Genomic DNA, 47,851 nt, shown 5'->3' on the forward strand with positions numbered 1-47,851 from the left:
CAGTGGCACCACTCCGATTCCATCCCGAACTCGGTTGTTAAACGCTGCGGTGGCGAAGATATTTGGCGGGTCACTGCCTGAGAAAATAGCTCGATGCCTGGGATTCTTTTACAACACATAATCCCTTCAGGGGGCGACAACGAGGCTAAAGCGGTTGCTCAATGAGCTTTCTAGCTCTTAGCCCCCTCTGGTAAAATGGCTGCTTATTGCGAACTAAATTCATCATGGACTCTACCCAATCCCAACAGCAGTCATTGGCAATTAACCAATTTTCGCCATATAAACTAATCCAAAACTTGCTATGTCTTCTTCTACTTCTACCTTTTTCTTGAGGACGACATACATGTTTTTCTTGTCCTTGAAGCTGAGTTCTTTTCCCTTTTAACCACGCCGAAGTCATGGCTAAGGCGATTAAAATCATTAAAGCAATCAATTTATCCGGTGATGCTTGACACCCTTCTAGGTTATATCCTCCAGTTTTACAGTCTTTAAACATTGCTTCGATACCATAACGTTTGCTGTAAACCCCGATCGCACTTTTTGACCTGCTTAGTCTAAACTCCAATCATTCCAATACAACTGGAATTGATATTAACCGCGAAGGCGCGAAGGAAGACAAGAGAGAGTTTAATAATTCCGATTTGTGGCCGGAGTTGCCTAGGCCTGATTTTTTTATTCTTTTATTTCTGGTTTGATTACTTTTTTGTAAACCCGATCACACCTTTGCGTCTCTACACCAGTTGTCGGTTGATATCCGTTTTTTTCATACATATTAACAGCTTCCTTGAGAACGCTAGCAGTTTCGACCCAGATTTCATCAAAGCCACAACTAGCAATTTTACTTTCTAATTGTTGCAGTAAAAATTTTCCTAAGCCCTGTCCCCTGGCTGCCGGCAAAATATACATTTTGCGAATTTCCACAGCATTATTGCCTCGTTCAATGGGATAGTATGCAGCCGTTCCTACGATTTCTCCTTCCCGTTCTACCACCCAAAATTCTCCACCTTTGGCATGATAATGTAATTCTACATCATACACATCTCGATCGGCTCCGAAAGGCTCGGATCTTAAACCGTACTCCAATAAGACATCCCGAATTACATGAAAAGCATCAGCCCGGTCGCGTGTTTCCCAGGAACGAATTAAAAAATCATGATATTGGGTTTTCATTGGTTTTCGTAAATCATATTTTTTAGTCACTTTAGAAACTAAGTAAAATTGCCATAAATTTGTGTGTTACAGCATTTTAATACACCCTATATTTAGCTATGAATTCTCGGTTCTGGATGAAGGGTTGCGAGCAACTCGCTCTCAACTAAGGATAATTGCTCCAGCCGCCGATCGACAACAGAGCGAGCGAAATAAGTTGTTGCCAAAATCCAATATACACCATAATGGCGAGCTTCCGAAACCATCAAACTGCGGTAAAATTTAGCTAATTCTCCATCGACACAACTATCTGCCAGCAGTCCCAGCCGTTCGTGACTCCGCGCTTCGATTAAACCAGAAACCAGCAAAGAATCCAAAAGTCGATCCGGTTCTTGCTTCCGAATTTGGCTAGACAAACCGGCACCGTAGGGAGGAGCCCCCAAGGGGCCCAAAGCAATGTTACGTTTTTCCAAGTGCTGATTGACTTGCTCAAAATGCTCTAATTCTTCGCGGGCGATCGCCGTTAACATCCTCACCAATTTAGCATGAGCCGGGTAGCGAAACATTAAATTCAATGCTACCCCGGCCGCCTTACGCTCGCAGTGAGAATGATCTAATAAGATAGTATCTAAATTGGCGATCGCCTGTTGTACCCAATCTTGGGAAGTCGGCTGTTTTAGAAACTTAATAGTTGGTAAAGCCATCAGATATAAAGACTGGATATGTGAGATTAAATCTATATTTTACACAGTTTTTCAAACAGTGCGTACATATCTCCAGCAAATTTTTTAGGGTTCCACAATGGCGACAAATTTTCGGCTTTTTTAGAATTAGCCAACTGCGCTTTCACCCCGTTTCGTAATTCACTATCTTGACCTACTTTTACCCCGAATTCCACATATTCCTCCCAAGACCAAGCCATCCCAGTGGTAATTCCCAAAGCCTGCAAAAACGAATAACCCATTCTCGATAAAAACTGCTCTCCAATTCGAGTAACCACAGGCAAATTAAACCACAAAGCCTCTAAGGTGTGAGTTCCACCATTATAAGGATAAGAATCTAACAAAACATCGGCGAGCAGATATACAATTCTATGTTCTTCTTCCGTAGCAACCCGTGGCAAAAACTTAATCCGGTGCTTGCTAACTCCTTCTGTTTCGCAAACCTGGTGATAAGCAGCTTGAAACACCGCATTATCGCCTAAAGCTTTGTGAATTAACACACTATTTGGCACTTGTTTAAGAATAGCTACCTGTGCTTTCACCAACTCGGAATTAAATTTTCTCCCCGGAGCGACACACAGGTAAACTATCTGGTCTAAACCAATCCGATTCGACCTTCTCAAGGCTACCGGATTGACTCCGTACCTTTTAAAACCTGAGACTGCCACAAAGGAATCAGGCATCCTAATTAGCTGCTCTTCATAATATTTTTCCCTACCTGCTGGGTGCGAGTGCCAATCAGACAGAAAATAATTTTCGGGTGATATGTAAGCAGCATCAAATCCTAACCAAGACACACAAGCTACTGCGGGTTTGGCGTAGAGAATATCAGCATGAATTGGTACGCTGAGAGAATCTAAATCAATTAAAATGTCTAAATTATCACTTCTAATTTGAGCGATAATTTCTGAGGAATTAGACATTCCGTTGGGAAAAGTTTTGGGCAACGTTAGTTTGCCAAAACTTTCAAAATTTTGGGTTTGGTCATCAGGAACAATTCTTTCGGAAGCGTACAAATGTAAATTCGGTGCGATCGCCGACAATTCGCGAAGGATGTCAGCACTGCACCAACCTACAGAATGGCGACGGAAGTGATTGGACAAACACCCAATTTTTAGTTTACCTGGGCTTGCCGTTGTTTTTAGACTGTAATGAGTGACTTGGGGAAAATTAGGTTTGATACATTGGTCGATATACTTTTGGGCAATTCTTCGGTAAAGGTAAGAGTTGGCTGCTACATCATCTCGCAAATAGGGCGTACTAAACAAGAAATTGGCATACAGCGATTTAATTTCAACTGCTTTAACTGTGTCTAAGTTTTGCTCCAAGTAAGATTCTAGTTCTAAAAATCTATCTTTAGCAATTTGATTCAGCCCCGACACTTGATAGGTACTGACGAAGTAAATTGCAGTCATAATTGGATCGTTTTCACCGCACATTTGACTGTATCTGTGAACGGCTTGCCGCGCCTGAGATAAATCGCTGGTATCTCTGAGAATGGCACACAAATGTTGGTGAGCGGGAATAAAATCTGGTTTAATTTCTAGGGCTTTTTCCAGATAGGGAATTGCTTCTTTTAATTGGCCTTGATAGCGCAAAACTATGCCTATTTGACAGTATGCTTCTGGTAAATCCGGCTTGAGGTCGATCGCCCGTTGCCAAGCAGCCACAGCCTCATCCAGCTTACCTTCCCCCGCCAATTTATCTCCCAAATCTAAGTTAAAATCTACCTCAGCCAGATCGGGCTTGAGTTCGAGAGCTTTTTGCTCGTAGGAAAGCGCCGCATCAAATTGCCCTTGCTGCTTGAGTGTGAGTGCCAAATTCCAGTAAGCTGGCGCTAAATCCGGTTTGAGGACGATCGCCTTTTCGTAATTGACAATCGCCTCTACAAACAGCCCTTGTTTGTAGAGCATACTCCCCAAATTAGCATAGGCCTCGGCAAAGTCGGGATTCAGGGCGATCGCCTCAGAATACAGCCGCATCGCCTCATCAAGTTGCCCGTTGGCTTGGTGGACGTTACCCATTGTCACGTAAGCTGGAGCCCAATCCGGTTGTAATTCCAGTGCGACGCGACAAGTGGCAATGGCTTCTGCTAAATTACCTTGAGAGTAATATTTTTCTGCCAGGATTGTCAGAGATGCAGCATCTTCCAATTTGGGTGTTTCAGACTGATTGTGGAAATCGGGATTCATCTTCGCTGCCTATCTGTGCTATCAAGTTAAAGGTTGAATCTATATTATTTTGCACAGTAGCAGTTTTAGCGGAATTACGGGCGATCGGACAGGGAATTTATGAACGACAAGCAAAGAACACAGCGTCAACAGCAAATTAAGTGGAGACCAAACCTCCTACTGGGCTTACTTTTGTTAAGTCTGGCAATTCCCTTGCCCTTTGCCCAAAAGACGGTGGCACAGCAGCAGACAGCCAACTTTCGGCAGAAAATATTTCAAACAGCCCTTTACTTTACCCTATATTTTGAGGGCGGGTTCAGCGATCACCCCGCAGACAAGGGTGGCAGAACTTATCGAGGGATTCTGCAAACCGAATATAATGCTTACCGATACAGTCGGGGGCTGCCACCCCTAGATGTGACGCAGATGTCGGAAGCAGAGCTCCTAGAAATTTATAAATATTATTGGGATTCGAGTCTTTCGGGAACAATGCACCCAACTTTGGCGATCGTCATGTTTGACACGGCGGTTAACTTTGGAATCAACAACTCCATTACCTTTCTTCAACAAGCGTTAGGATTGCCACAAACGGGGATTTTTGATGGCCGCACCAAGGAAGCACTCAAAAATGCAAACAACAGAAATACCGCTTTGCAAATGATTAATGAACGGATTATTTATCGATACAAACGGGTGCAAGAAGACCCTAGTCAGATGGTTTTTTTCCGGGGTTGGCTGAGTCGAGATTACAGTTTGTGGGGCTATGTGAATAAGATTAAATAGTTGGGAATGGGGAATTGGGGAATTGGGAATTGGTAATTGGGAATGGGGAATTGGAGACTGAGCGTAGTCGAAGTGTATCAGTTTATAAGTGTCGAAGGTCTTTCTTCCTTCTTCCTTCTTCCTTCTTCAGATTCTGGTTAAATTGGCTATAGTTAAATTGGCGATCGCGAATCTCTTTCGTCGTGAAAACTTGTAATTGATATAGTTGTCGAAACTACTGATAATGTCAATTCATAAAAGTCATAACTTTAAAGTCATAAAACTCATATTTGTAAAAATATATTTCAAAAAAGGGACAAAATATCAAAATTAAGTTAAATCATGTATAACTTAAACATAGCGATTTTCATTTGTCCGATCGCAAAGCAATCCATACTTGGTGATGGACAAGTAATATCAAATCCCTTGATTTGGGAACCATTCATCTGTCTCTCCCCCTACTCTGCTTCCTCTGCGTACTCTGCGGTTAAACAATTCCGATACAACCGGAATCGATATAAAAAGTTATACCCGCTCTATTGAAAATTGCTATTTTAGGAAAAAAAGTATAGCCTACAAATCACTAAACAGCTAAAGCTATGACCATAGAAGAAGCCATTAATCTTGTGGACAATTTGGTAGAAAAATCAACCAAAAAATCATTGACTCGGTTGCAGCAAGCCATAATTCGCGGTGTTTTACAGTCTTGGACATACCAAGAAATTCAGCAAAACGATCCGATCGCCCGCGGTTACACAGTCGGCTACCTAAGTCGCTACGTCGGTTACAATTTATGGAAAGATCTCACAAAGGTACTGAGAAAAGCAGAAATTATTGGACAAGAAGAAAGAGTAGTTGCAGCAAATCTCTGGGACTGCATCATGAGAGCATCACAACAAGTTAGACAACCCCTTAAACCGGGCGATCCGATGTTAGAAAAACTGATGCGGATGCGTTACCGCATCACCGAACATTTAGTGAGTACCGAGTACAGCGATACCTATCTCGCCGAAGATGAAAACTTACCCGATCGCCCTTTGTGTCTCGTCAAGCGCCTGAAAAGCCAGTCTGACAGAACCAGCCATTTATTCGATCGAGAAACGCGAGTTTTATATAGCCTAGGTCAACACGATCGCATCCCGGAATTATTAGCTCGTTTTGAAGAAGATGGATATTTTTATTTAGTCTATCAATTCATCGAAGGACAACCCCTGTCTCAAGAACTGATCGAAGGTAAACCTTGGGAAGAACATCAAGTTATTGCCTTATTGCGAGACATCCTAGAAATTCTGGTTTTTGTTCACCAACGAGATATAATTCACCGAGATGTTCACCCTCAAAACTTAATCAGACGTACATCCGATGGCAAAATGGTCTTAATTGACTTTGGCTCAGTCAAAGAAATTAGTAATTGGCAGCAAAACATCGCTCAAACGAAATCCCGCGGTGGGACTCAACAGGATTATATTCCCCCCGAACAAGCCATCGGTTCCCCAAAATTGTGCAGCGACATCTATGCTGTCGGTATCATCGGCATTCAAGCCTTAACAGGAATGAAGCCAAAACAATTCAAAGTTGATAATATCGGAAATCTCATCTGGCGGCAAAATGCACAAGTTAGCCCAGAATTTGCTAAGGTTTTAGACCGGATGATACTGTACGATTTCCCCCAGCGCTACCCATCAGCAACAGAAGCTTTACAAGCAATTCAGGACTGTTGAATATCCCATAACTCATGGGCAATTTGAGCTTAAAAAAAAATACCCCACCGATAAATTAGTCGAGTATTTTTTATTTGATATAGCAACCGCCAAGGTGCTTTCTTCCTTGTTCCCTTCGACTCCGCTAGGGGAAAAAACCACCTTAACAGCCAAGGCGGTTGCCCTAACTGATTTAACAGCGATTAAAACTATTGTCCTTGATAGACTTTTTCCACCATTTTAGCCAAACGTTTCATCGCAGTTTCAATCTCCTGATTAGTCGCCGTTAAGCTAATCCGCAAACACTCCTGCTTGTGCCGCCAATCTTCCCGCAAACCAGGGAAGAAAGAACTTCCGGGTACGAGAATCACACCGACTTGCTTCAATTGTTGATAAAATTCCCAATCTGTCATTGGCAAATCTTTCAGCCACAACCACGCAAAGATTGCTCCTTCGCCACGGTGCAAAAACCACGGCAAATCTTTCGGCATTGCTTGTTCTAGGGTTGTTTCAACTACATCAAATTTACTTTGATAATAAGGCCGGATGACATGGACACCAATGTCAGCCAAAGCTCCAGAATTAATCGCCCGCGCCGCGATCGCCTGTCCGTATCTCGGCGAGTGAATGCACATATTCGTCTGAAAAGATTGTAAAACTTGAATAATCTTTTCATCACCGATCGCAATTCCGATTCTTTCTCCCGGTAATCCCGCTTTCGACAAACTCATGCAGTGGATAATATTGTCACCAAAAATCGGAGTCATCTCAGTATAATTCAAAGCTGGGAACGGAGGCCCGTAGGCAGAATCAATCAAAACTGGCACATCAAAAACACTAGCCATCGCTGCAATTTTCTTCACTTCATCATCGGTGAGAACATTGCCAGTGGGGTTGCAGGGACGAGAAAATATTACGCAGCCGGAAGTTTCATCGATCGACAACTGACTGAAATCCGGGCGATATTTAAACCGATGAGCAGCCGCATCAATATCCAGAGTTGGTTTGCAAGCAATTACGGCTTCGGGAATCAAGCTGACTCCACCATAACCCGTATAATCCGGGCTCAATGGCAAAACAATATGTTTGAGGCTACCCCCCCTCACCCCCCCTTGGTAAGGGGGGGATGGGGGGGTCGTTGCCACCCCTTGGTAAGGGGGGGATGGGGGGGTCGTTGCCACCCCTTGGTAAGGGGGGGATGGGGGGGTCGTTGCCACCCCTTGGTAAGGGGGGGATGGGGGGGGTGCGGTGTAGCCACCGAAAGCATTGGCTGCGTAGAAATAGATCGATTGACTACCCGGAGTGATCAAGATGTTGCGATCGGTCAAACTCAGTCCGTAGCGTCGATTAAAATCATCCCGCACCGCATCAATCAACGGCTGATAGCCTTGACTCGAACCGTAGCGACAAACCACCTCACCGTATTCCGCACTCGCCAAAAGTTCCGCAGTACAATCGCGCCACAACTGCTCGACTTCCGGCAAAATCACTGGATTGCCGGCACTCAAATTAATAAACTCCTGCCCGCTACCGGCTCTGAGGGTTTCAATAATGTCTTTCATAATTGCCCTAACTCCGGTGAGGTGGGACATCTGAGTGCCAAATTGAGTGAGGGCAGGGTTCATAGCAAATGCAGCGACAAGGATAGAAGTTTACAATCTACCCATCATAACCTTGTTTGCTCACATCCAAGGCGAAACCGCAGTTAAAAATTAGTAGCCAGCCATTAAACTAAATTCCTTATCCGGCATTAAATCATACACTATCGCCAACACCTTGCCATCTATCAAAAGTCGTAATTTTATTCAATTTTTATTAAAAATTACAACAATGCTGACCAAATCTGGAACAATACAAAAATCCAGATCTTATCAGCAATTAACCTAGCTACTCAACCTTCCAATAGTTATAATTAACCCAGATTTATGAATCTAGCAGCAAAAACCCTACCGCCTGCTAGCTGATATTCACTACTCCTAGTCCCTAGAAATCGGTGCATCTGACCATCAACAACACTAAAGCCTAAATTCGTCCTCATACCGCCCAGAGAGCTGTGTTACGCTATTTAGGCGTAGTTTTATATGAAGATTAACCGCAGTCACCATTATTATAAACATGACACACTTTCCGATCGCAGAATACGAACAACTCACCGATCCAAAAGCTCAAGCAGTATATGACCAAATCTTGACAGAACTGGGGTTTGGCATCGTACCCAACCTGTTCAAGTCAATGGCCACCAACCCAGACTTATTAGAAGCCAACTGGAAAAAATTCCGCTCTACAATTCTCCAAGGAGACGTACCGCGCACCCTCAAGGAAATGATCGGAGTCGCCATTTCCCAAGCAAATAATAGCGAGTACGCCTTAAAAGTTCACCTCCACGGACTCTCAGCTTTGGGAATCAGCGAAGAAGTCCTGCGGCTGCTGGTTTCAGACTTTGCCAACTGCCCCCTGCCCGCTCGTGAAAAAGCCGTAATCAGCTTTGGTTTGCAAGCCGCCATCAACCCCCAGCAACTCACAGCAACTCACTACCAAAACCTACGGGATTTAGGACTAGATGATGGAGAAATTTTTGAATTGATTGCCACGGCAGATTTGTTTAGCAGTGTCAACAGATATACTGATGCTATTGACCTCGAAATAGATGCTCTGTAATCTATGTCCCACGCCCCTAAGATGGGTCATCGATTAGAAGATCAAGACCGCGAAGAACTGTTGCTAACAGCCCGCAGCTTATTAGCAGAAGCTCAGTCTCTGTCCACGCGCATTGCGGCAGTCAATGAAATTGCCACCGCAATTAACAGCACTCTCGATATCAATTTAATTTTTCGAGTAGTAGGCAAGCAAGCCAAATGGCTGCTAGATTTTGAACACTGTAGCATTTGCCTGCACAGCATCAACTCTTGCACCACACTGTTTGGCAAAGCCATCAATTTAGATATTAATAGCCTCCCAGAAAATGGCCCCATCAAAAAAGCCTTCAAAACAGCCCAACCCCAACTAATTCACGAAGGATTTCCTGCTGGTGTTTTGTCTAGCTACGCCTCCCAAATCATCATTCCTTTGGCAAGTGAAGGTAAAACTTTGGGGACAATTATTTTTGCGACAACTAAGCCACGTTGTTATAACCAAGAAGATGTACGGATTGGCTATCTTTTAGCTTTGCAAGTATCCTCAGCTATCCGCAATGCTGAACGCTTCCAAGAGATTAATAGGCTCTATTCCCAACTTGAGGCCGAGAAACAAAAATCAGACAAGCTACTGTTGAATGTACTCCCCCTAGACATTGCCAACGAACTCAAAATTAACGGCAAAGTCGAACCAGTTCATTATGACGAAGTATCGGTTTTATTTACCGATTTCAAAGGCTTTACTCAATTATCCGAAAAAATGACACCGCGAGAGTTAGTGGACGAACTTGACTATTGTTTTTCTTATTTCGATATGGTGGTGGATAAATACGGATTGGAAAAATTGAAAACCATTGGCGACAGCTATATGTGTGCATCAGGAATTCCTCAACCCAGCCCTACACACGCCATTGAATCGGTACAGGCGGCCCTAGAAATTCTTCAGTTCATGGAACTGCGAAAACAGGAGAAATCTGCTCAAAACATTCCCTATTGGGATATTCGCATCGGCATTCATTCCGGTCCTTTGCTAGCGGGAGTAATTGGCAATAAAAAGTTTACCTATGATGTGTGGGGAGACACGGTTAATACCGCATCTCGGATGGAATCTTCCGGGGTACCGGGAAATATAAATATCTCTCATGCTACCTTTGAATTAGTCAAAGATTTTTTTGAATGCGAACACCGAGGCAAAATTGTTGCTAAAAATAAGGGCGAACTTGATATGTATTTAGTTCGCGGGATTAAATGACTAAAGTGTTGCAGATTTAGATTAAAATAATACAACTGTTGAATTAATTTTAAAGGTAATTATGCAAATTTGGCAAGCCGATTTTTACCGTCGCCCCCTCCGAGACGAAGCGGGAAAAGCACTGTGGGAACTGTTGATTTGCGATGGGGCGAGCAATTTTACTTTTAGCGCTGTTTGTAGCCAATCGGCAGCTAATTCTACTTGGCTGGCCCAGCAGTTGCACGAGCAAATTCAACTAAAAAAAAAGCCCGATCGCCTTCAAGTATTTAGACCTCAATCTCTCAGTTTAATCGAAGCTGCGGGCAAAGTTTTGGGGATCAAAGTAGAAGCTACTCGCCGCACCCCGGCCCTGAAATTGCTGCTACAAGAACGGGCTAAAGCCTATTCGACTATGCCTAATTATACTGGCGAAACCTACAGTGCGATCGCCCTTGAGTCACCGCCACCCCTACCTTTACCAGAAAACTTGTGGGGCGATAGCTGGCGTTTTGCTTCCCTACCCGCCGGCGATATTGTAGAGGCTTTTACAGGGCGTCCCCTGCCAATTTTGGAAATGCCAACATCGTTATTACCGCTGAATTTGGGCTTGGCCTCAACAGTACCTGTACCGGGAGTGATAATTGACGGCGGGCGACAGTCGATGCGTTTGGCTAGGTGGCTTCAGGATGCTAATCCTTTCAGTTTAAATTATCTTGCTGGAGCTCCCGATGGGTTGATTTTGGAAGCTGGGTTAGCAGATAGATTTGTGGTTGCTACTTTTGCAGATGAGGAGGTGAAACAGGCCGCTACAATTTATGAACAGCGTAAGCAGTTGAGTAAAGGATTACATTTTTTGTTGGTGCAACCCGATGATAGTGGGATGACTTACACTGGGTTTTGGCTATTGAATTTTAATGGTTGATATCCCTTCAGTAATCAGAATTAAAACTTGAGATAAATGTAAATAGTGAGGGGCGAAAAAAAAGCAATAAATTATGATCTAGCACAATTCAAGCAGATTCAAGCGTATATTTGAAAACACTAAGTATCTTTAGCTTGTGTCTAATCACACCGCAGATTTACTCGACCACTAAAACCAAGCCACTTTGTATAGCCTGACACAATCGATTGATGTGAGTGTGGTCTTTTTGGTCGAGTCCGTTCATCACGGCTGACTTGAGGAGCCTTCTGTCGAGGGCCGTAATTTGACGGAAAGCCAAGACTCGTTCGGCTACGGCTTCCACAGAGATTTTGGTGGTACTTGTAGAACTGACTGTCATTGTTTTACACCCTAAAAATACATAACAGAAATCAGTATTTTTATTTTTAAAGATTCAGTAAAGAAAGGTTGTGATTTAAATCACTACTTGTTTGTGACAATGTAGTGTATTCAAGACAAGGACGTGATTAAATATTTAGCGTTCTTGACACTAAATTTACAACAGCCCGGTAAAATCACTAAGTAAAACCCTCAAAAACAGGTAAAAATTATGGCTCAAGCAAAGATCGGAATCATCGGCGGCAGTGGCTTGTATAAAATGGATGCCCTCAAGGATGTAGAAGAGGTAAAAATTGATACACCGTTTGGCTCGCCTTCGGATGCGGCGATCGTTGGCACCTTGGACGGTACGCCCGTAGCATTTCTGGCAAGACACGGCCGCAATCACACTTTTTTACCATCAGAAGTGCCGTACCGGGCGAATATTTATGCGATGAAGAGTCTGGGAGTTGAGTATTTAATCTCAGCATCGGCAGTTGGTTCCCTGAAAGCAGAGGCGAAACCTTTGGACATGGTAGTACCAGATCAGTTTATCGATCGCACCAAAGGTCGAGTTTCTACATTTTTTGGAGAAGGAATTGTCGGCCACATTACCTTCGGAGACCCGATTTGTGGGGCATTGGCAAAAGTGCTAGCAGGGGCGATCGAATCCTTGAACCTCCCCGACGTCACCCTGCACCGTGGCGGCACCTACGTTTGCATGGAAGGCCCCGCATTTTCCACAAAAGCAGAATCACACCTTTACCGCAGTTGGGATGCCACAGTCATCGGGATGACCAATTTGCCGGAAGCAAAATTAGCCAGAGAAGCGGAAATTGCCTACGCCACTTTAGCCTTAGTCACCGACTACGACTGCTGGCATACCGATCACGAAAGCGTAACTGTAGAAATGGTCATCGCCAATTTGCATCGCAATGCCGAAAATGCTCAAAAAGTAATTCAAGAAACAGTCCGCAGACTAACTGAAAATCCTCCTGTTTCCGAGTCCCATTCAGCTTTGAAATATGCAATTTTGACCCCGTTAGATAAAGTTCCGGTGGCTACTAAGGAAAAAATGGGTCTGTTGTTGCAGAAGTATTTGTAAAACGAACCGCGAAGACGCTAAGAGCGCGAAGGAAGAACTCCCTCCCTTCTTTCTCTGACTTCCTGTGCTTAGCGCCTTCGTGGTTTGTTTAATCTTAGGACTTATTAGTTAGTTATCAAATGTTTAAATGCCTCATATTCACGAATATTTTCAAAATCAGCTTCATTTTTAGCCAACTGTTTACACAAATTGGGATTCAGATTTAAGGCACGTTTTAAATTTTCAATAGCCAAGTCAGTTTGACCTTGCAGCGCGTAACATCTAGCTTTATTGTACCAAATTCGGTAAAAGTCTGGTCTAATTTTGGCCGCATTGTCATAGGAATCAATGGCGGCTTCGTATTTTTGTAATTTAGATAGTGCTACGCCCCGATTGTTCCAAGCGTCAGTATAATCATTTTTGATTTGTAGGGCTTGATTGTAGGAAATTACGGCCTGTTCGTATTCCTGCATTTTTGAGAAAGCTACGCCTCGATTGTTCCAAGCATCGGCGTAGTCTGGTTTGGCTTGAATGGCTTGTTCGTAGCAGGCGATCGCATCTTGGTATTGCTGCAATTCCAACAGCACCACTCCTCGGTTGTTCCAAGCGTCTGGATAATTGGGGCGAATTGCAGTCGCTTGTTCGTAGGAGGCGATCGCCTCTGGATATCGCTGCATTCTGGTGAGCACTACTCCGCGGTTATTCCAAGTATCTGCTAAATCTGGCTGGATTTGTAGGGCAAGGTTGTAAGCTGCGATCGCATCTTCGTAGCGGTTTTCAAAGAAACAAGCATCTCCCTGTTTCGCATAATCTCCAGCAGTTAATAACTGTTTGTAGTTACTGTAGTTAACCGGGGCAAATTCTTGAATTTGGGCATCGGGTAAGAGGAGGTCGGTTTCTACATCTGATTGGAAACTTTGGTGTTGAATTTCCCCTAAAATAGTTTCAGCATCAGAAATTAAAAGTTTTAATTGAGAAATTGTATCATAGCGCAGACTTTCAATTTCTTGACGAGCAATTGTTGTCTGCTTGGACAATTTAGCCCAGAGGAACCAAGCGGCGACTCCGGCGGCTGTCGGAAAGAAAGTTAAGGCAATTACTATGCCGTTTAGCAGTACCGCAGTGCGCCCGAAAGCGATGTCTACTTCTTCTTGAACGCGATCGCGAATTTCTTCTTTCAGTTCCACTTGTTGTGATGTATCCTGAACCCACAGTGCTGGTAATCTCGGTTCGGAGGCAGAAACAGCGCTATTGCTGATTAAAATAGTTGCAAGGGCGATCGACCCAATACTTGTTCTCAAAATACTTGACAAACGTACTGTCGAAGCCATCGCCACCTGATTTGCGATTTTCATGGTCAAGAGATGCTGGTAAGGTTAATCTCAGACTAGCCGATTTGTAGAAAAACCATTAAATACAGGATATCTGTGGTGCAATCCCCTCCCATCAAGTTGCTGACACAGGAATTGTTGGACGAAGTTGCCGCCAACTCTCGTCACAGTCCCCGCCAGCGACAAAATTACAATTTCCACGATTTGTCAGAAAAGGTGCAGCGGTTTGTCAACGTCTTGCAGCCGGGGACCTATGTCCGCCCTCACCGACACCTGCGTCCTCCAGCAGTTAACGGTTTTGAGTTTTTTGTAGTGCTTCAGGGAGAATTGGGTATGATTATTTTCAATGACCAAGGTAAAATTATTGATTCTTTCCGACTCAGTGCGGCTGGGCCCACTCGCGCCGTGGAACTTCCAGAAGGTACTGTCCACAGCCTAGTAGCTTTGGCGGAGGATACTGCGATTCTGGAATTGAAGGAAGGACCCTACGACTTAGGGAGTGATAAAGATTTTTTGACAGATTTTCCTCCAGAGGGAACCCCAGCGGCGCGGGAATTGGTGGCGATTTGGGAAGCAGAGTTTAAAAGTGTGTAGCTGAATTAATTGCGGCCCACTCGACTTAAAACTTGCTTTTTCTCCTTTAAATACCTACTGATTATTTTTTTCGGCGCTATTCGATACAAATCTAATGGCTGTCGGCATCCGATTGTATAAATCTGGGGCGATGCGAATCATTTTTCGCAGGATTTCATCCGTCACCCAAAAAACTAGGGGAAAGGAAAAACTTTTGCTGAATTCGCTGCATAATAAGTTGGTAGAAACCAGTAGTCGATCGATCGCTATTACTGACTCTATACCCAGGATCATTAAAGCCGGCGGCTGTTGGTCTTCTAGTTCGGCAATGATTGTCGCGTAGAGAGTTGTGGCAGATTTTGGCAATAGCAGTTGCCGGGGTTTGATGGCAGAATTGGCTTGCAGTCGATCGACTATTTGTTGCCGCAAAGTCATGGAGTTGCAGTGAACTAAAACAAAGGAAAAATAACCTTGAGCAAGAGTTAGCGCTCGCGTTAATACGGAAAACGAGCGTTCGTTATATTTATCTTCTTCACTTTGGGCTGTATTTTCTGAGTTTGGCGACACAAACATAGTTAACAGATTTTTCATTTATTTTACAGCTTCTTTGGCTGAGACTATGTGTAGATTTTAGATAAGGAAATTTAGATCTATTTGTAGAATCCTGACATTTCAAAATTGGGCGACACAGCATTAAATTGGTGGCAACGATCGCTTTCATCTCTGGGGAAAGTCTCAAATTCTCAATCTAGAATCCCAAATCTAAAACTCTCTCCACGGTGGTGGATACACAGGTTTTTCAGGATATTTGAGATAAAATAGATGATTTTTCTAAAGAAAATATGAAGTTGAGAATTATTTTAAATAAAATATTCTTGCCCGGTACTATATCACTATTAGATACTAATGGCAATAGTCCGAAGGCATAAATTTGGTTGATACTGGAAAATTTACCGGAGTGGGTAAAATGTCAGAATTAAATGTAGTGAAGGAAACAAAAACTCCCTCGATCGTCTTAAGCTAGCGACAAAGTAAACCAAAAAATTGCCCCAGCACCCGGAGTGCTAATCACTCCTATTTTCCCGCCGTGAGCCCCAATAATTTGCCGGCACAGATAGAGCCCTAAACCTAAACCAACAGATTGTCGGGAGCGTGAGCCTCTAACATAAAGTTCAAAAAGATGTTCGCACTGCTCCGGCGATATTCCCACCCCATCATCTTGAACAACACATAAAATCATCTTCATGGGAGAAGTCAGAAGTGACAATTGGGAATTCAGGGTAAAAATTTGGGAATCATTAATGGCAAATTCCTTTGTATCCCATGGCACATCCCCCGGATATTTAGTGATTTTTTCTACATCTATAACATGAGCGGAAATAGTCACATTTAGCCCGGAAAAATTGTGTTTTAAAGCGTTAGAAAATAAATTAGAAAAAACCCGCCATAACTGAGTGGTATCGCCATAAACGGCCGGCAAATCATCGGGTACTAAATTTTTAAACTTAGCTTGATTCTCATGAATTAACTGCTCCAAATCGGCAGCAGCATCTTCAATTAGCTGCTTCAAATTTACCCGCTCGCAGTGCAAAACTAAACCGCGCAATTCGCTAGCATGAACTTCCAATAAAGAATCGATTAACCGCAATTGCTGCTCGCTACCTTTAATCATCCGCTCCAAAACTGAGCGAGGAATTTCTATAGATTTATCAGATTTTTTTTCCCAATTTTTCAAAACCATTAACATTCCCGCCACAGGGTTTCGCAAATCGTGAGAAAGAGCGTGAACAAATAGCCTCAGAGCTGATTGTGCCTGTTTTCGCTGGGTGATATCTTGAATGGAACCTTCATAATAAACTACAGAGCCACTGCTATCGAACACCGCCCTAGCATTCTCAGAAATCCAGACAATGCTCCCATCTGAGCGATAAATTTGAGACTCAAAATCCGACACTCTGCCGTTTTCCTCGATCGCTCGCACAAACTGACTCCTGCGATCGCGATCGAGATACAACTGATGCCCGATATCAGTAAATTTGGCCGTCACCTCCGATGGTGAATCGTACCCAAAAATCTTCGCCAAAGCTGGATTAGCAGTAATATAGCGGCCATCAGGAGTGCTTTGAAAAATACCCTCACCAGCATTTTCAAAAATACTGCGATACTTCGCTTCCGCCACCTCCAATTGTTGATAAGCAGATTGCAATTCTCGGCGAGTGCTAAACTCTGTTTTTTGGAGAATTTCGTACCAGTAAACTGACAAGTCACAAATAAAACAAAACCAAAATAAATACAAGTAAAATCCGCTCATCCGAAAAGGAGTATACCTAGCAAAACTCAGGTTTAAAACCAAATTGATTGCGATGTGGCACAACAAAACACCGAGTTGAGAAATCAGGTGCAGAGGCCAACGTACAGGCATGAGCGTAGCCTGGGTCAGAAATGCTAAACTCCAGGTTAAAATCGGCAAGTCTCCGACTCTGGCGAAAGCCAATCCAAGCTGTACAACTACAGTCAAGGACCAGGAAAAACCCAAAAATAGCAAACCAGGGTAACGCTGTCCGATCGCAGTTTTTTGCAAAACCAAGCACATGATTAAACCTAACTCTACAGCAAAACTCGTGTAGAGGTAAACAGCTTTAAACTCCTGGGGAGCAAAGAGGGCTTCACCGAAAAAATAGATAATAATTGTTAAAACAAAAAAAATAGCAATCTGCACAGTAGGGCCTAGCCTGTCTCGCAGAAAGCGATCGCGCCACACCTCATAAACCGTTAGTCCTGGAACTGATTTAGCATTCGCCATTTGTTATTGGTTATTTGTTATTTGTTGTTTGTTATTTGTTATTTGTTATTGGTTGTTGGTTGTTCGTTGTTGGTTGCTTGATTATTTTTTCGTTTCCTAATACTCTGTATTTGGTGGTTTTTTGGGAAGTTTTTTGATTTTTAACGATTGACTATTTGCTTGCTTCTGAACAGAGTTTAAGTAAGCATTAAGTTTGGGTGATAGTTCATCTATCAATGGTTTTAGGCGACCGATTTGCTCTGTTGTTAACAATTGTCGGGCACAAGCTAATCTTAACCAGTGTCTTGTTTCATGGAGGGACCCCCTGGCTATTTTAATAAAACGTTGATTATCATTGTAGCTATACCGCCCTGTCCCCTCGGCAATGTTAGCACCAATACTATCGACCGACCTAACTAATTGTTTTCCAACTGTATCTTTATAAAACATATCCCAGGATTTAACTATCAACCAAACTTCATTGGAAATTTGCTCGGCTAATTGATAAACCTGTAACTCTTGAAATTTAACCATACGTGAAAATAAATCAAGATTCAACAAGCATAACATCTCCTAAAACAAATAACCACTCACTACTAACTACTGACAACTTCTATAACAGGTAAAGAAAACCAGAAAGTCGAGCCACCTCCAGGAGTGTTTTCCATGCCAATTTCGCCCCCATGAGCTTTGATAATTTGCTGGGAAATGTAAAGTCCCAAACCGAGTCCCGTTAGTTGTCGGTTATTGGGGTCTTGAACGCAGAGTTCAAACAGAGAATCACGCTGTTGTGGGCTGATTCCTACTCCATCATCCACTACAACAGTACGAACCATTTTTACGGTCGATCGCGGTAATTGGTAGCTCAGATTCCCAATTTCACCTTGATAGTGGGGCAATTGATAACTGCCATCCCAGTAACTTTTACTATGTGGATTGCGATCTTTAATGCTGATTTCTAGGGGTTGTGTCGCAGATTCCCAACCGATTTTAAAGAGTTGATTTTGAGCATCCGAGGAATATCTCACCTGATTTATACAGTGATAGTATCTACCATTTTGAGTCATTAATTTATTTTTATATTTAAGATAATTTGTATTTATTTCTACTTCTACAACCTCTAGTTTACACTTTATTTTTACTCCGGGATGATTGTGTTTGATAGCATTAATCAGTAGATGTTCCAATACCCGCTGTAACTGTTGGCCATCGGCAAATACAAGAGGCAAATTCCCAGGTATTTCCTGAATTAAAGTTGCTTGATTTTTAGCCAGCAGCGGTTCTAATTTGGCAATTACTGCGGAAGTTAAAGATGGTAATTGCAGTGGTACTGTGTTAAGGGAAACACCTTTGACCCCGGTGGCGTGAGCATCTAGTAGGGCATTAACCATACCCAACTGGTGTTCGCTACCCTCCACTATCCGTTCCAAAATCGAGCGAGAAATCGGAACAGTTTGTTGAGAGTCAACAGATGCTTTATTTAGTAAATTTTTCATCAGGATTAACATTCCCATAACCGGGGTGCGGAGATGGTGGGAAACTGCGTGTAAAAATAAGTCTTTGAGTCGATTGCTTTCTTGCAATTCTTGCATTTTTTGTTGTAGTTGTGTGGTGCGTTCCTCCACTTGAAATTCTAGGTTGGTATTGAGGTCTTTTACCTGCTGCAAAAGTTGGGCTTGCTGAAGGGCGATCGCCACTTGGGTAGCAAGTTTTTCTAATAAATCAATCTCAAATTCCTGCCACTGGCGCGGCCCAGAACACTGATTGACTTCCAGGGCTCCGAACAACTCACCGCCCAAGACGATCGGCACATTTAACGTTGCCCGAATTTGATACTCATTGTAGTATTTGGTAAATCCATCCATGACTTCCACGCTAGCAGTATCGGAGAGTGCTCTGGCGCGGTTGGTGGCATAAAAGGTTTTCAAGTATTCAAAATGGCTCTCGTCAGCCAGCACACAGCCCAAAATAGAACGGTATTCGGTACCCACAGACTCAGCGACAATCTGACCGTAGACTGGCGAGTCGGGAATTGGCTCCTGCGCCGATTTTATACCGATGAAAGCGCGGTCTACTTTGAAAAATTGCCGTACTTCGGCGACAGTAGTATTGAGAATTTCTTGGAGGTCTAGGGAATGGCGAATCCGCAGTGCCATTTCTGAGAGGAGGCGATCGCGATCGACTGATGCTCGCAAGGCTAAGGTAGCAATGTAGCGATCGGTAACGTCCTGAACTGTTGCAGAAATTACGTTTGAGTGAATTTCCGACTGTTCGCACACAGTTCGTTCTGAGCCATTGTCTAGCACAATCCGGTAATTAATGCAATAGGATTTTCGCTCTAATATGGCTTGGCGCTGCGATCGCGCCACCAATTCTCGGTCTTCTGGGTGTACCGCTTGCAGAAACAACCAGGGCGCCGGCTTGATTGTTCCGGGAGTTAAACCCAAGAGCCGATAAAGTTGGTCAGACCACCGCAATTCGAGGTTGGATGTATGATTTTCTGGCGATTCCTCCCAGTCGTCAGGTGGTTCTAGGGTGGCGCAATCTAAATCCCAATGGCCTAACTGAGCAATACGTTGAGCGTTGGCCAAACTAGCTTCACGATCGCGCAACATGGCTGCTGTGCGGCGCACCTCCACCAGAGCTTGCTCGCGTTCGGCGACGGCGGCGGCTAACATCAAAGCCACAATCGCCATCGTCGCCATAAAAGCCTGTAAAAATAACACCGGCATCCACGTAAGTCGGTCACTGAGGGTAGCCGAAGAGTTGACTAAAAACGGGCCACCACCCTGGACAGTTCCCAAAATCGCAATGTAAGAAACGATCGAATAAGCAAAAATCGCTCCTCCAGGACTCCATCGCAAGGCCGCCCAGACTACCAGAGGAAAAGGCAAATATTCCAGGGGATAGATAAAGCTCGCAGCATCTGTTTTTGAACCAAACACCAGCCAGCTAACGCTAACTAGCAGAGTTAGCAAAATCAACGGTTCTGAATAATTAACAATTAAATTTGGTAATCGATAATTGGTAATTAGTTTGTTGCCGAATCTATGCGGTAATAAGTGGCTCAAAGTTAGCAAGAATGGGGTAAATAGCAAAATCCCGATACCATCACCCAGCCACATTGTCCACCAATTTCTCCCAAAATTGCTCCACGGAATCCAACCAAAAATGCAGCCGCTCAGATTGCTGATGGTAGAACCAATCAAAGTAGACCCAATGACAGCGCAGGCTACTAACCCCAGAACATCTCCCAGGCGATCGAGTTTGGTCGAAAAACCCCAGCGCCTGAGCAAAGCCTCACCAAGGAGAGCTTGCAGGGTGACGCTAAAGGCTGAAGAGAGCATGACGATTGAGGGTATACCGACGGCGAAGGTAGAACTCAACAGCAGGGAACCGACGGTAATTCCGGGCCACATCCGCCGTCCTTGGAGTAGGAGTGCGGCGAGGGCGATGCCGGCGGGTGGCCACACCGGGGAAGCATCGGCTTTCACGAATCCCAGCATGGACGCTGCGAGTTTTCCAGTCACATAGTAGGCGAGGGCGAGGATGCCACTAAGTGTCAAGAATAATAGGGGTTGAGTGCGACGGTTGAGCATTTTCATGGGGTTAAGTGCGATCGAGTCCGACCTGGTTGAATGTTCAATTTAGGTGGCCAACGGGCGATCGGGCTTCCTCCAAGAGAATTACCTGATAAGGGGAATTGGTTATTGGTTATTGGTTATTGGTTATTGGTTATTCGTTATTGGTTATTGGTTATTTTTTTTTAGTCTTTAGTTGTCAGTTTCAATTCCCAATTCCCAATTCCCAATTCCCAATTCCCAATTCCCAATAACCAATAACTTCTTAAAATCCAAAACCTCGCTTACCATCGGGTTTAATAGTCATCCAATTCGTCTTTGCCATTGCCAGTTGTTCTTCACTAACTGTAGCGTTAGTCAGATTCGCCCCCGACAAATTTGCCCCCCGCAAATTCGCCTTGCTCAAATAAGCCCCCGTCAAGTCCGCACCTCGGAAATCAGCCCCTTCAAAATTAGCCGTACTGCAATAAGCTTCAGTCAAATTAGCATCTCGCAAATTCGCCCCGATCAATCTCGCGTGACCCAAATTTGCCCCCGACAAATCTGCTGCTTGCAAATTGGTTTTCACCAGTTTTGCCTGATAAAAATTTCCCCCCGCCAACTGCGCTTTTTGTAGTTGCAGACCAGACAGTTCGCTGTCGGAAAAATCGCGCTTGCCTTTAAAATATGCCGATCGCACGCTGTTACTATCCCACTTGGGAGTGACTTTCGGTAACTTTGGCGCTGCTAAATTGCCACTAGAATGTCCCACTGTGCCGAAGGTTCTGCCGGACTCAGCCAGAGTGCGCGAAACTCTCGGCTGCATCCCCGTGTTCCCGGATGGATTTAGGGAACTTCTCCCGGCGGGCCCCGGCTTCGAGCCCCGATTCATTTTACTCTTGGAGGAAGGCCAGGAAGAACCCTCATCATTAAATATGGTCGGTTCTTCAACAGTGCCATTATTGCCGTTGAATTGAGTCGCCAAGCCATCGAGAAGAGTTGGGTCTTCAAATTGGCCATTCAGAGCTCGGAGGACATCTGCTGCTGATTGGAAGCGGTGTCCAACCATCGGTTTCAGCATTTTTTCCAGAATCCGCGCGAAACTGGCACTGAGGTGAACGTGATGCTGCCACACAATTTCGCCCGTGACTCCATCGAAATCTAAATCTTTGGGCGATTTTGCTGTCAGCAAGTACAGACAAGTCATGCCCAAGGCGTAGATATCGCTGGCAAATACTGGTCGCATTGCCATTTGTTCCGGCGGGGCAAAACTAAAGGTCCCCACGGAAAATTTGGTGTTGGCGCTTTGGTCGGTGGGGTCTAATAATATTGTTTGGCTGACTTGATCTTTGACTGCCCCGAAATCAATTAACACCAAGTGGTTGTCTTGAACTCGGCGAATAATATTCGCGGGTTTTATGTCCCGGTGAATTACTCCTTGGCTGTGGATATATTGCACTACCGGCAGAATTTCCAACAGAAAATTTTTCACATCTGATTCATTTAAACGACCCGATTGTTTGACTTCTTGTTTTAAAGTCGAGCCTTTAACATACTCTTGAACCAAAAAAAATTGTTGTTCTGCCTCAAAGTAATCTAGCAACCTGGGTACCTGGGGGTGATCGCCCAGTTTGCCTAGGGTTTTTGCCTCTCGCTTAAATAATTCCCGCGCCATTTCTAGAACTCGTGGCGACGTACTGCTTGGTCGCAGTTGCTTGACTACGCAACTCGGCTGACCGGGCAAAGATATATCTTTTGCCAGAAATGTTGCCCCAAATCCTCCTTGTCCTAACGGTTGAATTACTTGATACCGAGCACGCAGCAGCAATCGCGCACCGCAGGCCTGACACTGAACGATCGAGTCAGGTGGATTTTGAGGATGTGGACAGCCGGGATTTACGCAGTAGCTCATTTTGATTGACAGTGCCTATATTTTTCTCATCTAGTTCAGCGTCGATCGACTGTACAAATCACCGTTTTTTTACCATCTCGCTGCTGTGAGTTTTTTGAGTTGATTATCCTGGAAGATAGTTTAAAGGCTTGCTAAAGCTATCCTTTTTTGTGTAAAGTCTTTCTAAACTTAGGTAGTGTTTGCACTTTTCGATATCTCTAGCATACCTCATTCTCTGGCATGAGAATGTTACTCATCCGCCAATATCTATCTCACTTTGGGGAAATTTATCATTTTTTATGATATGTCGCTCAAAAACATTGACAATATTCAATAATTATGGTAATGAGAGCCGAGGATTGATTCAGGGGCTACACAGTTATCCAACGGTATTCGCCAGAAGGTAGAATGCAGAAGGCATTAGTCATGAGACATCTCCTATAATTATTGTGGAACAGGCATCCTGTCTGTTCAAAACTGGCTTGTTGCCAGATGTCTATTAGGTATGCGTCAGAAATTTTGATAATTCCTAGGGACTAATGACTAAGAACTAATGACTACTAACTAAACTATGCGTATTTCTCTAAATTGGCTGCGGGAATTGGTGGATGTGGCGATCGCCCCGGAAGAACTAGCCGAAACTCTGACCATGGCCGGATTTGAAGTAGAAGAGATCGAAGACCGACGTACTTGGGCAGAGGGCGTGGTTTTGGGCAAAATAGTGGCGATCGAACAACATCCCAATGCAGACAAGTTGAGAGTTTGTCAAGTAGATGTCGGCCAACCAGAAGCTTTAAATATTGTTTGCGGCGCCCCCAACGCTAGGGCAGACATTTACGTGCCCGTCGCTGTAGTAGGGACTTTTTTATCTCAGATAGATTTAAAAATTAAACCCGCGAAATTGCGGGGCGTTCCCTCCGCAGGCATGATTTGTTCCTTAGCAGAATTGGGACTATCCAAAGAATCGGCAGGAATTCATATCTTTGACTTAGAAAACCCGGAATTGGGCAGTGATATTCGCCCGCTTTTAGGTTTAGATGATGTCATTTTAGACTTGACAGCAACGGCGAATCGTGCTGATGCTTTGAGTATGGTGGGTGTGGCGCGGGAAGTGGCGGCGCTGACAGGGGCAAAGTTGAGAATTCCCGCAGCAGCAGATGTGGCAATTCAGGCAACAGACAGCCCTAATTTAACAGTAGAAATATCGGAGTCAGAAGGCTGCCCGATTTACACCGGGACGGCAATTACAGGAGTTAAAATTGCACCGTCTCCAGCTTGGTTGCAGCAGCGGTTGCAGGCGGCGGGAGTGCGGCCGATTAATAATGTAGTTGACGTCACTAATTACATTTTACTGGAATGGGGTCAGCCCTTGCACGCCTTCGATCGCGATCGCCTGCAATCCTTCACCGGCAATGCTGATATCAACATCGGTGTCCGGTTTGCCAAAACAGGCGAATCCTTCAAAACCTTGGACGGACAAAACCGCAATTTGCGATCGCAAAATTTGCTAATTACTGCTAGCGACAAACCCGTAGCTTTAGCTGGTGTCATGGGCGGCGAAGACACCGAAGTGCACGACGGCACCCAAAACTTAATCTTAGAAGCAGCAATTTTTGACCAAGCCACAATTCGCCGTTCAGCGCGCGCTCAAGGCCTGCGCAGCGAGTCTTCGATCCGCTACGAACGGGGAGTGAATCAAGCAGCCTTGGCGACAGCTTGCAACCGCGCCCTATCCCTAATTTTGGAGTTGGCCGGAGGCGTTGCTACAGCCCAGAAAACGGCCACTTCTGGTGGGGATGATGTGAGTTTTTCGCGGACTCTAGAATTACGTTTAGACCGCGTAAATCTAGTTTTAGGCAAATTGAAAAGAGGCCAAACAGATGGTTCTGAATATTTGGAACCAGAAGAAGTAAAAAACATTCTCACAGCTTTGGGCTGTGAAGTAGTTCCGGCCCAGAAAGAACGGGTATTGACAGTGGCAGTTCCACCTTACCGCTACCGGGATTTAGAAAGAGAAATTGATTTAATTGAAGAAGTTGCCAGACTGCACGGCTACGACAATTTCTGCGAGACTTTACCCAGCAAAACGGAACCAGGTTATCTGTCACCAGAATACGCGGCGATGCGGAATGTGCGATCGGCTTTTCGGGCAGCCGGTTTGACAGAATTGATGCACTATTCTTTAGTGAAAACTGAGGGAGAAGATCAGGTGGTTTTAGCAAATCCCCTGTTTGTCGAGTATTCAGCTTTACGGACGGAAATGCTGTCTGGTTTGATAGATGCTTTCGCCTACAATTTAGAGCAAGGAAACGGCGCACTCAACGGTTTTGAAATCGGTCGCATTTTCTGGAAAGAAGGGGATGCCATGAAAGAAGCAGACACAGTTGCGGGGATTATTGGAGGCGATCCAATTGTGTGGAAATGGCAACAATCTGGGCGCGATCGCCCTTTGACTTGGTTTGAGGCCAAAGGTATTCTAGAAAGTACATTTCAACAGTTGGGTTTGGTAGTCGAATATGCTAGTGATTCCTCTAATTCTCGCTTGCATCCAGGGCGCACGGCTGCATTATCCTTAAACGGGAAACCTTTGGGGATTTTTGGACAGTTACACCCGCAATTGCAGCAAGAAAAAGATTTGCCAGAGCAGGTTTATGTGTTTCAATTAGATTTGGCAGTGCTGGTAGCTAATTTGGAGCGATCGCACAAGGCCCCTAGCAAATTCACCAGTTATTCCAGTTTCCCCGCTTCTGACAGAGACATTGCATTTTTCGCACCCATTGAAATTCCCGTTGTCGATATGCAAAGTGCCATGAAAAAAGCCGCCGGCAACTTACTGGATTCGGTAGAATTGTTCGACGAATATCGTGGCGACAACGTGCCGGCGGGCCAACGAAGTTTAGCTTTTCGGTTAGTATATCGCGCAGGCGATCGAACCTTAAGCGACACCGATGTCGAACCAGCCCAACAAAAAGTGCGCGAGGTTTTAGTCGAGAAATTCGGCGTTAGTTTAAGAAGCTAAAATAGGCCATCAGTCGGCACTGTCAGCCGCCAGGGAATGAATTCCCTGGCTGATAGCTAAAGTCCTCTAAAGAGGACTAACAGAACTTACACATTACAAGGTAAATTTGTCATTCTCAGCGAAGTGAAGAATCTCAAATCCTTGCAACAAAATCGTCGAAATTGCATAAGCCCTAACTAATAAACTATTCAGTCCTCTTGAGAGGAATTCAGCTTTGAGACAGGGGTTTCAACCCCTGTCGGACTGTCGGACTGTCGGATTACCGGACTCAGGGAAAAAGCGTTAAATTGACACCAATGGCCGCAACATATCCCGAACCATAAACGAAATATCAGGAAATTGCAAACTAGAAATACTAGCATCGTCCCCAAGAACTACTATACTTTGATAACCATCCTGACTAGGTTCTCGGAATACATGAAGTTGCCGATTATTAACATCCAAAACCCAATAATCTGTAATCCCTGACTGAGCATAAATTGTCGCTTTAATCCCCAAATCTGTCCTCAGCGTAGTATCAGCAACCTCAATAATCAGATAAACTTCAGAAGGAGTTGGATGACGGTCTTCATAGTAAAGTGGATCTCGCACCAGCAAAGCAATATCTGGTTCAGGTTCCGAGTAATTATTTAACCGCACAGGATCTTGTACACTTACCAATACCAACCTTCCTAAACGGTTCTGCAATAAATCTACAGTCCGTTTTACCCCTGCACCGTGTGCTGTTCCTTTTGCTGCCATCTTAACTATCTGTCCAGCCAATAATTCAACTCGTTCATCTTCCTCAAGAATCCCAATTTCCGCCATTAATTGATATTCTTGAACCGTCAACAGCCGAATGTCTAATAAAGTCATAGCTTGCTCCTCTATGAATTTAGTAATATTATAATATGTTTTTTTCCTTAGCCTGCAAAACTTCTTGAACCCACGCAGGTGAATTGTGTTTCTGTAGGCGTGGTTTGCGACCCATCGCTCCTAGTATAATATATTAAATAGCGATCGTATCAAACTTATGGAAGAATTAATGGAGTTGAAGGAGTTGCTACATCGAGGTAAGGTTGCGGAGGCTCTAGTGTTGGTGGAAGAATTAGAAGAAATGAGTAAGTCCGACAAGCTTAACAAAATTTTCAGTTATGGCATTATTGTGCTACTGCATCTGATTAAAAAAGTTGCTGAAAACCGTACTACTAAGTCTTGGGAAACTTCGATTTTTAATTCAATTAAGCAAATTCAACGCACCAACAAGCGACATAAAGCGAAAGGCACTTATCTCACGGAAGAGGAATTAGTCGAGACTTTGGAGGATGCCTATGAATCTGCGTTGAAGTCGGCGGCTTTAGAAGCTTTTGAAGGAATCTATGATGTCGAAGAAATTGCCAAGATGGTGAACCGAGATGATATTATGAAAATGGCGATCGCATTGATTGTGGATAAACAGCCTGAAATTTAGATTTTTTGAGAGATTGACAGATATGACTAAATATGTGATGTGGGGAAGTTACTGCGAAGATGTCCTAGAAAAACGTGCTCCGTTTCGAGACGCTCATTTAGCCGGATTGGCCAAGCAGAAGGAATCGGGTGTGTTAAGTACGATCGGACCTACCAAAGATTTAACCAAAGTTTTTGCAATTTACGAAGCAGAAGATGAGGCGCAGGTGAGACAATTGGTAGAATCCGATCCTTATTGGGTAAATGGGATTTGGACTGAATACAACGTGAAAGAGTGGATTCAAGCTTTTTGAACCTCTATGGAATTTAGGAATGATTTCGCAAGTCGGTACAAAAATAAATTGACTTGACTAATAAATCAATGTGGGCTATGATAGCCGAATTGCATAAGTTGTCAAGCGGTGCGAGGAGGTTGCAGAGTGAATACCCTAAGAACGGCAGACGGGGATTTAGTTGCGGTTGACTGTGGCGACTTACTGGCAAAGATTCTCGAAGTTTTAGGAAATCCGCAGACTCAGAATCCTTTTAGAATACATGGTAATGGCGATCGCTTACTCATCGACATAGACAGCATCGCCGAAGCAGTCGCAGGTTTGGGAGTAGAAAATCCCTTAGGTGCTTCCGAACGCGGTGCTCGTACCGCCACAGTCAACTTTACTCCCGGCTTCAAAGAACGTTTTCCTAGTCAAATCACCCAAATCAAAAATAGTTTAAAAACTCGACTGGAATCCGCAATTAAGCAACAAAATCCACAGCTTGCGATCGAACAGTTTGTCGCTAGCTTAATTACAGATTTGGAAGATTTTAAAAATACCTACGCCAAGTTAGACTTTAGCTATCCCTTTGGCAAATATTCCGGGTTGCAAAAGCAGCGATTGAGTATCACAAAAAATCCTAGCAGCAAAGAACTCCTAAAATTTCATAAACTCACTATCACCGTTGGTAAAACCAGCACATTTAATACCGAACTAAGACAAGGTTTAGAAAATTATATCAAATCTCAGTTTGCTAGCGCTAGTGAGGACGATCGCGAAGATTTAGATTTCATTCTTCAAGATTTAGAAGCAGATCCCAAATCAGACTTTTACAAGCTCAAAGAAATTGTAGATACCGAAACTATTGGCAAACTCAAAAAACAAGCACAGATATGTTATTTAGAATTTCTGGAAGAGAACATTAGCGGAAGCAATAACCCATCAAATGCCGAGGGTCTAATTTATTTGAAAGTCCTCATCCGGCGTCTCAAACAGATTGATGAATATATAGTCAAAAATGCCGATGGCGATTACTTAGTCAACTATGCGGGAACAGACTTAAACTATGCAGATGCTTTTGCTCGTGCTGAAGCTTTTGATATGTTGCCAATTATCCCCAAAATAGAAGGATATTTAGGAGAAACCAAAGACGAAAACAAAGGAGATATTCAGTTTGTTTTTGGACTCAAGCTTAAGTTTAATAACCCAGTGCAAGCCAATGGTGGCAAAACAGTCTTTGAGTATTATCTCAATCTACTTGACCCAGAAAATGAGGAACATCAAGCCGAACTTAATAACCCTGCTAGGAAAGAAATTTTTGCTAGAAAGCTATTGAAATTAGTATTGTTGTACTACTTTGTTTTTGCTGGAAAAGACACGTCAGCAAAAGATTATACAGTCAATTCAGACTTAGAATACGATCCAATTCCAGGATTTGAGGAAAAAGTATTAAAAATATTCAAAGGTTCTGATGCAGCAGCGAAAAAAAGAGTTTTACAAGACATCAAAAAAGATTTTGAACAATATAATGTTTCCTCTAAGATAGACAGTCTCAAGAATCTTCTACAAAAAATCCTGAAACACAAGCATTCACCGAAAGAATTTCCGCTTCACATTTCGGTCAGAAAAAGCATTTTAGAGCAAAGTATTGACAAAATTTCTACAAACTCTACATTTTTTCAGCCTGTTTTCGGAATAAAAGAGAAAAAAGCATTAAAATATATAGCGATTGGTCAAGCAAAGGCTAGTGAAAATTCCCTATGTACTCTGACAGCTAAAATTGAAATTAGTGATGTTCATTATTTTGCCACTGATGACCTGCAAAGCTTCAGCATGGAGTATGATATCACAGGCGTGAAATCTCTACCAGTGTTGTTCATGCCAAAAGAGCAACTATCCAGAACAACCTACGATCGCCTATTTATTAAACGAAAAATAGTTGCTTTTCCCTACAGTCTAGCCAGCAACAAATGGGATAATAAAAAAAGTTTTTTGTATCGGTTTACATTCGATTTACTTGCCTATACTTGCCTCAAACTGTTGTTGGAAAAACAGAGTAGATTATTCATTCCCATCCTGCGGCTGCAACTGAGCAATCAACAGTCAGATTCACCCGTAGAAGAGTTCATGCGTTCTTTATCTAAAAGGTTATCGCATTTACTAAATGAAGAACATCGGTCTAATTCTCAGGGTATAGATATCAGAAACACAGAATACAAAGCTCCCAATGTAATGAGTTCTCTGTATTCTGTGTTGCCTAAAAAGTTTACCTTTGCCAACGAGTCAGATGCTCCAAAAGAATTGGACAAACTCGCTATAGTTATAGTTTCCAGTCGCGAGAGTGATGCTAGGTGGAATAGCAACCAAAAGCTATCGAATTTGCAAGGAGAAATTGTCGGTGCAATTCGTCAAAAAGATGGCTCTGTCAGGCTACAATTGCTCAAAACATTCTCTGAAACCTACGAACACGAACAGATGTTTAAAGAACCTACAGTAGTGCGGGATGAAATAGGGAAAGTTTACAAATTGGGATTCAGGCATTTTCTCTACATAGCCAAGGCTCCCTATTCTAGTACCTTGCACATGACACAAAAAGAAGATGCTTTATTTTTCATGTCGAAAGATGTGATTAAATATTTTAAAGAAAACTATGATGACATCAAAATTTACCCGATGTTTTTTGACAAATACTATGCAGTTAAACTGTCAGAAAGATTGGGAGTAAATTCTTTATACATTCAGGATACACTGGAGTTAACCGCTTTAGTCAAAGACCCCAGCAAACGCTCTGTGGTATTTTTTAATTTGTTTAATGGATTAGTAGTCGGATCAGAAGCAGAACGTAATTATAGGGGTGTAATTTCCTATGCCACCTTGTTAAATATTTATCAAGATATACTGGATGATGAACATATCCATCAAGGATTGATTTCTAATACTCAATTAAAAAATGACATTTTGCAGTATTTGACCTTGTTCCACTTTTCTCGCTACGAAAAAGCAACTGGTAAAAACGCTCAAATTAGTTTTAAATTAGACCCCTACGAAAACCTGATAGGAGATCAATCTGTAGGTAAACTATCTCTCTACAAGCATATGGGAGGAGTCGCAGAGTTTAATGCTTTAGCATTTTTGACTAAAGTTAAAGAAGTTTTAAATGCACCAACAGGAGGCGCGCAGTCATGAAATCTAAAATAGCAGAAGATTTGGGGCGTTTGTTTGAAGTTGGGTTTAATATTGGCATTCTTGCTTGTATCAAAGAGAAGCAAATTAAGCATAAGTTTGGAAACTTGTACCTCCAGGAATTGCAGCAGCTAGAGTTTCCGAAGATGCTGAGGAAAATTACTGATAAAATAACCAGTCCTCTGGAAAGAAAGATGGCTGAAAAATGGAGCGTATTTTTCCTACAAAAAGGCTTTCTATCAGGTTTAAACTTTTTTCGAGAATACCTGGAATCTACAGGTTGGAATGAGCCAAATAAACTACGATGTTTGGAAATTTTATATTACCAATCCAGTTTTTGTGATGAGAGCAGTATTGGCACTTACGCTAAAGGTTATGAACAGTGGTGTGGAGAAGTTTTATCTCAATTTGACCAGATTGAAAATATTGCTCAATATATTGGACGTTACAAAGAGAAAGGCGAGTTTCTGAGAGCTGACACTCTAATATTACTGCGATATGGTAGGCAATTTAGGATTCTGTGTGTAGATTTGTCGGTGTTTTCGATGAGGACATCTGAGGATGTTACGGATCTAAACTATTTAGAGATTATCAGGCGTTCGTTGAGACGAGATATGAACTATTTGCGATCGAAAAGTGTGTTTTCTCAACTCCGTATTGATACTGAAAGTTGTGATGTTGAGTTTTCGGAAGGTTTGAAGGGTTACTTTACTGCTTTTAAGTATGATGACAAGGAGAGTGCTAAGTTAATTCAAGCTGGCGGATATGCTCATAGTTTTTATGAATTCCTCCGAGAGACGGGGATACTTGCCGATGATTCGCGGGTGATATTTAATGCGGTGGGATATAGCGATCGCGGAATTAGCGCTATGTCTGTCCGTCCCGAAAATTTAGATGTTTTGAAAGCTTGTCACCTGATTTACAAGCATGATTCAAGTCCTCAAGAAATCGTCCATGCTCGCGAGCTAGTTTTAAATAAAATCAAGCGGAGTGCTTGTCGCAGTTTCGATCGTGGCAAAGTGTTTGTTGATTCTTTGTTAGCAATGTCGCCAGATAAAATCAATGTTGTACGTCACACAGAGCGGCTTGAGGGTTTTGTCAACTCGGTGGGAATTGTGCCGGATGAATTGATGCAGCAGTTGGGATTGAGGGGAACCGTGAAACTCCGCGATGCTCATGCTCAACTGATTGAAAAAGCCCTCGAATCTGCTGCTACTTATATATTTTTGACTGGAAATCCGGGTATTGGGAAGACAACTGCGATCGCCAATTTTCTCACAGATCATGTAAACGATGGATTTCTGTTCTTTTATGTCAGTCCGAGGAAACAGGTGAATCTAGATATTATCGACAAGTTCAAAAAACCTGGTACTGACGATTTATGGAACGATAAAATATTAGCAATTAATACCTATAGCGATTTAATTAAAGATAGCGGTCATAAATGTACTGTCCAGTATCTCTCGAATCAGCGTCATGGAGAGTTTCGATTGCAGACTGTTAAGTTTCAAGATAGCAGAGAAACTAAGCGTCAAAATAGGCGATCGGACCGACTCAAGAGACAAACAGAAAATGTAATTGAAGATAGTGGACGAAATGCTAAGGGCGTACTTAACAGCATTTGTGAAGCCATTTCTACCCTAATCGATACTCATCATTCTAACAATATTGTCGCTACTGTTTCTATCCAATCTTTAAAAAAAAACGATGCGGGCGACACGTTAAAACATTTTGAGAAAATTTTTAGGAATGCTTACATCGCCAGAGAAAATAGGGTTATTCCCGATCGCATGAAAGACATCTCCAGTCGGATCAAGCATTTATTTATCATGATCGATGAGATTACGGGAGACGAAGGAGGTGTCGAATTCTTAAACGGCATCAACGAGATCCTAGGCAGGTATGAATTGAAAAATAATGCTCACGGGTTTAATACCAAGGTGATTGTTGCAGATGCTTCTATCGTGGACAAGGCTGTAATTAGCCAACACTTAAGCGATACCTCTGCTGAACCGGATAAAATCTATTTTCGGAAAGCCAAAAATCCAGGTTTACCTCTGTCAGTCGAGCATTTTAAGTTTAAGGAAACTGACGCGACTGTTATCAACACTAACTCATATCCTGCTAAAAGTTTAAGCATGACATACAAAGTTTTCATTGAATCTTGTAAATTCAATGAAGATGATTTCCTAGGGCGAGAGACTGATTTAAACAAGACAATACAAGGCGAAATTTTACAGGATATAGAAAATCTGTTACAACGCTCTGATGTAGAACAAGTGATAGTTTATATTCAAGATAAACAAAAGCTGGGTAATTTGATAGACAAGATTAGAGAACATCGAGGTGAGTTTGAAAAGGGAACAGATTATATAGAAATACACGCTAATATTGGTGAGGAGGAAAAAGAGTTAGTTCAAAAATGGAAAAAAGATGCGAAAGTAGTATTTATGACTGCTTCAGGTAGTCGCGGGCTATCTTTTCCCAAGGCTAAACACATTTTGGTTGAGATTCCGAGGTTTGAAATAGAGAAAAACCTGATGGAATTGATTCAAGTAATTTATCGGGGACGGGGAAAGGATGAGATTGATAATCAAGATAAAGAATTGATTTTCTATTTGGGCGATAGGGTAGTGTATTTTGAAGATAATAAAGAGATATCGATACAGGAAAGTAAATTGAGTCTTTTAAATATTTTGTTGATTTTGAAAGCATCTATAATGACGCGAATTTATGGTTGCGGGCAAATTGGTTCAGATAAGTTTATCATCATACCCATCGGCGGTAAGTCTGTGTTTGCTGCTGGTGAAACATTCTCATCCCAAATGAAAAACTTAATAGACAAGTTAAAGAGCGAGCACAGGAAGAATAGGAGCGATCGGCGTTTACCACAAGTCTATAATAGTCTAGAAGATTTGCTCGGTCAAGCTGATTTTACACTGAGAGAGAATGTTGAGTCTAATAGTAAATTCCAGACTTCGTATCTTTCGCAGCGCGATTTCTTTAACAATGAATTTTCTAAGTTAGTAAGTGAAGGTTTCGATAAGTTATTGAACCTTAATAACTTGGAATTGGGATATATGAGTGGCGGTTTGTTAGTTGTACCGATTGCATTGCAAACTTTGGAGGAAACCTACATTATGCCTCTGGTGAAAATAGCCAAAAATGCTAATAGTGAACTTTGGCATAATATGCAGATAATTAGTTATGGTAGTGCTTATTCAGAGACTTTACAATTTGCGATTAAAGATGCCATGGAGTTAGTAAAAGAACTGACAAACTCTGTTGACAAAACACAAAGATTTGAGCAAAGCAGCCAGCGAAAGGATCGGTATTATGCCTTGCCATTGTTTGCGTTTATTGCTGGGGAAGTATTCAGGGAATATTTTGCTAGTAACCCGGAAGAACAGAAATATCAAGATTTTAGAAATATCTTGACTCAATACATTCAAGCGCTGTATCCTGTTGGTAATGTTTTGCCTATAGGAGATAAATATCAAGATTTCCCGTTTGTTGTGTTTAGAAGCTACAGCTTAGAACAGATTAGGGCAAAGATATTTACCGATAAGTATATTTTGAGTTCCAATGAGTTGAATGTACTCAATTTGGTTTTGTCTAAGTAAATATGAAATCGGGGGTTGACAGAGTGAACGTTTTAAGATTAGATGATAGCAATTTAGTCACGGTAGATTATGGCGATTTGCTGGACAAGATTTTAGAAGTTGTGCAGGAAAATAACCCGTTTAGCATTTCGGGCGATCGCAAACGCTTGCTAATAGATATTGATACAGTTGCTAATCAAGTCGCTACTTGTAAAGAAGTACAAAATTCTTTGGGTAATTGTGAAAATCAAGCAGATTCTGCGACTGTGAATTTTTTGCCAGAAGTTGAGGTGCGCTTTCGGAGTCAAGTTAGGGAAATAGAGGCTTGTTTGCGCCAACAATTACAATCTGCTTTGGGAGATAATGTTACAGTTGACAAGTTTGTAGTTAATTTAATCAGTCCGCTAGAGTCTTTTAAAGGTAAGGGAACTCAGTTAGGTTTAAAGTATGATTTTGATAATTGCTATGAGGATTTGCAAAAACAGAAGCTGAGTCTGGAATACTTGGATTCTGATTGTGATTCGCTGCTGAAGTTTCATAAAGTAACTCTCTATGTCCGCAATGTAGATATTTTTCAAGAAGAGTTGAAAGCTGGCTTAAAGAGTTATATTTCTGAAAATACTGGGAATCAAGAGGAGAAGCAAGAACTTAATTTCCTGCTTGATGAAATGGTTAAAAATGAAACTTCTGATTTTAACCGACTGTTACGAGTTGTGGATCGGGAAACTCTGGGACAACTGAAAAAAGAAGCGAAAATTACTTACTTGGAATATCTTTTAGAAAATATTGATTCAACTACGGAAAATAGGCGCGGTTTGATTTATCTCCAAGATTTAATCCGCCGTCTGAGGTTAATAGAAGGATATATCAGCGATACCAATAAGCCTGATGGTGATTACTTGGTTAGCTATCAAGGAACTCAGGTTAATTATAGAGATATGTTTTCGCGATCGGAAGCTTTCGATTATTTGCCTATCGTTCCGATTATAGCAGGTAGTCTAGGAGAAACTACGGATGATGCTGGGGGCGATCGCCAATTTATTTTTGGCTTTAAACTCAAGTTTGGCAATCCTGTTCAATCGCGGGGAGGCGATCGGGTATTCGATTACTATCTTAATTTGTTAAATCCCGACAGCGAGGAACATATCGCCGCCTTGGAGGAACCAGCTAATCATGAAACTTTCTTCCGCAAGGTATTAAAAACAGCATTTTTATATCACTTTGTCTTTGCCTCATCTCAAAACCCGCTAGCAGCCAATTACAACCCAGAAGTCGAACTAGAATACGATCCTATCGCAGGATTTGAGCGAGTAGTTTTGCCGATATTACAAAGTTCTAACGAAGCCAATAAAAAACAGCTTTTCCGAAATTTTCTCAAGCGTTTTCAAGAAATTAATGTCAACTGCAAAATCAACTGTCTCAAGCAATTGCTGCAAAAATTAATCTTAGATAAAACTATTTTATCACCTCGAACAGAATCGCGGAAGATTCTGCTCAAAAGAGGTCTGCTTGAAAATATAGATCGTACTTTGACAACCGGAAAATTTTTCAAGGAGGTGGTGGGGCACAATCCGAAGCAAACACTTCAATATATTTCGGTGGCAAAACCGAATGTTAATCAAAGAGCAATTTGTCAATTACCTGTCAATATTAATATTGAAGATATTCGTTATTTTCCAACTGATGAATCCCAAACTTTTAGCATGGAATACAATATCCAAGGTATCCAGACATTACCAGTATTTTGGATTCCTAAAACCGATCGCTCTAGAGATGTTTTTTATAAAAACTTTCAGAATAAATCCGTCGTTTTTCCCTACAACAACCGCCGCTTAGACAGCAAAGGAGGATTGAAAGCACAAGCAGCTTTTGTTTACAAGTTTGCTGTCTCGCTGATGTCATATATTGCCCTGGGAATCTTGTTACGAAAATTACCCAATAATTTATTTGTGCCGATGGTAAGACTTCACGAAGGCTACCATGAAAATCCTTCGCCTTCGGAAAAGTTTATGGCATATCTTTCTAAAGTATTATCTCACATTTTGAGCGAAAAACACCGATCGAATTCCCAAGGATTTCGCATTCTGGGTGACAAGTATCATTTGACAGCCAAAAATGGTTTGAGTTCCTTGTATTCAATCCTGCCCAAAAAGTTTCGATTTAACAATGTAAAGTTATCTCCAGAATTGGATAATTTAGCGATTATTGCAGTATCCACTAGGGATAGCGATGCGAAAAATGGTGGGAGGCGCGATCGCAGAAAAACCTGCTTGTTTGGCGAAGTAACCGGAATCAGGCGCTACGAAGATGGTACTATTCAGGTGGGAATGCTGAAAACTTTTTCAGAAAACTATAGCCTTCAGCATCTTTATACTCAGCCTTTAATTCTGGGAGATATTGTCAGTCAGTTATATAATCGAGGCTATCGAAATTTTTTATATATGTCTCAAGCACCTTATATGAGTACGCTGCATATTACTCAAAATGATGAAGATGATAAATTGTTTTTTATGTCGAAAGATATCATCCGAGTTTTGAAAGGAGAGCGGGAAGATGTTAGAATTTATCCGGTTTTTTTTGATAAATACTATGTACATAGTCCCAAACAGCATCGGGGAGAATCTTTTTATATTCAAGATATAGCCGAACTTGCAGAGTTGTTTACGGATAGGAGGAAACAAGCTGCGGTATTTTTCAATTTGTTTAACGGGATTAAAGTGGAGCAAGGAGATAAGAACTTTTATAATGGAGTGATTTCCTATTCGACGCTGTTGAATATTTATGAAGGTATTCTTGACGATGAAGATATTCGCCAAGGTTTGATTTATAATGGTACAATGAAAGATACTTTGCTGCACTATTTGACAATATTTCACTTTTCTCGGTACGAAGCTCGTCAAAAAATCAGTCTCAAGTTAGATCCGTTCGATCGCATTATTGGTAATGACTCAGTTGGTGCTTTATCTGAATTCAGTCATGCGGGGAGTAGTGCTATTTTTAATTCTCTGGCATTTTTGAATAAAGTAAGAGAAGTTTTAAATAAGGGCGATAGAGATTAAGACAATGAAGGAGGTTTTCGTGTTCAGGTGCTATCGCCTTGTAGTCGGCGCAGTATCATCGCTTTAACACACCCGATCGCAGATATCCTCCACCCGCACTCGCAGAAAAGCTGATACTGAAATTCGTACAACATATATTCTGTATTCTGGAGAATAACTTGCAACTTGTCCGTCTATCCAGTATAATGCCCTAGATATATAGAGAAAGTTAGTGTAATTGATAAGACAAAAATGGCGGAAGTAACCATAGATTTAGGCGAATGTGGCGAAATCCTGGTCGAGTCCTCAAGTGAAGTTGGTTTATCTACTCTTGACGACGATGGTACAGAAAAAACCGGATTTGGCGATACGCTCCGCCAAACTGGGGGGAAACTGAAGGTAGAGGCGGCAAAACTGCTTAAGTTGCCACTGAAGGGATTAGCAAAACTCTTTATCGCTTCCATTCCTGAATCCTCAGCCCATGACTTGTATGAGATAGACCAGTTCTCGGTTGAGTTCAATCTGGGCATTAAAAGCGAGGCGGGAACGAATGCCGGGGCCGTAGCCAAAATTATGCCAGAAGGCGCGTTCAAGTGTACTTATACCTGGAAGCGCAAGCCAACGCCGCCTGCATCAGGGTCGAATACTCCGACGACACCCTAATGAATTGAATCAAGTTATTTGGATATGTGAATACCCTTTTAAGCTGTGGGGAAAGCTGTGCCCGAACAAGACGTAAAACGAATTGAGCAGTATATCCGCAATGCCACTGTCAAGATCTACATCAATGGCAGCTTTACGGGGACGGGCTTTTTCATCTCCCCGGAAGGCTATGTGTTGACGGCTTACCACTGTGTTGACTTTGAGGCGGGAAAGATCGAACTGGCGACCCCCTTTGATGGCAAAGTTGTGGCTCAATTGCAGCCGGAAAAGTCTTTACCTGCATACGATCTGGCGATTCTAAAAACCAACCACCAGCCAAGTCACTGCATACCCTTGGGAAAAATTACACAGGATCGGGTGTCGGATGGAGTAGTCACCATTGGCTACCCCGCCAGTCACCTTGCTTCCAATCAGGAGGTGGGAACCTACAAGGGTTATATTTCCCGGTGGCGAGACGACGATCGGGTGGAGTTATCTGATGCCATCAAAGGCAAGGGACAAAGTGGCGGATCGGTTTATCACTATGGCACGGGGCGCGTCATCGGGGTGGTAACGGATCGCTACAAGGAAGGGACGATGGTGGATTCGGGGTTGACGACGCGACTGGATCGCTTGTTTGCCAAGTGGCCCGAACTGCTGGATCTCAACCAAGCTACAGCGGAACTATGGGATAGACGGTTGCAGGCGTTGCAACGGAAGGACTCCAAGCATCCAATTGTGTTTGTCATGCTGCCGGAAAATGGGGAAATGGCTCCGTTACGAGCGGCATTGAAAGCGATTTTTGAAGAGCAGTGGGGCTGTCAGGTGTTGACCGTGCAGGATCGGCACTATGGCGACAGCACTCTGGGGAATTTGCGTACCCACTTAGAACAGGCCGCAGTGTTTGTGGCAGATGTGAGCGGGGCTGACCCGGAAGTGATGTTTATGTTGGGGGCGGGGCAGTTTGCCTTGAGCCAAGTGCCGATGGTGTTGTTGACTCAGACACCGGGACGATTGCCTGCACCGCTTCAGGGGCGGGTAGTGGTGAGTTATGACGGGGCGGTGACTGACCTGGTAGACCCACTGGAGGAACGTTTGAGCAAGATCGAACCGTTGCAGCAGGTACTCAACGAGCTGGGGCGAGAACACTTTCTTTCGATGAGTCGGCTGCAAACCTTGAGCCGCTTGACCCTGGGCGAGAAAACCTGGCAGCGATTGCAGGAACGCTACCCTACTCAGGAGGCATGGCAAGGAGCAAGTAGCGCGGTGGTAGCGAGTCTGCTGGGGGCAGAGGCAGATTTGGCGGGGGTCTTGCTAAAGCGGGTACAGGAGGTGGCGGGATGAGTCGTTTTCAGGATATTTACGATGAAGCCGCTGAACTGTACAAAAAAGACCGTAGATACGATGCGGCGGTTACGTTTGAGCAGGCGCGAAGGATTGCCAAGGAATATCTGATGCCAGCAGAGGCGGCAGAGGCGGGGGTATGGGCGGCAATCAGTTGGGCTGATGCTGGTAATCCGATTAAGGCTTACAGTCTGCTGATGGAGATTCTTAGTACCGCAGAGGATGATCTAGAACCGCTAGATCAATGGCGAGCAAAAAAGTGGGCTTCGCACATTTCTGTCTATTTCTTCCCCGAACTGGAGAGAATGCAACAGCGTTTAGAAACTCTGACTCAGCTTCAGCAGGAATATTCCATATTTCCGATCGCCGATGTCCATGAACTCACGGGAAATTTGCTTGAGCATCAGGGACAATTGCAAGCGGCCCTGACCGAGTACGAGCTAGCCTGGACAACCTACGATGACTTAGGTTATGTGAAGCATGAGAAGGCAAACCAGGCAGCCTGGTGCAACCTCCGTCTCGGCAACCTAGCTGCCGCCCAGCGCTGGTGCGACCTACTGGGCGAAACCGAAACCGAGTCGCCCAGCAGTCGCATCAGTTGGTACACCCTGCAAGCCAACCTAGCCCTCTATCGCGGTGACTATGCCAAAGCCGAAGCCCACGCCACCACCGCTGAAGAAAAGCAGGAGATGGTGCAGCGCGGTGCCGGTGGAACCTTCCCGATTCGCGTTCGCACTCTACTGCTGCAACCCGACCTAGGCGACCCCGCCTACCCCCGCCATCCCGCCCGGTTTCGCCTGCGCCAACCCTTCCGGGGCAAACCCGATGTGTTTGAGATTTATAATCGCGCTTTGTTGGTAGCCGACTATCGCCTCGCCTGCGTCCGCTACTGCCTGGGCGTTCCCCCCGTCGATGACGATTGGTATCAGCAACCCCAGCAACTCCCCACCCACTTACCCGCTGATTTTCAATTATCTGATTTCCAGCGACGGATACAGCTTGCCCGTCGTGCCATCCGCCGCGCTCTCAAACGAGCTGTCTATCTAGACGGTTGTTTCCAGTGTCACTGGCGACAGGCTGAAGTCCAACAACGGCAAACCCGTTTGGATGAAATCGTCAACGCTACCCAATCACTACTCGGAGGTTCCCCATGCTCGAAATGAAGTTTGACTTTGACGGGTTAATTCAACTCCTCGCCAAGAACCTCTACAGCCAGAAGCACGTCTTCATCCGCGAACTGATCCAAAACTCCCACGATGCAATTGTTCGCCGCCGCGCCATTGATGGCGACACCTACAGTGGCAAAATCAGCATCGAAGCCCGCCCTGACGATTTGAAATTCATCGTCCGCGACACGGGCATTGGCATGAGCCAAGAAGACTTGATTGAATACCTCTCAACCGTGGGCAAGGGCGCAACCCGCGTCGCCCGTCAAGAACAGCAAACCGAGGGCTTGATCGGGCTATTTGGCATTGGTTTTCTGTCTGCCTTTGTGGTTGCCAGTCGCGTGGAAGTCAAAACTCGCCACCTGAGAGAAGCCAAAGGCTGGATTTGGCAAAATTCTGGTAATAAGGATTACACGATCGATCCCTGTGAAATAGAGCAACCCGGAACCACCGTCACCGTCTTCCTCAAAGGGGAAGAAGAAAAAGGTGTAATCCACAAAGAAGAAGTGGAAAAAGTGATTCGCCGCTACGCCGATTTCCTGCGGGTTCCCATTCACCTCAACGGTAGCAGCGAACCAGTCAACATCATGCGAATGCCCTGGGAACGAGCTGGCATTAGTCAAGATGACTTTGAACTAGACACTCGAGTTTATCTCGAAAGAACCATGCGAGATAGTGTGCTAGAGGTCATTCCAGTTCAGTTACCTGAAATCAAGGTTTCTGGAGTTCTCTACATCACCCGTACTCGCACCATTCAGCGCTCCATTCCTCGCGCTATGCGCTTGCTTGTGAACCGGATGTTTATTTGCGAAAAAGAAGCCGAATTAGTTCCCGAATGGGCGCAGTTTGTAAATGGCGTAATTTGTGTCCAAGATGGTTTACTGACCCTAACCGCTGCTCGCGATAACTTTATTCGAGATGAAAACCTCAAAAAGCTACAAGTAGAGTTGGGAGATTTAATCGTTCGCCACATGGAAAAGCTGGCTAAAGATAAGCCCCAGCGTTTTTCAGAGATTCTGCGCTATCACGACTGGAGTATTAAAGCCGCTTGCCATTATTACGATGAGTTTTTTGATAAATTTGCTGACTTGCTGGAATGGCGCACTAACAAAGGAGTTCCCACTACCTATGCTGGAGACTTCAAGCCTGAATGGCGCACGTTGCCAGAGATTCTAAAATTATTGCCCAACCCAGAGAATAAACCTCAGTCATTGCCGTATGTCAGCAGCCATAGTGCAGCCAACCAGTATTTCCAAATGGCTGATGCGGCAAAAACTTTAGTGGTTGATGCTGGCTATCCGTTTGAGGAAGAGTTAATTAAAGCTTACGCTAAACGGGCGGATGGCAAAATTAAGCTGGTGGCAGTCGATCGCGAAGACGATCCTAATGTCTTCCAAGAATTACAAGAGCAATCTGACATTAAACTGAAACTGCTAGCTGAGTATATGTCTCAGGTGATTCGGCCGGGTGGTACCGGTAGAGTTCGTGCAGATGTCCGATACTTCGAGCCTCAAGACTTGACTGCCTTAATTCGATCTACAGAGGCAAGTTCTGGAGAGATGAAAGCTCGTGAAATCATCAACGATCCAAATTCATCTTCAGATTTGCGAGAGATGGCACAAGAAATGTTACGGATGTCTCACAACTCCTCGATGCGTTTAGTGCTTAATGCTAGTAATCCAATGATACGCCTGCTAGCACAGCAGAATTTTGAGAACCCTGATGTCCTGAATATTATTCGAGGTATTTACAACAGTGCCATCCTTTATAACCAAGAATTGATGACCCCACAAAATGCTCGGATTTTTTATGAGCAGTATCAAGAATTGACGAGCCGCAGTCTCGATTACATCATGCAGCAAGAGGATTTGAAAAGCCAAACTGAAACCCTAGAGAAAGAACGGGAAGCTATCCGCAAACGCGACCAAAAAGGTGAAGAACCCAAGCATCTCATTTTCTTTTTAATGACTCCCCTTGCTGAAGCCTATCAAGCTTTCATCGAAACCGTTCGTGACGTGATTGAAAACCGTTTTGGTTGCCAACTTTTCGTTGCGAATGACAGACAATATAAAGACACTGTAATCGACAACGTGCGTTCTCACATGGATCAAGCCCATGCCTTTATCGCCGAAGTCACCGATGCCAATCCCAACGTGATGTTTGAACTCGGTGCCGCCCGCTTCGACCTGCGAGAACGCCCCATTGTCTTAATGCGAAAAAACAGCCAACAAGAACTTCCTGCCGACCTGCACGGGCGCATTTATGTTAATTATGCAGACAAGGCAAGTCAAGAGCTAGCAGATTATTTAGATACCCAACTCCGCGCCGACCAAAGAATTAAGTCCCTTCTGGAGAAGAAAGGCCGCGAGCGATATATTTCTCCTAAATTCCTCAAAGACGTTTCTCGTTTTCCTTACATCGAAGCGAAATTCTGGCAAGATTTAGCTGACCTTTACCCAACAAAAGAAGCATGGCATCAGGCTTCTGAAGATAAAATTAAGACTCTATTGGGCAGAGAGAATCAGGATTTGGCTAAGGTAGTTTTGACTCGAATTCAAGAAGGCATTGCAGGAGTACAGCAATGATAAATTGTTGATTTCCATCCAAAAATTTTTGCTTTCAAGTCATCCCTACCGATATTTTCATAGAAGCTAGTATTTTTGGCTAATTATATCTTTTACAAAGAGGATGCAGAGGCATAGAATAGAGAGATGTTCGCAAAACATACCTGTTGGATTTAGTTTTTTAACCAAAAAATATGACAGTCAAAGTAGGAGATATCGCGCCGGATTTCACCTTAACCTCGCAAACTGGCTCATCGGTCAGCCTCAAAGATTTTCGGGGTCAAAAAAATGTTATCGTTTACTTCTATCCCAAAGACGACACACCCGGATGTACCGCAGAAGCTTGCGCTTTTCGTGATAGTTATCAAGTTTTTCAAGACGCCGGTGCAGAAGTAATTGGGATTAGCGATGATTCCCAGCAGTCTCACCAGAAATTCGCCACTAAATATCAGTTACCTTTTACATTATTGAGCGATACTGGTAATAAAGTTAGGCAATTATATGGCGTTCCTGCTACACTGTGGATTATGCCCGGTCGAGTAACTTATGTGATTGATAAACAAGGTGTTGTCAAGCATATTTTTGACTCGATGTTGGATTTTAAAGCCCACGTTGCAGAGTCTCTCAAAACTTTGGAAGGTATTAAAAGTTAGATATGATTGGATCGGAATGATTTAACCGCAGAGAGCGCAGAGAACACAGAGGAAGAGAAGAGGTAGAGTAAGACAAAGAGAGGAGTTGAGTCCTCTCTTTGCTATTAGCAATTATCTAACCTTTCGCGGCAACTGATTTTTCAGGTGCAGCGTTGTGGGCAGTTTTGCCATTTTTACCATTAGTATGACCGTTGGCATTCCGAGGTTGAATTACTCCATAGCCACCGTGACTTTTGCGTTCGTAGAGCACGTTGATTTCGTTAGTTTCGGCATTGCGGAACATATAAAAATCGTGGTCGATAATCTGCAATTGTTCTAAAGCTTCTTGCACAGTCATCGGAGGCATGGCAAAATACTTAGTCCGTACCACCTCGGCTGGAAGTTCGGGAGTGCGATCGCCTATCAAATCCACAACCACAGGAAGTTCATCGACCACAGCTACGGTTTTAGCATTGGTAGTGGTTTTGTTGTCCTGACGTTTTTCCTTAAATTTCCTCAGTTGGCGAGCTATTTTGTCGGCAACTAAATCTATACTGGCATAGAGGCTTTCCGTACTTTCTTCAGCCCGAATTACGCTGCCATTAGCATAAATTGTCACCTCAGCAGTCTGCTTAGGATTAATCCTGGGGTTACGAGCCACCGATAGATGTATGTCCACTTCTGTAGTCAAACTTTGAAAATGGCTAACCGCCTTTTCCACTTTTTGATTGACGTACTCGCGAATCGCATCGGTGATTTCTATATTTTTACCCTGGATAACAAGCTTCATAGAGCTCCCTCCCTTCTCTAACGTGGGTATAGTTTATACAATAGCACTTTGTATTCTACAAAACACTCATCTTGAAAATCTTTTTAATCTGTTGACAATTCTTAATTTTAACTAGGTATATTTTCAGTAAAAACACTCTTGATTTTTTTCATGATTTTCCCTTCTTTTCCTCAAGATCTACATTCTCCATCCTGCTTGCTCCTTGACTGGGGACAAGTACCCTACTCCCAAGCTTGGGAAGCTCAGCAACAACTGGTGCAAGAGCGCCGCGATAATCCAGATTTGCCCGATGTGCTGATTTTGCTGGAACATCCGCCTGTGTACACCTTGGGACAGGGGGCGAAACTGGAATTTCTGAAATTTGACGGCGAAACTGCGCCGGAATTGCACCGAGTCGAGCGAGGCGGTGAGGTGACTTACCATTGTCCAGGTCAGTTGGTGGGCTATCCGATTTTGAATTTGCGCCGTCACCAGCAGGATTTGCACTGGTATTTGCGACAGTTGGAGGAGGTGCTGCTGAGGGTGCTGGCTGTTTTGGGGCTTTCGGGTGAGCGGGTGCCGGGGATGACTGGGGTTTGGGTTGATGGGTACAAAGTAGCTGCGATCGGGATTAAGGTTAGTCGCTGGATTACTATGCACGGTTTTGCTTTAAATGTTTGCCCGGATTTGGCTGGTTTTGGGCAAATTGTACCTTGCGGGATTCCCGATAAGCCTGTGGGGAGTTTGGAGCAGTTTATTCCTGGAATTGAGGTCGATCGGGTTCGGGCGATCGTGGTGGCGGAGTTTGCACAAGTATTTGGGGTGGAATTTATGCCAGATGTCTAATATATTTAAATCAAAAACCCTCGTCAGTCTCAACTTGAAAAAATAGAAATCATGGCAAATTCAGCTTTGGGTCATCATGCGGTAGTCATTGGCGGAAGCATAGCCGGACTCTTGACAGCTAGAGTTTTGACTGATTATTTTGAACAGGTGACAATCATTGAACGAGACCGCTTCCCTCTTCAACCACAACCTCGCAGGGGCATTCCTCAAGGCACTCAACTTCATATGTTGCTGAGCCGAGGTCGTCAAATCATCGAAGATTTGTTTCCAGGCATAGAAGCAGAATTAATCGCTCAAGGAGCCGTAGCGGTGGATATGGGAAGCGATGTGAAATGGCTCAACCCTTTTGGCTGGAATACTCGTTTCCCCTCTGGATTTACATTGCTTTCTTTTACCCGCCACATTTTGGATTGGTTAATTTACCGTAGATTAGCACGAGTAAGTCACCTTCATTTCCTGGAGGAAGCTTATGTAACTCAACTGATTTCCACTCCTGATGGAACTAGCATTGCTGGAGTGAGATTCCGCCAAAGTCAGCAAAACGGAGAGACTCAAGAGCAAACCTTGCTCGCTGATTTGGTGGTGGATGCCAGTGGCTATAGTTCGCAAGCCCCCAAATGGTTGAAAGCATTGGGCTATGAGATGCCAAAGGAAACAGTGATTACAGCGGGCATGGGATATACCGGTCGTATATATGAGATTCCCGCAGGATTTCAATCTGATTGGAAAGCCGTGTATCTGCAAGCCTCTCCACCCGAACGCACTTCGATGGCTGTCCTGTTCCCCATTGAAAATAACTGTTGGATTCTGGGGTTCTGTGGCACTTTACCCCACCGCCCCTCAAAAGATGAAGCTGCCCTTTTGGAGGCGATCGAGCACTTACCCAGCCCGATCATTTACAACGCTATTAAGCACGCAAAACCTTCTACACCGATTGAAATTTACAATTCTCCCGGCAATCGGTTATGCCACTACGAAACTCTGAAGCGACAGCCGGAAAGGTTTGTGGTTTTAGGAGATGCTGTTTGTTCGTTCACACCCATTTATGCTCAAGGCATGACTGTAGCAGCATTGGGAGTCAAGGCCTTAGAAGCGTGCTTGGCAAAAATTGCCCGACAGCCCTCACCTAGCCTCACTGGATTAGCAAAAACATTTCAGAAACAACTGGCAAAAATTAATGCTGAACCTTGGATTACCGCTACGACTCAAGATGCTAAATACCCTACCATTCAAGGTATGACCAAAGCTCATAGTGTCCCGGAAAAGTTGATGGGATGGTACATGAACCAAGTCATTCATTTAACTGTGCGCGATCCTCAAACTACACTCAGTTTTTTGCAAGTTTTGCATATGTTGAAATCTACTACCACACTATTTCAACCTCGCATTCTGTTGCAGGTATTAAAGCAGGTACTGGCGAATCAATTGAAACCACATCAACCAAAGACGTGATTGACTGCGGTATGAATCTCGAATATCCTGTCTTGGTCAATTCTGCGTAAAAGTTGGCAGTTGAAGCCAAGGGTTTGATATCAAGTCCGGTAGCATCTGAATTATTAAGACCTCTATTTTCTCCCTCTGTGTCCTCTGTGTTCTCTGCGGTTAAATCATTCCGATACAACCAGAAACAATATAACTGATACCAATTTCATAAACTAGCGCGACATAACTACCCCCCCAACCCCCCCTTACTAAGGGGGGGCTTTGAACGGCATCTGTAGCAAATATTTATGAAATTGGTATGATAGAATTAGCGATCTAATAGGGGATCGGAGGCTTCTCTAACCTGAGACAGAAGCAAGACCGATGTAGAAATACGTCCTAAGAGTTTTGCGATCCCCGCTAGCATTAGGTAGGATTCTTGTTAGTTAATCGCACTCGGCTCAGGAGAAAAAATTTATGGCAGATATGTCCGGTCAAGACCCCTCGGAAATTAAAATGGCGACGGTTGATGAAGAACAAAAAGGCGCAACGTTTAGCGGTACTGTCATACTTGCTATCGATGTCGAGGGTGGGGAAGTCGTTTTCTTCAGAGACTTTTTGATTGAAGATTATCAAGGCGAACTTACCGCTTATCTGGCAACAGATGGCAATATAACCAAAAGCATTGATTTAGGTCAGCTTAAGCATAACAGCCACACCTTTAAGCTGCCAATTCCGCTGGGGACGGATACATCACCATACAATACAGTGGTGCTGCGCGACGAAAAAAGCAAGAAAAAAGTTCTGACGATCCATCTGTAAAAATTGTATATCTACCTGTATACCCTATAGGTCTGGATTAAGGGATATCCATTTCGCTACCGCACTCTAACCTAGGTGCATCCCAATGTTGGAGGGCTCTGGCATTAGGGCAGATAGTTTATTGGTTTTGACACTCTCAGGTCTAAAGACGCTGAGATTCTTAAGAAATTTCGTTCTTAATATCCTGATTGCTCAGGTTCCCAAACTCACCACGTTTGCCTGTCCGGCGTGGTGATATCTTTTGGGCGTTTA

At 43.5% G+C, this 47,851-nt stretch carries 35 protein-coding genes and 1 rRNA gene; 22 read left to right on the top strand and 14 right to left on the bottom strand.

Going from position 1 to position 47,851, the window contains the following annotated elements:
- Window positions 1–102, top strand: a 5S ribosomal RNA gene (gene rrf, locus AAFP14_RS22670); the annotation flags it as partial.
- Between the two features lie 43 nt (window positions 103–145).
- Here rrf and AAFP14_RS22675 read toward each other — a convergent pair.
- The 4 genes from AAFP14_RS22675 to AAFP14_RS22690 form a co-directional block, all read right to left on the bottom strand.
- On the bottom strand, window positions 146–565 hold the full coding sequence (locus AAFP14_RS22675; protein ID WP_341734451.1) for a hypothetical protein: 420 nt from the start codon (window positions 563–565) through the stop codon (window positions 146–148).
- Window positions 566–672: 107 nt separating this feature from the next.
- The gene (locus AAFP14_RS22680; protein ID WP_341734452.1) at window positions 673–1,170 is read right to left on the bottom strand and encodes a GNAT family N-acetyltransferase; all 498 of its coding nucleotides are present in this window, start codon (window positions 1,168–1,170) and stop codon (window positions 673–675) included.
- A gap of 92 nt (window positions 1,171–1,262) precedes the next feature.
- Window positions 1,263–1,853, bottom strand: coding sequence for a MiaE family protein (locus AAFP14_RS22685; protein ID WP_341734453.1), 591 nt, complete (start codon window positions 1,851–1,853; stop codon window positions 1,263–1,265).
- 32 nt (window positions 1,854–1,885) lie between these two features.
- On the bottom strand, window positions 1,886–4,063 hold the full coding sequence (locus AAFP14_RS22690) for an O-linked N-acetylglucosamine transferase, SPINDLY family protein (protein ID WP_341734454.1): 2,178 nt from the start codon (window positions 4,061–4,063) through the stop codon (window positions 1,886–1,888).
- 99 nt (window positions 4,064–4,162) lie between these two features.
- Here AAFP14_RS22690 and AAFP14_RS22695 point away from each other — a divergent pair, with 99 nt between their 5' ends.
- Window positions 4,163–4,825, top strand: coding sequence for a glycoside hydrolase family 108 protein (locus AAFP14_RS22695; protein WP_341734455.1), 663 nt, complete (start codon window positions 4,163–4,165; stop codon window positions 4,823–4,825).
- A gap of 578 nt (window positions 4,826–5,403) precedes the next feature.
- Window positions 5,404–6,525: a serine/threonine-protein kinase gene (locus AAFP14_RS22700; protein ID WP_341734456.1), complete on the top strand. Its 1,122-nt coding sequence runs from the start codon at window positions 5,404–5,406 to the stop codon at window positions 6,523–6,525.
- 188 nt (window positions 6,526–6,713) lie between these two features.
- On the opposite strand, the gene AAFP14_RS22705 is transcribed toward AAFP14_RS22700, so the two are convergent.
- A complete protein-coding gene (locus AAFP14_RS22705; protein ID WP_341734457.1) occupies window positions 6,714–8,129 on the bottom strand; it encodes a valine--pyruvate transaminase in 1,416 nt (471 codons plus the stop codon).
- Window positions 8,130–8,619: 490 nt separating this feature from the next.
- Between AAFP14_RS22705 and AAFP14_RS22710 the strand changes: the two genes are divergently transcribed.
- From AAFP14_RS22710 to AAFP14_RS22720, 3 genes are all read left to right on the top strand, one after another.
- A complete protein-coding gene (locus AAFP14_RS22710; protein WP_341734458.1) occupies window positions 8,620–9,162 on the top strand; it encodes a carboxymuconolactone decarboxylase family protein in 543 nt (180 codons plus the stop codon).
- 3 nt (window positions 9,163–9,165) lie between these two features.
- Window positions 9,166–10,389 carry an adenylate/guanylate cyclase domain-containing protein gene (locus AAFP14_RS22715; RefSeq protein WP_341734459.1) on the top strand — a complete coding sequence of 408 codons (1,224 nt, stop codon included), beginning with the start codon at window positions 9,166–9,168 and terminating at the stop codon, window positions 10,387–10,389.
- Window positions 10,390–10,450: 61 nt separating this feature from the next.
- Window positions 10,451–11,290 carry a Tab2/Atab2 family RNA-binding protein gene (locus AAFP14_RS22720; RefSeq protein ID WP_341734460.1) on the top strand — a complete coding sequence of 280 codons (840 nt, stop codon included), beginning with the start codon at window positions 10,451–10,453 and terminating at the stop codon, window positions 11,288–11,290.
- Between the two features lie 157 nt (window positions 11,291–11,447).
- On the opposite strand, the gene AAFP14_RS22725 is transcribed toward AAFP14_RS22720, so the two are convergent.
- A complete protein-coding gene (locus tag AAFP14_RS22725; protein WP_341734461.1) occupies window positions 11,448–11,648 on the bottom strand; it encodes a hypothetical protein in 201 nt (66 codons plus the stop codon).
- 210 nt (window positions 11,649–11,858) lie between these two features.
- On the opposite strand from AAFP14_RS22725, the gene AAFP14_RS22730 reads away from it, so the two are divergent.
- Complete coding sequence (locus tag AAFP14_RS22730; RefSeq protein WP_341734462.1) at window positions 11,859–12,731, top strand: S-methyl-5'-thioadenosine phosphorylase; 873 nt, start codon at window positions 11,859–11,861, stop codon at window positions 12,729–12,731.
- A 104-nt stretch (window positions 12,732–12,835) separates the two neighbouring features.
- Here AAFP14_RS22730 and AAFP14_RS22735 read toward each other — a convergent pair whose 3' ends face one another.
- Window positions 12,836–14,065, bottom strand: coding sequence for a tetratricopeptide repeat protein (locus tag AAFP14_RS22735; RefSeq protein WP_341734463.1), 1,230 nt, complete (start codon window positions 14,063–14,065; stop codon window positions 12,836–12,838).
- 72 nt (window positions 14,066–14,137) lie between these two features.
- Here AAFP14_RS22735 and AAFP14_RS22740 point away from each other — a divergent pair, with 72 nt between their 5' ends.
- Window positions 14,138–14,635, top strand: a complete 498-nt coding sequence (locus AAFP14_RS22740; RefSeq protein ID WP_341734464.1) for a WbuC family cupin fold metalloprotein — start codon at window positions 14,138–14,140, stop codon at window positions 14,633–14,635.
- Window positions 14,636–14,689: 54 nt separating this feature from the next.
- Here the strand turns inward: AAFP14_RS22740 and AAFP14_RS22745 are convergent, their stop codons facing one another.
- The 5 genes from AAFP14_RS22745 to AAFP14_RS22765 form a co-directional block, all read right to left on the bottom strand.
- Window positions 14,690–15,205, bottom strand: coding sequence for a hypothetical protein (locus AAFP14_RS22745; RefSeq protein ID WP_341734465.1), 516 nt, complete (start codon window positions 15,203–15,205; stop codon window positions 14,690–14,692).
- A 424-nt stretch (window positions 15,206–15,629) separates the two neighbouring features.
- Window positions 15,630–17,417, bottom strand: coding sequence for a sensor histidine kinase (locus tag AAFP14_RS22750; protein ID WP_341734466.1), 1,788 nt, complete (start codon window positions 17,415–17,417; stop codon window positions 15,630–15,632).
- Window positions 17,418–17,513: 96 nt separating this feature from the next.
- Window positions 17,514–17,957: a four helix bundle protein gene (locus tag AAFP14_RS22755; RefSeq protein ID WP_341734467.1), complete on the bottom strand. Its 444-nt coding sequence runs from the start codon at window positions 17,955–17,957 to the stop codon at window positions 17,514–17,516.
- Between the two features lie 35 nt (window positions 17,958–17,992).
- Window positions 17,993–21,001 carry a sensor histidine kinase gene (locus tag AAFP14_RS22760; protein WP_341734468.1) on the bottom strand — a complete coding sequence of 1,003 codons (3,009 nt, stop codon included), beginning with the start codon at window positions 20,999–21,001 and terminating at the stop codon, window positions 17,993–17,995.
- A 241-nt stretch (window positions 21,002–21,242) separates the two neighbouring features.
- A complete protein-coding gene (locus AAFP14_RS22765) occupies window positions 21,243–22,868 on the bottom strand; it encodes a serine/threonine-protein kinase (RefSeq protein ID WP_341734469.1) in 1,626 nt (541 codons plus the stop codon).
- 550 nt (window positions 22,869–23,418) lie between these two features.
- On the opposite strand from AAFP14_RS22765, the gene pheT reads away from it, so the two are divergent.
- Window positions 23,419–25,866 (top strand): phenylalanine--tRNA ligase subunit beta, encoded by a 2,448-nt coding sequence (gene pheT, locus AAFP14_RS22770; RefSeq protein WP_341734470.1) that lies wholly within the window; start codon window positions 23,419–23,421, stop codon window positions 25,864–25,866.
- Window positions 25,867–26,148: 282 nt separating this feature from the next.
- On the opposite strand, the gene AAFP14_RS22775 is transcribed toward pheT, so the two are convergent.
- The gene (locus tag AAFP14_RS22775) at window positions 26,149–26,721 is read right to left on the bottom strand and encodes a Uma2 family endonuclease (protein WP_341734471.1); all 573 of its coding nucleotides are present in this window, start codon (window positions 26,719–26,721) and stop codon (window positions 26,149–26,151) included.
- Window positions 26,722–26,878: 157 nt separating this feature from the next.
- Between AAFP14_RS22775 and AAFP14_RS22780 the strand changes: the two genes are divergently transcribed.
- From AAFP14_RS22780 to AAFP14_RS22825, 10 genes are all read left to right on the top strand, one after another.
- Window positions 26,879–27,316, top strand: a complete 438-nt coding sequence (locus AAFP14_RS22780) for a DUF29 family protein (RefSeq protein WP_341734472.1) — start codon at window positions 26,879–26,881, stop codon at window positions 27,314–27,316.
- Between the two features lie 22 nt (window positions 27,317–27,338).
- On the top strand, window positions 27,339–27,608 hold the full coding sequence (locus AAFP14_RS22785; RefSeq protein ID WP_341734473.1) for a YciI family protein: 270 nt from the start codon (window positions 27,339–27,341) through the stop codon (window positions 27,606–27,608).
- Window positions 27,609–27,734: 126 nt separating this feature from the next.
- Window positions 27,735–30,755 (top strand): hypothetical protein, encoded by a 3,021-nt coding sequence (locus AAFP14_RS22790; RefSeq protein ID WP_341734474.1) that lies wholly within the window; start codon window positions 27,735–27,737, stop codon window positions 30,753–30,755.
- Window positions 30,752–34,375: an ATP-binding protein gene (locus tag AAFP14_RS22795; protein WP_341734475.1), complete on the top strand. Its 3,624-nt coding sequence runs from the start codon at window positions 30,752–30,754 to the stop codon at window positions 34,373–34,375. The genes AAFP14_RS22790 and AAFP14_RS22795 overlap by 4 nt, the downstream gene beginning before the upstream one ends.
- Window positions 34,376–34,398: 23 nt before the next feature.
- Window positions 34,399–37,413, top strand: a complete 3,015-nt coding sequence (locus tag AAFP14_RS22800) for a hypothetical protein (RefSeq protein ID WP_341734476.1) — start codon at window positions 34,399–34,401, stop codon at window positions 37,411–37,413.
- 231 nt (window positions 37,414–37,644) lie between these two features.
- Window positions 37,645–38,055, top strand: coding sequence for a hypothetical protein (locus tag AAFP14_RS22805; protein ID WP_341734477.1), 411 nt, complete (start codon window positions 37,645–37,647; stop codon window positions 38,053–38,055).
- A 57-nt stretch (window positions 38,056–38,112) separates the two neighbouring features.
- Window positions 38,113–39,378, top strand: coding sequence for a S1 family peptidase (locus AAFP14_RS22810; RefSeq protein WP_341734478.1), 1,266 nt, complete (start codon window positions 38,113–38,115; stop codon window positions 39,376–39,378).
- Entirely contained in the window at window positions 39,375–40,541 is a 1,167-nt protein-coding gene (locus AAFP14_RS22815; protein ID WP_341734479.1) for a tetratricopeptide repeat protein, read from the top strand. The genes AAFP14_RS22810 and AAFP14_RS22815 overlap by 4 nt, the downstream gene beginning before the upstream one ends.
- The gene (locus AAFP14_RS22820) at window positions 40,529–43,129 is read left to right on the top strand and encodes an ATP-binding protein (RefSeq protein ID WP_341734480.1); all 2,601 of its coding nucleotides are present in this window, start codon (window positions 40,529–40,531) and stop codon (window positions 43,127–43,129) included. Before AAFP14_RS22815 ends, AAFP14_RS22820 begins: the two co-directional genes overlap by 13 nt.
- A gap of 173 nt (window positions 43,130–43,302) precedes the next feature.
- Window positions 43,303–43,761 (top strand): peroxiredoxin, encoded by a 459-nt coding sequence (locus AAFP14_RS22825; RefSeq protein ID WP_341734481.1) that lies wholly within the window; start codon window positions 43,303–43,305, stop codon window positions 43,759–43,761.
- Between the two features lie 115 nt (window positions 43,762–43,876).
- Here the strand turns inward: AAFP14_RS22825 and hpf are convergent, their stop codons facing one another.
- Window positions 43,877–44,530: a ribosome hibernation-promoting factor, HPF/YfiA family gene (hpf, locus tag AAFP14_RS22830; protein WP_341734482.1), complete on the bottom strand. Its 654-nt coding sequence runs from the start codon at window positions 44,528–44,530 to the stop codon at window positions 43,877–43,879.
- A 150-nt stretch (window positions 44,531–44,680) separates the two neighbouring features.
- On the opposite strand from hpf, the gene lipB reads away from it, so the two are divergent.
- The 3 genes from lipB to AAFP14_RS22845 all read left to right on the top strand — a co-directional run bounded on the left by lipB (window position 44,681) and on the right by AAFP14_RS22845 (window position 47,599).
- The gene (gene lipB / locus AAFP14_RS22835) at window positions 44,681–45,355 is read left to right on the top strand and encodes a lipoyl(octanoyl) transferase LipB (protein WP_341734483.1); all 675 of its coding nucleotides are present in this window, start codon (window positions 44,681–44,683) and stop codon (window positions 45,353–45,355) included.
- Window positions 45,356–45,406: 51 nt separating this feature from the next.
- The gene (locus tag AAFP14_RS22840; protein ID WP_341734484.1) at window positions 45,407–46,807 is read left to right on the top strand and encodes an FAD-dependent oxidoreductase; all 1,401 of its coding nucleotides are present in this window, start codon (window positions 45,407–45,409) and stop codon (window positions 46,805–46,807) included.
- Between the two features lie 447 nt (window positions 46,808–47,254).
- Window positions 47,255–47,599 (top strand): hypothetical protein, encoded by a 345-nt coding sequence (locus tag AAFP14_RS22845; protein WP_341734485.1) that lies wholly within the window; start codon window positions 47,255–47,257, stop codon window positions 47,597–47,599.
- The last annotated feature ends 252 nt before the right edge of the window (window positions 47,600–47,851 follow it).

This window comes from Microcoleus sp. EPA2 (genome assembly GCA_020882975.1).
Classification (GTDB): domain Bacteria; phylum Cyanobacteriota; class Cyanobacteriia; order Cyanobacteriales; family Microcoleaceae; genus Microcoleus.

What these genes read in the sequence shown, in the direction of transcription:
- AAFP14_RS22825 (WP_341734481.1), top strand. Translation starts at nt 43,303, where the DNA reads ATGACAGTCAAAGTAGGAGATATCGCGCCGGATTTCACCTTAACCTCG.
- AAFP14_RS22735 (WP_341734463.1), bottom strand. Translation starts at nt 14,065, where the DNA reads ATGAAAATCGCAAATCAGGTGGCGATGGCTTCGACAGTACGTTTGTCA.
- AAFP14_RS22785 (WP_341734473.1), top strand. Translation starts at nt 27,339, where the DNA reads ATGACTAAATATGTGATGTGGGGAAGTTACTGCGAAGATGTCCTAGAA.
- AAFP14_RS22760 (WP_341734468.1), bottom strand. Translation starts at nt 21,001, where the DNA reads ATGAAAATGCTCAACCGTCGCACTCAACCCCTATTATTCTTGACACTT.
- AAFP14_RS22725 (WP_341734461.1), bottom strand. Translation starts at nt 11,648, where the DNA reads ATGACAGTCAGTTCTACAAGTACCACCAAAATCTCTGTGGAAGCCGTA.
- AAFP14_RS22695 (WP_341734455.1), top strand. Translation starts at nt 4,163, where the DNA reads ATGAACGACAAGCAAAGAACACAGCGTCAACAGCAAATTAAGTGGAGA.
- AAFP14_RS22680 (WP_341734452.1), bottom strand. Translation starts at nt 1,170, where the DNA reads ATGAAAACCCAATATCATGATTTTTTAATTCGTTCCTGGGAAACACGC.
- AAFP14_RS22715 (WP_341734459.1), top strand. Translation starts at nt 9,166, where the DNA reads ATGTCCCACGCCCCTAAGATGGGTCATCGATTAGAAGATCAAGACCGC.
- AAFP14_RS22745 (WP_341734465.1), bottom strand. Translation starts at nt 15,205, where the DNA reads ATGAAAAATCTGTTAACTATGTTTGTGTCGCCAAACTCAGAAAATACA.
- AAFP14_RS22775 (WP_341734471.1), bottom strand. Translation starts at nt 26,721, where the DNA reads ATGACTTTATTAGACATTCGGCTGTTGACGGTTCAAGAATATCAATTA.
- AAFP14_RS22700 (WP_341734456.1), top strand. Translation starts at nt 5,404, where the DNA reads ATGACCATAGAAGAAGCCATTAATCTTGTGGACAATTTGGTAGAAAAA.
- AAFP14_RS22765 (WP_341734469.1), bottom strand. Translation starts at nt 22,868, where the DNA reads ATGAGCTACTGCGTAAATCCCGGCTGTCCACATCCTCAAAATCCACCT.
- lipB (WP_341734483.1), top strand. Translation starts at nt 44,681, where the DNA reads ATGATTTTCCCTTCTTTTCCTCAAGATCTACATTCTCCATCCTGCTTG.
- AAFP14_RS22805 (WP_341734477.1), top strand. Translation starts at nt 37,645, where the DNA reads ATGGCGGAAGTAACCATAGATTTAGGCGAATGTGGCGAAATCCTGGTC.
- AAFP14_RS22845 (WP_341734485.1), top strand. Translation starts at nt 47,255, where the DNA reads ATGGCAGATATGTCCGGTCAAGACCCCTCGGAAATTAAAATGGCGACG.
- AAFP14_RS22780 (WP_341734472.1), top strand. Translation starts at nt 26,879, where the DNA reads ATGGAAGAATTAATGGAGTTGAAGGAGTTGCTACATCGAGGTAAGGTT.
- AAFP14_RS22685 (WP_341734453.1), bottom strand. Translation starts at nt 1,853, where the DNA reads ATGGCTTTACCAACTATTAAGTTTCTAAAACAGCCGACTTCCCAAGAT.
- pheT (WP_341734470.1), top strand. Translation starts at nt 23,419, where the DNA reads ATGCGTATTTCTCTAAATTGGCTGCGGGAATTGGTGGATGTGGCGATC.
- AAFP14_RS22730 (WP_341734462.1), top strand. Translation starts at nt 11,859, where the DNA reads ATGGCTCAAGCAAAGATCGGAATCATCGGCGGCAGTGGCTTGTATAAA.
- hpf (WP_341734482.1), bottom strand. Translation starts at nt 44,530, where the DNA reads ATGAAGCTTGTTATCCAGGGTAAAAATATAGAAATCACCGATGCGATT.
- AAFP14_RS22720 (WP_341734460.1), top strand. Translation starts at nt 10,451, where the DNA reads ATGCAAATTTGGCAAGCCGATTTTTACCGTCGCCCCCTCCGAGACGAA.
- AAFP14_RS22705 (WP_341734457.1), bottom strand. Translation starts at nt 8,129, where the DNA reads ATGAACCCTGCCCTCACTCAATTTGGCACTCAGATGTCCCACCTCACC.
- AAFP14_RS22690 (WP_341734454.1), bottom strand. Translation starts at nt 4,063, where the DNA reads ATGAATCCCGATTTCCACAATCAGTCTGAAACACCCAAATTGGAAGAT.
- AAFP14_RS22840 (WP_341734484.1), top strand. Translation starts at nt 45,407, where the DNA reads ATGGCAAATTCAGCTTTGGGTCATCATGCGGTAGTCATTGGCGGAAGC.
- AAFP14_RS22710 (WP_341734458.1), top strand. Translation starts at nt 8,620, where the DNA reads ATGACACACTTTCCGATCGCAGAATACGAACAACTCACCGATCCAAAA.
- AAFP14_RS22820 (WP_341734480.1), top strand. Translation starts at nt 40,529, where the DNA reads ATGCTCGAAATGAAGTTTGACTTTGACGGGTTAATTCAACTCCTCGCC.
- AAFP14_RS22815 (WP_341734479.1), top strand. Translation starts at nt 39,375, where the DNA reads ATGAGTCGTTTTCAGGATATTTACGATGAAGCCGCTGAACTGTACAAA.
- AAFP14_RS22750 (WP_341734466.1), bottom strand. Translation starts at nt 17,417, where the DNA reads ATGGCGAATGCTAAATCAGTTCCAGGACTAACGGTTTATGAGGTGTGG.
- AAFP14_RS22795 (WP_341734475.1), top strand. Translation starts at nt 30,752, where the DNA reads ATGAAATCTAAAATAGCAGAAGATTTGGGGCGTTTGTTTGAAGTTGGG.